Annotated in this window: 68 protein-coding genes and 3 tRNA genes (1 of these 71 running past the window's edge); 51 read left to right on the top strand and 20 right to left on the bottom strand. The window is 54.0% G+C overall.

From position 1 onward, the window contains the following. The first annotated feature begins 137 nt into the window (after positions 1-137). Both ABD892_RS24300 and ABD892_RS24305 read left to right on the top strand, forming a co-directional pair. Positions 138-548, top strand: a complete 411-nt coding sequence (locus tag ABD892_RS24300; RefSeq protein WP_345198864.1) for a VanZ family protein — start codon at positions 138-140, stop codon at positions 546-548. Positions 549-601: 53 nt separating this feature from the next. Next, positions 602-2,020, top strand: a complete 1,419-nt coding sequence (locus tag ABD892_RS24305; RefSeq protein WP_345198865.1) for an O-antigen ligase family protein — start codon at positions 602-604, stop codon at positions 2,018-2,020. A gap of 25 nt (positions 2,021-2,045) precedes the next feature. Here ABD892_RS24305 and ABD892_RS24310 read toward each other — a convergent pair whose 3' ends face one another. Next, on the bottom strand, positions 2,046-2,543 hold the full coding sequence (locus tag ABD892_RS24310) for a putative ATP-dependent zinc protease (protein ID WP_345198867.1): 498 nt from the start codon (positions 2,541-2,543) through the stop codon (positions 2,046-2,048). Positions 2,544-2,814: 271 nt separating this feature from the next. Between ABD892_RS24310 and ABD892_RS24315 the strand changes: the two genes are divergently transcribed. The 16 genes from ABD892_RS24315 to msrA all read left to right on the top strand — a co-directional run bounded on the left by ABD892_RS24315 (position 2,815) and on the right by msrA (position 16,280). Continuing rightward, positions 2,815-3,549 (top strand): tyrosine-protein phosphatase, encoded by a 735-nt coding sequence (locus ABD892_RS24315; protein WP_345198868.1) that lies wholly within the window; start codon positions 2,815-2,817, stop codon positions 3,547-3,549. Then, positions 3,546-4,262, top strand: a complete 717-nt coding sequence (locus tag ABD892_RS24320; protein ID WP_345198869.1) for a hypothetical protein — start codon at positions 3,546-3,548, stop codon at positions 4,260-4,262. Before ABD892_RS24315 ends, ABD892_RS24320 begins: the two co-directional genes overlap by 4 nt. Before the next feature lie 227 nt (positions 4,263-4,489). Beyond that, entirely contained in the window at positions 4,490-4,987 is a 498-nt protein-coding gene (locus ABD892_RS24325; RefSeq protein WP_345198871.1) for a CinA family protein, read from the top strand. Between the two features lie 157 nt (positions 4,988-5,144). Beyond that, entirely contained in the window at positions 5,145-6,200 is a 1,056-nt protein-coding gene (gene recA, locus ABD892_RS24330) for a recombinase RecA (RefSeq protein ID WP_345198872.1), read from the top strand. 74 nt (positions 6,201-6,274) lie between these two features. Continuing rightward, the gene (locus tag ABD892_RS24335) at positions 6,275-6,733 is read left to right on the top strand and encodes a regulatory protein RecX (protein WP_345198873.1); all 459 of its coding nucleotides are present in this window, start codon (positions 6,275-6,277) and stop codon (positions 6,731-6,733) included. Positions 6,734-6,768: 35 nt separating this feature from the next. Beyond that, on the top strand, positions 6,769-7,377 hold the full coding sequence (locus ABD892_RS24340) for a tRNA-uridine aminocarboxypropyltransferase (protein WP_345198874.1): 609 nt from the start codon (positions 6,769-6,771) through the stop codon (positions 7,375-7,377). 53 nt (positions 7,378-7,430) lie between these two features. After that, positions 7,431-8,318, top strand: a complete 888-nt coding sequence (locus ABD892_RS24345) for an NAD(P)-dependent oxidoreductase (RefSeq protein WP_345198876.1) — start codon at positions 7,431-7,433, stop codon at positions 8,316-8,318. A gap of 276 nt (positions 8,319-8,594) precedes the next feature. Beyond that, on the top strand, positions 8,595-11,201 hold the full coding sequence (alaS, locus tag ABD892_RS24350; RefSeq protein WP_345198877.1) for an alanine--tRNA ligase: 2,607 nt from the start codon (positions 8,595-8,597) through the stop codon (positions 11,199-11,201). A 106-nt stretch (positions 11,202-11,307) separates the two neighbouring features. Next, positions 11,308-12,540, top strand: a complete 1,233-nt coding sequence (locus ABD892_RS24355) for an aspartate kinase (RefSeq protein ID WP_345198878.1) — start codon at positions 11,308-11,310, stop codon at positions 12,538-12,540. Between the two features lie 550 nt (positions 12,541-13,090). Beyond that, positions 13,091-13,339, top strand: a complete 249-nt coding sequence (csrA, locus tag ABD892_RS24360) for a carbon storage regulator CsrA (RefSeq protein ID WP_345198880.1) — start codon at positions 13,091-13,093, stop codon at positions 13,337-13,339. Positions 13,340-13,423: 84 nt separating this feature from the next. Then, a tRNA-Ser gene (locus ABD892_RS24365) sits at positions 13,424-13,514 on the top strand. A 66-nt stretch (positions 13,515-13,580) separates the two neighbouring features. Next, a tRNA-Arg gene (locus tag ABD892_RS24370) sits at positions 13,581-13,657 on the top strand. 40 nt (positions 13,658-13,697) lie between these two features. Continuing rightward, positions 13,698-13,788: transfer RNA gene (locus ABD892_RS24375), tRNA-Ser, on the top strand. 148 nt (positions 13,789-13,936) lie between these two features. Beyond that, entirely contained in the window at positions 13,937-14,545 is a 609-nt protein-coding gene (gene hemG, locus ABD892_RS24380; protein WP_345198881.1) for a menaquinone-dependent protoporphyrinogen IX dehydrogenase, read from the top strand. Between the two features lie 237 nt (positions 14,546-14,782). After that, a complete protein-coding gene (locus ABD892_RS24385; protein ID WP_345198883.1) occupies positions 14,783-15,619 on the top strand; it encodes a M23 family metallopeptidase in 837 nt (278 codons plus the stop codon). Positions 15,620-15,641: 22 nt separating this feature from the next. Next, complete coding sequence (gene msrA, locus ABD892_RS24390) at positions 15,642-16,280, top strand: peptide-methionine (S)-S-oxide reductase MsrA (protein WP_345198884.1); 639 nt, start codon at positions 15,642-15,644, stop codon at positions 16,278-16,280. Between the two features lie 66 nt (positions 16,281-16,346). On the opposite strand, the gene mnmC is transcribed toward msrA, so the two are convergent. Together mnmC and ABD892_RS24400 are read right to left on the bottom strand one after the other, a co-directional pair. Then, a complete protein-coding gene (gene mnmC / locus ABD892_RS24395; RefSeq protein WP_345198885.1) occupies positions 16,347-18,350 on the bottom strand; it encodes a bifunctional tRNA (5-methylaminomethyl-2-thiouridine)(34)-methyltransferase MnmC2/FAD-dependent 5-carboxymethylaminomethyl-2-thiouridine(34) oxidoreductase MnmC1 in 2,004 nt (667 codons plus the stop codon). A 53-nt stretch (positions 18,351-18,403) separates the two neighbouring features. Beyond that, positions 18,404-19,420, bottom strand: coding sequence for a tRNA dihydrouridine synthase (locus ABD892_RS24400; protein ID WP_345198956.1), 1,017 nt, complete (start codon positions 19,418-19,420; stop codon positions 18,404-18,406). Between the two features lie 255 nt (positions 19,421-19,675). On the opposite strand from ABD892_RS24400, the gene ABD892_RS24405 reads away from it, so the two are divergent. Genes ABD892_RS24405 through ABD892_RS24415 form a run of 3 tightly spaced genes read left to right on the top strand, consistent with a single transcriptional unit; the run spans position 19,676 to position 23,054 of the window. Beyond that, positions 19,676-19,930, top strand: coding sequence for an OadG family protein (locus ABD892_RS24405; RefSeq protein ID WP_345198886.1), 255 nt, complete (start codon positions 19,676-19,678; stop codon positions 19,928-19,930). Between the two features lie 33 nt (positions 19,931-19,963). Then, the gene (oadA, locus tag ABD892_RS24410; protein ID WP_345198887.1) at positions 19,964-21,742 is read left to right on the top strand and encodes a sodium-extruding oxaloacetate decarboxylase subunit alpha; all 1,779 of its coding nucleotides are present in this window, start codon (positions 19,964-19,966) and stop codon (positions 21,740-21,742) included. A gap of 10 nt (positions 21,743-21,752) precedes the next feature. Further along, the gene (locus tag ABD892_RS24415; RefSeq protein ID WP_345198888.1) at positions 21,753-23,054 is read left to right on the top strand and encodes a sodium ion-translocating decarboxylase subunit beta; all 1,302 of its coding nucleotides are present in this window, start codon (positions 21,753-21,755) and stop codon (positions 23,052-23,054) included. Positions 23,055-23,291: 237 nt separating this feature from the next. On the opposite strand, the gene ABD892_RS24420 is transcribed toward ABD892_RS24415, so the two are convergent. Continuing rightward, a complete protein-coding gene (locus ABD892_RS24420; protein ID WP_345198889.1) occupies positions 23,292-23,633 on the bottom strand; it encodes a hypothetical protein in 342 nt (113 codons plus the stop codon). A gap of 441 nt (positions 23,634-24,074) precedes the next feature. Between ABD892_RS24420 and pflA the strand changes: the two genes are divergently transcribed. Beyond that, positions 24,075-24,800, top strand: a complete 726-nt coding sequence (gene pflA, locus ABD892_RS24425; RefSeq protein WP_345198890.1) for a pyruvate formate-lyase-activating protein — start codon at positions 24,075-24,077, stop codon at positions 24,798-24,800. A gap of 45 nt (positions 24,801-24,845) precedes the next feature. Here pflA and ABD892_RS24430 read toward each other — a convergent pair whose 3' ends face one another. Further along, complete coding sequence (locus tag ABD892_RS24430; protein WP_345198892.1) at positions 24,846-25,883, bottom strand: GMP reductase; 1,038 nt, start codon at positions 25,881-25,883, stop codon at positions 24,846-24,848. A 257-nt stretch (positions 25,884-26,140) separates the two neighbouring features. Here ABD892_RS24430 and ABD892_RS24435 point away from each other — a divergent pair, with 257 nt between their 5' ends. Next, positions 26,141-26,746, top strand: a complete 606-nt coding sequence (locus ABD892_RS24435) for a glutathione S-transferase N-terminal domain-containing protein (protein WP_345198893.1) — start codon at positions 26,141-26,143, stop codon at positions 26,744-26,746. A 51-nt stretch (positions 26,747-26,797) separates the two neighbouring features. Here the strand turns inward: ABD892_RS24435 and udk are convergent, their stop codons facing one another. Then, a complete protein-coding gene (gene udk, locus ABD892_RS24440) occupies positions 26,798-27,418 on the bottom strand; it encodes a uridine kinase (RefSeq protein ID WP_345198894.1) in 621 nt (206 codons plus the stop codon). A gap of 209 nt (positions 27,419-27,627) precedes the next feature. Here udk and ABD892_RS24445 point away from each other — a divergent pair, with 209 nt between their 5' ends. Further along, positions 27,628-28,671 carry a methyltransferase gene (locus ABD892_RS24445; RefSeq protein ID WP_345198895.1) on the top strand — a complete coding sequence of 348 codons (1,044 nt, stop codon included), beginning with the start codon at positions 27,628-27,630 and terminating at the stop codon, positions 28,669-28,671. Positions 28,672-28,725: 54 nt separating this feature from the next. Here the strand turns inward: ABD892_RS24445 and ABD892_RS24450 are convergent, their stop codons facing one another. Beyond that, positions 28,726-29,271, bottom strand: a complete 546-nt coding sequence (locus tag ABD892_RS24450; protein WP_345198896.1) for a DUF4136 domain-containing protein — start codon at positions 29,269-29,271, stop codon at positions 28,726-28,728. A 323-nt stretch (positions 29,272-29,594) separates the two neighbouring features. Between ABD892_RS24450 and ABD892_RS24455 the strand changes: the two genes are divergently transcribed. The 3 genes from ABD892_RS24455 (at position 29,595) to ABD892_RS24465 (ending at position 33,229) form a co-directional block, all read left to right on the top strand. Further along, on the top strand, positions 29,595-30,077 hold the full coding sequence (locus ABD892_RS24455) for a tetratricopeptide repeat protein (RefSeq protein WP_345198897.1): 483 nt from the start codon (positions 29,595-29,597) through the stop codon (positions 30,075-30,077). Continuing rightward, complete coding sequence (locus tag ABD892_RS24460; RefSeq protein WP_345198898.1) at positions 30,077-31,117, top strand: hypothetical protein; 1,041 nt, start codon at positions 30,077-30,079, stop codon at positions 31,115-31,117. Before ABD892_RS24455 ends, ABD892_RS24460 begins: the two co-directional genes overlap by 1 nt. Positions 31,118-31,798: 681 nt before the next feature. After that, a complete protein-coding gene (locus ABD892_RS24465) occupies positions 31,799-33,229 on the top strand; it encodes a tyrosine-type recombinase/integrase (RefSeq protein ID WP_345198899.1) in 1,431 nt (476 codons plus the stop codon). 62 nt (positions 33,230-33,291) lie between these two features. On the opposite strand, the gene ABD892_RS24470 is transcribed toward ABD892_RS24465, so the two are convergent. The 13 genes from ABD892_RS24470 to ABD892_RS24530 form a co-directional block, all read right to left on the bottom strand. After that, on the bottom strand, positions 33,292-33,585 hold the full coding sequence (locus tag ABD892_RS24470) for an Acb2/Tad1 domain-containing protein (RefSeq protein WP_345198900.1): 294 nt from the start codon (positions 33,583-33,585) through the stop codon (positions 33,292-33,294). Positions 33,586-33,621: 36 nt separating this feature from the next. Further along, positions 33,622-33,786, bottom strand: a complete 165-nt coding sequence (locus ABD892_RS24475) for a hypothetical protein (protein WP_345198901.1) — start codon at positions 33,784-33,786, stop codon at positions 33,622-33,624. Further along, a complete protein-coding gene (locus ABD892_RS24480) occupies positions 33,776-34,114 on the bottom strand; it encodes a hypothetical protein (RefSeq protein ID WP_345198903.1) in 339 nt (112 codons plus the stop codon). Before ABD892_RS24480 ends, ABD892_RS24475 begins: the two co-directional genes overlap by 11 nt. Before the next feature lie 4 nt (positions 34,115-34,118). Beyond that, complete coding sequence (locus ABD892_RS24485; protein ID WP_345198904.1) at positions 34,119-34,421, bottom strand: hypothetical protein; 303 nt, start codon at positions 34,419-34,421, stop codon at positions 34,119-34,121. 340 nt (positions 34,422-34,761) lie between these two features. Continuing rightward, positions 34,762-35,019, bottom strand: coding sequence for a hypothetical protein (locus tag ABD892_RS24490; RefSeq protein ID WP_345198905.1), 258 nt, complete (start codon positions 35,017-35,019; stop codon positions 34,762-34,764). A gap of 3 nt (positions 35,020-35,022) precedes the next feature. Continuing rightward, on the bottom strand, positions 35,023-35,232 hold the full coding sequence (locus tag ABD892_RS24495) for a helix-turn-helix transcriptional regulator (RefSeq protein ID WP_345198906.1): 210 nt from the start codon (positions 35,230-35,232) through the stop codon (positions 35,023-35,025). Between the two features lie 12 nt (positions 35,233-35,244). Further along, entirely contained in the window at positions 35,245-35,469 is a 225-nt protein-coding gene (locus ABD892_RS24500) for a hypothetical protein (RefSeq protein WP_345198908.1), read from the bottom strand. After that, positions 35,466-36,011, bottom strand: a complete 546-nt coding sequence (locus ABD892_RS24505; RefSeq protein ID WP_345198909.1) for a response regulator transcription factor — start codon at positions 36,009-36,011, stop codon at positions 35,466-35,468. The genes ABD892_RS24500 and ABD892_RS24505 overlap by 4 nt, the downstream gene beginning before the upstream one ends. Next, complete coding sequence (locus tag ABD892_RS24510; RefSeq protein WP_345198910.1) at positions 36,008-36,286, bottom strand: hypothetical protein; 279 nt, start codon at positions 36,284-36,286, stop codon at positions 36,008-36,010. The genes ABD892_RS24505 and ABD892_RS24510 overlap by 4 nt, the downstream gene beginning before the upstream one ends. Continuing rightward, entirely contained in the window at positions 36,283-36,543 is a 261-nt protein-coding gene (locus ABD892_RS24515) for a hypothetical protein (RefSeq protein WP_345198912.1), read from the bottom strand. The genes ABD892_RS24510 and ABD892_RS24515 overlap by 4 nt, the downstream gene beginning before the upstream one ends. Further along, positions 36,540-36,722: a hypothetical protein gene (locus tag ABD892_RS24520; RefSeq protein ID WP_345198913.1), complete on the bottom strand. Its 183-nt coding sequence runs from the start codon at positions 36,720-36,722 to the stop codon at positions 36,540-36,542. The genes ABD892_RS24515 and ABD892_RS24520 overlap by 4 nt, the downstream gene beginning before the upstream one ends. Next, positions 36,719-37,144: a response regulator transcription factor gene (locus tag ABD892_RS24525; RefSeq protein ID WP_345198914.1), complete on the bottom strand. Its 426-nt coding sequence runs from the start codon at positions 37,142-37,144 to the stop codon at positions 36,719-36,721. The genes ABD892_RS24520 and ABD892_RS24525 overlap by 4 nt, the downstream gene beginning before the upstream one ends. 107 nt (positions 37,145-37,251) lie before the next feature. After that, on the bottom strand, positions 37,252-37,992 hold the full coding sequence (locus ABD892_RS24530) for a S24 family peptidase (RefSeq protein ID WP_345198916.1): 741 nt from the start codon (positions 37,990-37,992) through the stop codon (positions 37,252-37,254). Between the two features lie 124 nt (positions 37,993-38,116). On the opposite strand from ABD892_RS24530, the gene ABD892_RS24535 reads away from it, so the two are divergent. The 24 genes from ABD892_RS24535 to ABD892_RS24650 all read left to right on the top strand — a co-directional run. Beyond that, positions 38,117-38,401, top strand: coding sequence for a hypothetical protein (locus tag ABD892_RS24535; protein WP_345198917.1), 285 nt, complete (start codon positions 38,117-38,119; stop codon positions 38,399-38,401). Between the two features lie 226 nt (positions 38,402-38,627). Beyond that, positions 38,628-39,707 (top strand): replication protein, encoded by a 1,080-nt coding sequence (locus ABD892_RS24540; protein WP_345198918.1) that lies wholly within the window; start codon positions 38,628-38,630, stop codon positions 39,705-39,707. Further along, entirely contained in the window at positions 39,658-40,338 is a 681-nt protein-coding gene (locus tag ABD892_RS24545; protein WP_345198957.1) for a replication protein P, read from the top strand. Before ABD892_RS24540 ends, ABD892_RS24545 begins: the two co-directional genes overlap by 50 nt. A 91-nt stretch (positions 40,339-40,429) precedes the next feature. Then, entirely contained in the window at positions 40,430-40,906 is a 477-nt protein-coding gene (locus tag ABD892_RS24550; protein WP_345198920.1) for a hypothetical protein, read from the top strand. Between the two features lie 81 nt (positions 40,907-40,987). After that, positions 40,988-41,434 (top strand): VRR-NUC domain-containing protein, encoded by a 447-nt coding sequence (locus ABD892_RS24555; protein WP_345198921.1) that lies wholly within the window; start codon positions 40,988-40,990, stop codon positions 41,432-41,434. After that, positions 41,434-41,757, top strand: a complete 324-nt coding sequence (locus ABD892_RS24560) for a hypothetical protein (RefSeq protein ID WP_345198922.1) — start codon at positions 41,434-41,436, stop codon at positions 41,755-41,757. Before ABD892_RS24555 ends, ABD892_RS24560 begins: the two co-directional genes overlap by 1 nt. Beyond that, positions 41,754-42,434, top strand: a complete 681-nt coding sequence (locus ABD892_RS24565) for a hypothetical protein (RefSeq protein ID WP_345198924.1) — start codon at positions 41,754-41,756, stop codon at positions 42,432-42,434. The genes ABD892_RS24560 and ABD892_RS24565 overlap by 4 nt, the downstream gene beginning before the upstream one ends. Beyond that, positions 42,394-42,621 carry a hypothetical protein gene (locus ABD892_RS24570; protein WP_345198925.1) on the top strand — a complete coding sequence of 76 codons (228 nt, stop codon included), beginning with the start codon at positions 42,394-42,396 and terminating at the stop codon, positions 42,619-42,621. Before ABD892_RS24565 ends, ABD892_RS24570 begins: the two co-directional genes overlap by 41 nt. 10 nt (positions 42,622-42,631) lie before the next feature. Continuing rightward, entirely contained in the window at positions 42,632-43,156 is a 525-nt protein-coding gene (gene ssb / locus ABD892_RS24575) for a single-stranded DNA-binding protein (RefSeq protein WP_345198926.1), read from the top strand. Between the two features lie 20 nt (positions 43,157-43,176). Further along, positions 43,177-43,455: a hypothetical protein gene (locus tag ABD892_RS24580; RefSeq protein WP_345198927.1), complete on the top strand. Its 279-nt coding sequence runs from the start codon at positions 43,177-43,179 to the stop codon at positions 43,453-43,455. Continuing rightward, entirely contained in the window at positions 43,455-43,715 is a 261-nt protein-coding gene (locus ABD892_RS24585) for a hypothetical protein (protein ID WP_345198929.1), read from the top strand. The genes ABD892_RS24580 and ABD892_RS24585 overlap by 1 nt, the downstream gene beginning before the upstream one ends. Positions 43,716-43,898: 183 nt before the next feature. Beyond that, on the top strand, positions 43,899-44,255 hold the full coding sequence (locus tag ABD892_RS24590) for a D-Ala-D-Ala carboxypeptidase family metallohydrolase (RefSeq protein ID WP_345198931.1): 357 nt from the start codon (positions 43,899-43,901) through the stop codon (positions 44,253-44,255). Next, positions 44,255-44,770 (top strand): hypothetical protein, encoded by a 516-nt coding sequence (locus ABD892_RS24595; RefSeq protein WP_345198932.1) that lies wholly within the window; start codon positions 44,255-44,257, stop codon positions 44,768-44,770. The genes ABD892_RS24590 and ABD892_RS24595 overlap by 1 nt, the downstream gene beginning before the upstream one ends. Continuing rightward, positions 44,763-45,059, top strand: coding sequence for a hypothetical protein (locus ABD892_RS24600; protein ID WP_345198933.1), 297 nt, complete (start codon positions 44,763-44,765; stop codon positions 45,057-45,059). The genes ABD892_RS24595 and ABD892_RS24600 overlap by 8 nt, the downstream gene beginning before the upstream one ends. 291 nt (positions 45,060-45,350) lie before the next feature. Beyond that, positions 45,351-45,893 (top strand): terminase small subunit, encoded by a 543-nt coding sequence (locus tag ABD892_RS24605; protein WP_345198935.1) that lies wholly within the window; start codon positions 45,351-45,353, stop codon positions 45,891-45,893. Continuing rightward, entirely contained in the window at positions 45,826-47,664 is a 1,839-nt protein-coding gene (locus ABD892_RS24610; protein WP_345198936.1) for a phage terminase large subunit family protein, read from the top strand. The genes ABD892_RS24605 and ABD892_RS24610 overlap by 68 nt, the downstream gene beginning before the upstream one ends. Further along, positions 47,655-47,903, top strand: coding sequence for a hypothetical protein (locus tag ABD892_RS24615; protein WP_345198938.1), 249 nt, complete (start codon positions 47,655-47,657; stop codon positions 47,901-47,903). The genes ABD892_RS24610 and ABD892_RS24615 overlap by 10 nt, the downstream gene beginning before the upstream one ends. Next, positions 47,903-49,450: a phage portal protein gene (locus ABD892_RS24620; RefSeq protein WP_345198939.1), complete on the top strand. Its 1,548-nt coding sequence runs from the start codon at positions 47,903-47,905 to the stop codon at positions 49,448-49,450. Before ABD892_RS24615 ends, ABD892_RS24620 begins: the two co-directional genes overlap by 1 nt. Beyond that, positions 49,416-51,221 carry a phage major capsid protein gene (locus tag ABD892_RS24625; protein WP_345198941.1) on the top strand — a complete coding sequence of 602 codons (1,806 nt, stop codon included), beginning with the start codon at positions 49,416-49,418 and terminating at the stop codon, positions 51,219-51,221. The genes ABD892_RS24620 and ABD892_RS24625 overlap by 35 nt, the downstream gene beginning before the upstream one ends. 58 nt (positions 51,222-51,279) lie before the next feature. Next, complete coding sequence (locus ABD892_RS24630; RefSeq protein ID WP_345198942.1) at positions 51,280-51,489, top strand: hypothetical protein; 210 nt, start codon at positions 51,280-51,282, stop codon at positions 51,487-51,489. Continuing rightward, positions 51,461-51,877, top strand: a complete 417-nt coding sequence (locus tag ABD892_RS24635) for a head-tail joining protein (RefSeq protein WP_345198943.1) — start codon at positions 51,461-51,463, stop codon at positions 51,875-51,877. The genes ABD892_RS24630 and ABD892_RS24635 overlap by 29 nt, the downstream gene beginning before the upstream one ends. Then, positions 51,874-52,434: a phage tail protein gene (locus tag ABD892_RS24640; protein ID WP_345198944.1), complete on the top strand. Its 561-nt coding sequence runs from the start codon at positions 51,874-51,876 to the stop codon at positions 52,432-52,434. Before ABD892_RS24635 ends, ABD892_RS24640 begins: the two co-directional genes overlap by 4 nt. Then, on the top strand, positions 52,418-52,798 hold the full coding sequence (locus ABD892_RS24645; protein ID WP_345198945.1) for a hypothetical protein: 381 nt from the start codon (positions 52,418-52,420) through the stop codon (positions 52,796-52,798). Before ABD892_RS24640 ends, ABD892_RS24645 begins: the two co-directional genes overlap by 17 nt. Before the next feature lie 21 nt (positions 52,799-52,819). After that, a protein-coding gene (locus ABD892_RS24650) for a phage tail tube protein (RefSeq protein WP_345198946.1) crosses the window boundary here: on the top strand, positions 52,820-53,033 show its beginning. The gene runs 218 nt beyond the window's last position; 214 of the gene's 432 nt are visible here — the first part of the coding sequence; its start codon is at positions 52,820-52,822; the stop codon falls past the right edge of the window.

Below are 53,033 nucleotides of genomic sequence, written 5' to 3' on the forward strand. Positions count from 1 at the left end.
AAAATCAGGCTCGCCAATACGTAAGGTGACGGGGGTGTTCAAGTAGACCAGAATCGGTGTTCAAGTAAACCAGAATATGCAGAAGGGTTTATCGACGCGACCAATTACTGCTATGACCACTTTTACCGGGCCGGCGAGTGACGGATTCATCGCAACACCGTGTCGGCGGAGGAATAGATCGTAATAAACGGCGGGTAGTGATTGCCCGCTGTCTTTTATTAATCGTCCTGCCGGTGATTGGCTGGCTGGCGACGTTCTCTCCCTGGCAGCCGTTCATGCAGTTCAGTGACAAGCTGCGCCATATTGCGGCTTTCTTTGTATTGGGCGGGTTAATCTGGCAATCCTGGCCAGCGGTGCCGGTCCATCGCCGTTTATTGCTGATGGTGGCGCTTGGACTTGGGCTGGAACTGGTTCAGACCCTGACGCCAACGCGGGAATTCCACCTGGATGACCTGGCCGCCAGTGTGATGGGCGCCATCGTGTTTGAAGGGCTGCGTGAAACTTACCGTCGAATCCATACACTTTTGACTTCATCACCTTCACGCTAACGGGTGTGCAAGGTATTATCGGCGCCCGCGTTTATCCCCTGGCAAATCCCCTGATGACTGATACCCGCTACAGCAATTTCCTGTTCTATTGCCTGTTGTTTGTTCTGCTCTGGTTGCCGCTGCCCTTTGGCAGTAAGCCGGAATGGGCCATGGGAATACTCCAGATACTGGTGTTTGTGCTGGCTGCGTTCTGGCTGGTGGGATACGCCTTCAAGGCTGTGAACCTGACGCCGGGTTTCCGAAAAGGTCTGCCGATACTGGCTGCGCTGTTATTGGTCGCGGGTTGGTTGGAAATACAGTCCCTCTCTTTGCCGGCCTCCATGGTGCAAGGGTTGTCACCGGTTGCGTACCAATTTCAGGTGGATGCCGCCACCGCACTGGGGCAGACGTTACCGGATGCCTTTTCGCTTTCTCTCGATCCTTTTGCTTCACACCTGCATGCGATGCTGACGCTGGCTTACGCACTGTTGTTTGCACTGGCCTTGTTGCTGGTTAACGATCAGCGGCGTTTGAAATGGTTGGCATGGGCGATTGTTGCCGGGGGCGGTTTTCAGGCAGTTTTTGGTGTGCTCAGCACCTTGTCTGGATTGGAATGGAGCTTTTTCATCGACAAGGAAGCAGGGCGGGGGGTTGCCACAGGGACCTTCGTAAACCGGAACAACTTTGCCGGGCACCTGGAAATGGCAATGGCTATTGGGATTGGATTGCTGGTGTCGCAGTTGCAGGAGACGCGTGCGCGGGACCGGATGGAATGGTTACGCAATACGCTGAAAACGCTCATGAGCAGCAAGGTGCTGTTGCGGGCGATTCTTGCGGCTATGGTGATTGGACTGGTGATGTCGCGTTCCCGCATGGGGAATACGGCCTTTTTCTCCAGTCTGCTGGCGACGGGTTTCCTTTATGCGGTCTGCCGGAAAACGCTTTCCCGTGGAATGATTATCCTGTTCCTGAGTTTGATTGTGATCGACACGGTGATTGTCAGCCAGTGGTTCGGTCTCGATAAAGTGGTTGAGCGTATTGAGCAGACGCGGATGGATACAGAGTTACGTGCGGATGTGAATCCGGTGTCTCTGGTGATCATCGGTGATTTTGTTTTGACAGGCTCCGGTGCAGGCAGTTTTTATACGACGTTACCTGCTTATCATGACGGCACCTGGCGTGGTTTCTTCGATCTGGCCCATAACGATTATCTGCAGTTTCCCCTGGAATTTGGTGTGCCCGCTTTCCTGTTACTGGTCTTTTCTGTGGTGTTTGGCTTATGGCAGGCCATTCAGGCCATGAGGCAGCGGCGCAACCGGCTTTATATCGGAATGGGGTTTGGTGCCGCCATGGGGCTGGTGGCATTGTTGATCCATTCGACGGTGGACTTTAACCTCCAGATTCCCGCCAATGCGGCACTGTTTGTCGTGTTGTTGGCAATAGGCGTTTTGGCGCGACATCTGCCAACCGCTAAAGCAGGACGGCGATGTTGATGGGCGCCAGGGTAAAACGGTGAGGTCAGAGGCAGTCGTGTTGCAGCAGGTAATCGTTTGATGGGTCGATCAGCGCAATGCCATCCAGCGTGTTTTTACCGAGCAGGATTTTTTCATTAAACGCGGAGCGTTCTGTCAGGCTGAAAGCGGTTGTGGTCGTTATGGGGCCGAGTGAAATGGCGGTTTCTATGACAGGGCGTTTGATTGGTTTGCCACTGTGGGTCTGTATCCAGGCATAACGTTTCAGGGGTTTGACCAACCGCAGCATCTGCGCCTGATGGTCATCCTTCGGGATATTGAAGTACACCCAGCGAGAACCATTGGTATGGGTTTTAATTTCAATGTCCCGTGCATCCATGGAGGAGAGGGTTGAGCCGGAGTCAATCAGTGTGGTCAGGTTGACGGCGTGATGGTCGATCTGGTGAGTCATTTCCCGGTTGCCCAGAATGTAACGATCACCATGCTGGCAGGCTGACGTTGTTTCTCCCGTTGTAACCTCCGACATCAGTGTCAAAAGAAACAAAAAAAATCCTTGAGTAAGCACTGACCTTTGTTGGTGATTCCTTTCGGAAAGATACGGCATAAAAGGCATTCCCTCTGCGCTTTCGGTATCTTTGGTGTTCTTTTTAGTTATAGACGCTTTTGTGCCTTTTACGGTTTGTTAAGCTTTTCAGCACACGCTTCAGAGTGGTGTTGTCTGACGCAGTCTTCGCTGTCTCTCCTTATTTCGCTTTCCATCAATAAACGGTACGCTTCGCACCGTTTTTTTCTAAGAACCTGCTGCCGTTTCATCCATGATTGATATTCATAACCACATCATTCCCGGTATTGATGACGGGGCTGCCGTCATGGCTGACGCCCTGGCGTTGCTGAACCTTGCTGTTGACGATGGCATTACCCATGTGGTCTGTACGCCCCATATGCATGCCGGTCGTTATGACAATGATATTGATACTATCCGGCCGGCATTCGATGCCCTGCAGCAGGCGGCAGTCGAAGCGTCCTTGCCTGTGTCGCTGGCGATGGCGGCAGAGGTTCGGATCAGTGATGAGTTTATGGTGCAGCTGCGCCGGGGAAAGGTGCCGATGCTCGGGCAGTGGGAGGGCAGTGATTGTGTGCTGCTGGAAATGCCCCACCAAAACCTGCCAATGGGTATGGATAACCTGCTGGCCTGGTTGCAGCGTCAGAACGTTCGAGCGGTGATTGCGCATCCGGAAAGGAACAAGGAATTGATGCGTCATCCGGAGCGCAGTTTGAAGCTGGTGGAACGGGGCGTCCTGTTTCAGGTGACGGCGGGGTCGGTTGCCGGTCACTTTGGTCGTCAGGCACAGGAGACGGCACGGTGGTTGCTGGATCGTGAACTGGTTCAGTTTGTTGCGTCTGATGCTCACCATGCGGTCAGGCGTCCGCCGGCGATGGGCGCTGCTGCGACGGTATTGGATGACTGGTATGGCGTGGAAACTCGTCAACTATTAACGGAACACTTGCCTCGCCAGCTGACAGCGACCCTGTTTGGAGAAGGTGCATGAAGGTACAGATGAATCAGCGCCGACTGGTCAATATTTTTGTCGTGGCAGCGGGTCTGGTACTACTGGTGATGGCGGCGGCAGATGCCATGCAGTTGGTCAAGGCGGGCGCCTTTAATAACCAGACGGAAGCGTATCTCGATTTCTGGCACGAGCAGCAGAAGAAACAGCCGGATGAGTTTCAGCTGAAGCCCCGTAATTATGCTATTGCGCTGCAGGGCGCTGAACAGGCGTTGGCCGCTTTGCCGGATTCTCCTGAACAATGGGTGTTGAAAGCCCGTGTCGAGGATTGGGGCCGGCAGTATGGTTTGCTCCAGGCCGGCGATGAGAATCATGGTGAGTCAGCCGAAGAGAATCCGTTACTGGATACCTGGCATCATGCGATAGCCCTCCGGCCTGCATGGCCTTATGCCTGGTCGGATTATGCGATGGCAAGGGCGCAGTTTTCGTTGATTGATCCGGAATTTGAGGCTGCGTTGTTCAGGGCCAATCAGTTGGGTCCCTGGGAAGAGCGGGTGCTCGAAAACAATGCGCTGCTGGGTATGCATTATCATGACTGGCTGAGTCAGCCCTTGCAGGCGACACTGCAGGACAGTCTTCAGCGACTGACCGAACGTTACCCTTATAAAGCCGTGGGTATTGCCCGACGTTATGGGCGTGCGGGTGAATTGTGCCCGTGGTTGTCGAACCCTGAACGTGTGCGGGAATGTTTGTGATTCGTTCCTGTATGAATATTTCGTTAGCTTGAGAGAAATAGCATAAAACGTCCGGCTCCTGTTGGTAGGCGGCGTAAATCTCATTAATAGCGTTGGTGCTGAACAGTTTACGCGGTATGGTAATTGATGGTTTACAAGGCGGATGCTTTACATCACGCGATCATACGGTGGCCTGATTCAGAATCCAGGCAGGCGGTATCGCAAGATCGGCAGGTACGGTGGGTGCTATGCAGCAAGAGATTGAAGACCTCGCCCAGCAACTGGGGCAGGTATTACTGGCAAAGGGCTGGCGGGTAGCGACAGCGGAATCCTGCACGGGCGGCGGGGTGGCGGAAGCCATAACGTCGGTGGCTGGCAGCTCGGCCTGGTTCGGCTATGGTTATGTATCCTACGCCAACGAGGCCAAACAGCAGATGCTGGGCGTGAAGGCGGAAACACTGGCGCAGCATGGTGCGGTCAGTGAGCCGGTAGTCACAGAAATGGCGGATGGCGCGCGCCGGAATGCGGGTGCGGCGCTGTCGGTAGCAATCAGCGGCATTGCCGGGCCGGATGGCGGGAGTCCTGAGAAGCCGGTAGGTACCGTCTGGCTGGCATGGTCACAGGAAGGGTTGCCGACGCAGACGCAGGTTTGCCATTTTAGTGGTAATCGTTCTGCAATACGGCAACAGGCCGTCGTGACAGCGCTCTCGGGTTTCTTGCGTTTGGCTGAACAGAATGCTGGTTAAACGGGCAGGCTGATTAAATTTTATTGTCGACTAGTCGAATATCAGATTGTGTGTTTTAATACTGTTTAAGTATACAGTTGTTTTAGCGTTGCGGGCTGGATGCTGCCGTTAAAGGTACCAGTCGGCGCAGGTCGGGTTAATTGTGAGGGTGCGTCAGATGGATGACAACAAGAAAAAGGCGTTACAGGCGGCGCTTGGCCAGATTGAACGACAGTTCGGCAAGGGCACCGTCATGCGCATGGGTGACCAGAAGCATGAACCGATTCCGGCAATCTCGACCGGTTCCCTGCAGCTGGATATTGCGCTGGGTATTGGTGGTCTGCCCAAGGGGCGTGTTGTTGAAATCTATGGTCCCGAGTCATCAGGCAAGACAACCCTGACGCTGAGTGTCATCGCAGAAGCCCAGAAGCAGGGCGCAACCTGTGCCTTTGTGGATGCGGAACATGCGCTGGATCCTGAGTATGCCCGTCGCCTGGGTGTCAATGTTGACGACCTGTATGTCTCTCAGCCTGATACCGGTGAGCAGGCGCTGGAAATCACCGATATGCTGGTGCGTTCCGGTGCGGTGGATGTCGTGATTGTCGACTCCGTCGCGGCCCTGGTGCCGAAAGCGGAAATTGAAGGCGAGATGGGGGATTCCCACGTCGGTCTTCAGGCCCGTCTGATGAGCCAGGCGCTCCGTAAGCTGACGGGTTCCATCAAGCAGGCCAACTGCCTGGTGGTCTTCATCAACCAGATTCGGATGAAGATCGGCGTCATGTTCGGCAACCCGGAAACCACCACCGGTGGTAATGCCCTGAAATTCTACAGCAGTGTCCGACTGGATATCCGTCGCACCGGTGCCGTGAAGCAGGGTGATGAAGTCATCGGTAACGAGACCCGCGTAAAAGTGGTCAAGAACAAGGTGTCGCCGCCATTCCGTCAGGCTGAATTCCAGATCCTTTACGGCAAGGGTATCTACCGTATGGGTGAGGTCATTGACCTGGGCGTTAAGCTGAAGCTCGTCGATAAATCCGGTGCCTGGTACGCCTATAAAGGTGACAAGATTGGCCAGGGCAAGGCGAATGCCGCGCAATACCTGCAGGATAACCCGGCGATTGCGGAAGAGATTGAGTCTGAAATCCGGCGCCAGTTGTTGACGTCTGCTGAACCGCAGACTGAAGAGAAAGCTGAAAAAGCCGCGGAAGAAAATGAAGAACTGACACTGGCCTGAGTTTTCTGAGTTGAATTGAATGCTACGGCGTTTACCTGTAACAGGGTAAGCGCCGTTTTTGTATGGGATGGATTATGTCTTCTTCTGAAACAGAACTGCGACGGGCGGCAATGGATTTGTTGTCACGCCGGGAACATAGCCGGAAAGAACTCTGGCAGAAGCTGCGCAGCCGGGCTGAGACGCCGGAAATGCTGGAAGTGGTGTTGGGCGCGCTTGAGGCGGATCGGCTGTTATCAGATGAGCGTTTTGCGGAAAGTTTTGTTCGTAACCGGGTGTCTCGTGGCTTGGGGCCGGTGAGAATCAAGCAGGAACTGCTGCAAAAAGGTATTGCAGCGGATCTGGTTTCAATACAGCTTGAGGCCTTTGATGAAGATTGGCAACAGCAGGCGCGTGAGGTCAACGTGAAAAAATTTGGAACCGCGCCGGTAAAAGACCCTAAGGAAAAAGCAAAGCGGGTTCGTTACCTGCAATACCGGGGCTTTAATATTGATACCATCATGGCGGTAGTCGATGGTCGTGAGCATGATGAGTAGTTGCTGTATTCAGAGATAATGGAGTCTGTAGGTTGATGGAACGCTGTGAGACTTGCTTGTTGCCGCCGTTCATCTGTTTGTGTGCGGATAAACCGGTGGTCGCCAGCAAGGCCGTTTTCTGGTTGCTGATGCATGAAAATGAACAGGCTAAAGCGACCAATACAGGTTACCTGCTGGCCGGTAGTGTGGCTGGAGGCTACATCGCTAAATGGAGCCGAGTGGAACCGGATAAGACATTGTTAAGTTTGTTATCTGACTCGCGGTATTACCCGATTCTGGTTTTTCCCTCTGCCTATGCCCGTTATCACGATTCTGATGCCGTGCTGGTTAGCTCAGGCAGCATTCCACAGGATAAAGTGCCGGCGTTTATTCTCATTGATGCTACCTGGCAGCAGGCGAGAAAGATGTATAACCACAGCCCTTATTTTCATGGTTTGCCAGTGTTGGATCTCGGTTCGGAATGTATATCCGAGTATCAGTTGCGCCGTGTTCGGCATGAAGCACATTTATGTACGGCAGAGAGCGCTATCGAGGCGCTCCGCTGGTTGGGTGACACACCCGCATCTGAGCAGCTGCATACCTGTTTCTCCCTCTTTAATCAGAATTTTCATCGCCTGAAACTGGCAGCCATCCCGGCACCATGATATTAAGGTGCGTTAACACAAACAGTAATCAAAACAGTGGAAAGGGTGGCGTTATGACCTGTCAGGTAGCTTTTATTGGGCTTGGAGTGATGGGATATCCTATGGCCGGCCATCTGGCAGGTGCAGGCTATCGGGTGACTGTCTATAACCGGACACCGCAGCGTCGGGAGCAGTGGCTCAGCGAGTATCAGGGCCATGGCGCAGAAACGCCGGCGGCCGCAGCGGCCGGTGCAGACTTTGTGTTTGCCTGTGTGGGCAATGATGATGATCTTCGGCAAATCTGCCTGGGTGAGCAGGGCGCTTTTTCCGGCATGAAAGAAGGAGCAGTCTTTGTGGACCACACCACGGCATCAGCCTCTGTTGCGCGTGAATTGGCCGGTATTGCCGCTGAAACCCGGTTGGGTTTTCTGGACGCGCCGGTGTCCGGCGGTCAGGCGGGCGCTGAAAATGGTGCGCTGACCGTGATGGTAGGAGGCGATGCCGGAACGTTCGAGCGAGCGGCACCTGTTATAGAAAGCTATGCCCGCTGTGTGAAACTAATGGGTGAAACCGGTGCCGGGCAGCTGGCCAAGATGGTTAACCAGATATGTATTGGCGGCCTGGTTCAGGCGTTGTCTGAAGGTTTGCATTTTGCCCGTAAAGCCGGTCTTGATCCGGCGGCGGTGATTGAAGTGATTTCCCAGGGCGCCGCCCAGTCCTGGCAGATGGAGAACCGTTACCAGACCATGCTTCAGGGAGAATATGAACATGGCTTTGCCGTAGACTGGATGCGCAAGGACCTTTCTATTTGTCTGGAAGAAGCGCGCAGAAACGGTTCGAGCCTGCCGGTTACCGCTATGGTGGACCAGCAATATGCCCAGGTTCAGTCGATGGGTGGCGGGCGCTGGGATACCTCCAGCCTGTTTGCGTTATTGGAATCCGTGGCGGATCGTGGTAAGTAACGGGTTTACCTGCGTGTTTATACGGTTGGATTGATCGGTAGCGATCAAGCGATAATCGCAACCCATGTAATGGTCGGCAGATGATTGTCTGTCGGCTCAATTCCGAGGTTATGTGCTCAGGCAATGGCTGTTGGAGGGTTCCACAAGTTCATTGCCTGTGGCTGTCCGCCTGTTGCTCGTCGTTATATAATGCGCGAATTTTGCGAATTTCTCGGTGTCAGAACAGTGAGAGTCCTGACATCTATCCATTTTGAGACTCCCTGACGGGAAGGTGATATGAAAAGTTCTGAATTACGGTCTGCTTTTCTGAGTTATTTCAATAAGCAGGGACATGAAATTGTCGAAAGCAGTTCGCTGGTTCCCCATGATGACCCGACGCTGTTGTTTACCAATGCGGGCATGAACCAGTTCAAGGATGTGTTCCTGGGCCGGGAGCAGCGCTCTTATAACCGTGCTACCACGTCCCAGCGTTGTGTCCGTGCCGGTGGTAAGCACAATGACCTGGAAAACGTCGGTTACACCGCCCGTCATCACACCTTCTTTGAAATGCTGGGTAACTTCAGCTTTGGTGATTATTTCAAGCCTGATGCCATCAAGTTCGCCTGGGAGTTCCTGACTGTTGAGCTGGGTATTCCGGAAGAGAAACTGTGGGTTACCGTCTACAAGGATGACCAGGAAGCGGAAGATATCTGGCTGAAAGAGATGAAAGTCAGCCCTGAGCGTTTCTCCCGCCTGGGTGAGAAGGATAACTTCTGGTCTATGGGTGATACCGGTCCTTGCGGTCCGTGCAGTGAGCTGTTCTATGACCATGGCCCGAATGTGGCCGGTGACCCGCCGGGTGGTCCGAACGATGATGGCGACCGCTACATCGAAATCTGGAACATGGTTTTCATGCAGTTTAACCGGACGGCTGATGGTGAAATGCATCCGCTGCCGAAGCCATCCATTGATACCGGTATGGGCCTGGAGCGTATCGCCGCTGTAATGCAGGGCGTACACAGCAACTACGAGATTGACCTGTTCCAGACCCTGCTGGCTGAAGCCGGTCGTCTGCTGAACTGCCCGGATACTACTACCGCATCACTGCGTGTTATTGCTGACCATATCCGTTCCTGCGCTTTCCTGGTGGCTGATGGCATTCTGCCGTCCAACGATGGTCGGGGTTATACCCTGCGCCGTATTATTCGTCGTGCCTGCCGTCACGGACACAAACTGGGTGCACGTGAACCGTTCTTTGCCCAGCTGGTGCCTGCGCTGATCGAAGCCATGGGCGATGCTGCGAATGTAGTGGCAGAAAGCAAAGACCACGTGATGCGTGTTCTGCGTAAGGAAGAAGAGCAGTTTGCCCGTACGCTGGACAAGGGAATGAAGATCCTTGAGGATGACTTGGCAAACATCGACGGTACCGAAATTCCCGGTAAAACTGTGTTTACCCTGTATGACACCTACGGTTTCCCTGTTGATCTGACCCACGATATCGCCCGTGAGCGTGGCCTGACGCTGGACATGGACGGCTATGAAGTCTGCATGGAAGAGCAGCGCAACCTCGCACGTGCTGCCAGCCAGTTCGGGATGGATTATAACGATGTCCTGAAGATTGAAGGTGCGACCGAGTTCACCGGTTATACCGCACTGGAAGGTGAAGAAATCGTCAAGGCGCTGTTCCGTGACGGCCAGCCGGTTGAGTCCGTTGGTGCGGGTGAGAAAGCAGTTATCGTAATGGAGCGTACCCCGTTCTACGCCGAGTCCGGCGGTCAGGTGGGTGATGTTGGTCTTCTGCGTACAGAAACCGGTACATTCCGAGTGGATGATACCCGCAAGGAATCCGATAACCACCTGCACCACGGTATCGTTGAAACCGGTGAGATTCGTGTGGGCGAGCGCCTGGGTGCGATGGTTAATGCTGAAAAACGCATGGCGACAGCTCGGAATCACTCTGCCACCCATTTGCTGCATGCCGCCCTGCGTGAAGTGCTGGGTGATCATGTTCAGCAGAAAGGCTCTCTGGTCAACAGTGAACGTCTGCGTTTTGACTTCTCACACTTTGAGCCGGTTTCCGCAGAACAGCTGCGCCAGATTGAGCGGATCGTTAATGAGCAGGTTCGCTCCAACACGCCGGTCAAAACTGAACTGATGGATATGGATCAGGCACGGGCTGCCGGTGCCATGGCCCTGTTTGGTGAGAAATACGGTGATGAAGTCCGTGTTCTGAGTATGGGTACTAGCGGCTTTTCTGTGGAGCTATGTGGTGGTACCCATGTTGAGCGTACCGGTGATATTGGCAGCCTGGTGGTTGTTGCAGAAACCGGTATTGCTGCCGGTGTTCGCCGGATTGAAGCATTGACCGGTGAAGCCGCGCAGTCCTGGTATGAAAACCAGGAGCAGCGTATCCAGTCTGTAGCAGGCCTCGTAAAAGGCAGCCGTGAATCCGTGGTCAGCAAAGTTCAGACGCTGGTGGACCGTAACCGTGAGCTGGAAAAAGAGATTCAGCGACTGAAGCAGAAGCTGGCGTCTGCTGCGGGCACTGATCTGGTGGCCGGTGCTGTTGAAGTGGCTGGCATCCGTGTGCTGGCAACCCGCCTTGACGGTGTGGATCCGAAATCCCTGCGGGATACCGTTGACCAGCTCAAGAACAAGCTGGAAAACGGCATCGTCATGCTGGCAGCCGTCGATGGTGACAAGGTGGCGCTGGCCGCTGGTGTGACCAAGGACCTGACTGACCGTGTGAAAGCCGGTGATCTGCTCAAAATGGTGGCAGAGCAGGTGGGTGGCAAGGGCGGTGGTCGTCCTGATTTTGCCCAGGGTGGTGGTTCCGATGTGCAGGCTTTGCCGGCGGCACTGGAATCCGTCAGCGGCTGGGTGGCGGATAAACTGGCCAGCTAGTCAGAATTGCTGACCCGTTCACAGGGTTAGTCTGAAACAAGGGCTGTTTCGACCCGTGGGGGATGTGGTACATTCCCCACGGCTAATAAATAAAAGTACTTACGATATGGCGTTGTTAGTTCAGAAGTTCGGTGGCACGTCGGTCGGCACAGTCGAGCGAATAGAAGCCATTGCGGAAAAAGTACAGCGATTCAGAGAACAGGGGCACGATATTGTTGTCGTGGTATCCGCCATGTCTGGCGAAACCAACCGCCTCGTCGATCTTGCCTATCAAATGCATGATACGCCAACCCCCAGGGAGTTGGATGTCATCCTTTCCACCGGGGAGCAGGTCACCATTGCGCTCCTGTCCATGGCGCTGAACCGGCGTAATTGCCCGGCTACGTCCTACACCGGCTGGCAGGTGCCTATCAAAACGGACAGTCAGCATAACAAAGCCCGTATAGAAAGCATTGATACTGATGGGGTTCGAGCGGATCTCGATGCCGGGCGTGTGGTTGTGGTAGCCGGGTTCCAGGGCGTAGACAGCGCAGGCAATATCACGACTTTGGGTCGTGGCGGTTCCGATACCACGGCGGTGGCACTGGCGGCAGCCCTTGAGGCGGATGAGTGTCAGATCTATACCGATGTCGACGGTGTCTATACTACTGACCCCCGTGTTGTTGAAGGCGCCCGACGTCTGGATAAAATTACCTTTGAAGAGATGCTGGAAATGGCCAGCCTCGGCTCAAAGGTTCTGCAGATTCGCGCGGTGGAGTTTGCCGGTAAGTACAATGTGACCCTGCGGGTGCTCCACAGTTTTGAGGATGGCCCCGGGACACTGATCACACTGGAGGAGCAGGACGAGATGGAGCAGCCCGTTGTATCCGGAATTGCCTTTAACCGGGATGAAGCCAAGCTGACAATCAAGGGGGTGCCTGATATCCCCGGCGTTGCCTCCCGGATTCTGGGGCCTATCAGCAAGGCCAATGTTGAAGTCGACATGATTGTGCAGAACGTGGCCGATGACAAATCCACAGATTTCACGTTCACCGTACACCGTAATGATTTCCAGAAAGCATTGGCCGTGGTGGGTAATACCTCGGATGAGCTGGGTGCCCGTGAGTTTGACGGTGACAACCGGATTGCCAAGGTGTCTATCGTCGGTGTTGGCATGCGGTCCCATGCCGGCGTCGCGACGCGGATGTTTGAGGCGCTGGCCGCGGAAGGTATCAATATCCAGATTATCTCGACTTCAGAGATCAAGGTATCCGTCGTGATCGCGGAGAAGTACCTTGAGTTGGCGGTCAGGGCTTTGCATTCGGCCTTTGAGCTGGACCAGGAACCCACCGCTGAGTAATGCGTCGCGGCGTTTTTCGTCCCGTACAAATACTCATGGAAATAGCGGTTGTTGATATTAGACTGTCGCTGTACATAGTTTGATCTATAGCGGAAACGGTGTAAGACCGCATGCCTGATCGTGGCGGTCTGCCCGGTGTGTTAGGGATTGGTGCGGCTTGGCCTGATAGCGTTTCACAGTGATTTTGATGCTGTTACGCAGGATAGTTTGTCAGGATTTGCGTCAACGAATAACGAATAGTGAGCTATGATGGTGCGGACCGGATAGTCGCACAGGGAGATTGCCAGAGACATGCGCGGATTTATCTCCGCGCGGTGCTCCCGAAAGTTAGCGGAGTGTTTGAAGAATAGGGAATATGCGAGAATCTGTTGCCAAACTTCAGACCTGTATTAATCTTATTGCTTCGGTGATATGGCACTGATTGATTCATGGGGGTCCTGCACAGGGCTGCTGAATCAGTGAAGTGGTATGCGCTGATTAATTCGACAAGCACAAACTGGCAGATGAATAGACGATCATTGTTTGTTGGTTTTGAGACAAGGAGATTGTAATGCTGATTCTGACACGCCGTGTTGGTGAGACCCTGATGGTAGGTGATGATGTCACGGTGACCGTTCTTGGGGTGAAGGGTAACCAGGTGCGGATCGGCGTCAATGCACCGAAGGAAGTGGCAGTCCACCGTGAAGAAATCTATCAGCGTATCCAGAAAGAGAAGGAAGATAGGGACGGCCATCACTCGGGCAATCGCCAGACTTGGGTTCATGACGTTGTTGAAGAGGAAGGCGAAGAACAGTTCTGAGCCGTGGTTTTAAAGTCGAAGTGTTCAGTCTGAAAAAACACTTTGCAAACGTCGGGAATCTGGTAATATAGCGCTCGATTCCGAGGTGAGGTGGCCGAGTGGCTGAAGGCGCTCCCCTGCTAAGGGAGTATACGTTAATCGCGTATCGAGGGTTCGAATCCCTCCCTCACCGCCAGGACATCAAACGTTCGAAGACGACGTGAAAGAGTTCTTGATTTTCTCTTGTTAAGTCTTATTCTAGGCGTCCGTAGCTCAGCTGGATAGAGTACCTGGCTACGAACCAGGCGGTCGGAGGTTCGAATCCTCCCGGACGCGCCATTTTAACCCGCCCAGTTGCGGGTTTTTAATGAAATCATACGGTGAGATGGCCGAGTGGCTGAAGGCGCTCCCCTGCTAAGGGAGTATACGTTAATCGCGTATCGAGGGTTCGAATCCCTCTCTCACCGCCATAAAGAAAAAGCCCTGCATTTAAAATGCAGGGCTTTTTTTATGTCTGCGAATAAATAGATTTTATTCGTTCTTATATCCGGCTGATTTGATTCAGGTAAATAAACGATTAGTGTCTTTCCTGTACAACGCTGTTTAATTAAGCGGTTGATGTTGTGGCTGGAGAATCCTATGAGTGAACATTTATTGCTTTATGCATCACATGACGGGCAGACGAAAAAGATTGCACAAGCCATTGCGGCTGAGTTGAGCCAGCAGGGTTTGATTGTGCAATGCCAATCGATCAATGAAAATGCAGTCGTTAACCTGAATCATTATAACTCTGTGCTCATAGGTTCTCCGATACGGTATGGACATCACTTGCCAGAAGTGTTTGATTTCATCCGGCAGCATGAATCGTTTCTGAATACACACACATCCGGCTTTTTCAGTGTGAATTTAACTGCACGGAAACCGGAGAAGAATCGACCCGAAACGAATCCCTATTTGCAGAAATTTCTGTCAAAGATAACCTGGAAGCCTGGGTTTACCGGTGTCATGGCGGGGTCGCTGTTATATAGCCGTTATCGTTGGTTTGATCGGGTGATGATCCAGCTCATCATGAAGATGACGGGCGGAAATACGGATGCCAGCAAAGATATTGAATACACGGATTGGACCGCAGTGCGACAGTTTGCGCAAGATTATGCACAGTACCTGATATCAAGCACAACCTGCTGTAAAGATGGTGTGGAGTGCAACAAGCCTGTCGATGCCTGACACAGGCAGGCTTGCTGCACAGTAACGATAAAGGGTTAGTTTCTGTGTTTTAAGGTTTTTTGATAGTGGTGTGTGTCTAGTGCGAGAGGGGTGAGCAGGACAGCGCCGTAAACTGCAGGAAGTAGCAGTGACACTGCGAGTATAAACAGATCCATGTTGATACCTCCGTCTGGTGGTGTTAAACCAGTTTTCTTACTATAGGGGTAATACTGGTTACTGTCATGTCCGGGGGTATGTGTGACTATTCTGAATAAATGCGTGTTTGCTGCCGCTATTGTGTTGCAGGCCCTGACGGCTTCGGCAGACGGCAGCAAACCGCTGACGCAGGGGGCTTTGTACAAAGGCACTGTGCAGCCGGGTTCCGAGGTCTATTACAGGGATAAAAAAGTGCCTGTTACCGCTGCCGGGCAATTTGTGCTGGGGTTTGGGCGTGATGCTGAATTGCAGCAGTCTTACACAGTGGTTGCACCGGATGGCAAAAAGACTCAGACGGCACTGAAACTGGAAGCGCGTGAATATCCCGTTCAGCGCATAGAAGGTGTTGCGCAAAAATATATGGCGCCATCTGAAGCCCACTTAAAGCGTGTTCGTCATGAAAATAGCCTCGTAAGAAAAGCCCGGGAAGTAGATTCTGAACTTCATGCCTTTCTGGACGGATTTATCTGGCCTTTGGTTGGGCCGGTGACTGGTGTATACGGCAGTCAGCGCGTCTTTAATGGTGAACCACGTCGCCCTCATTTTGGTGTTGATGTTGCCGCGCCAACCGGTACTCCCGTCAAATCACCTGCCGATGGCCGTGTTGTCCTGTATCACCCGGATATGTATTTCTCTGGCGGTACAATGATCATTGATCATGGCTATGGCATCACCAGTTCGTTCCTGCACCTAAGTAAGTCTTTGGTTAAAGAAGGTGATTTTGTCCGTCAGGGGCAAGCTGTGGCGGAGGTTGGTGCAACTGGCCGGGTTACCGGCGCTCATCTCGACTGGCGCCTGAACTGGTACCAGGTTCGGTTGGATCCACAGTTGGTTGTTCCTCCAATGGAACAGGTTCAGAGCGCGCCGGCAGCCAAGTAATGCGATCAATGGAGGTGTGGTAATGGCGGGTATCACTGTGCTGGTGTCGAGGGAAGAGGCGTTGCCCGGGCGCGATAGCCCTTTAACGATCAGTGAAAAACATTGGGTTAATGGTCATGCCATGACGCCTCCCTGGCTGGATGGATACGATGTCGCTGTGTTTGGTATGGGATGTTTTTGGGGAGCTGAACGACTGTTTTGGAAGCAACCCGGTGTCTATGTCACGATGGTTGGGTATAGCGGCGGCTTTACCCCGAACCCTGCTTACGAAGAAGTCTGCACAGGTTATACGGGTCACGCTGAAGTGGTTCGTGTCATCTTTAATCCTGATCAAATCAGCTACGAGCAATTGCTGGCCGTATTCTGGGAAAATCACGATCCCACCCAGGTGATGCGACAGGGAAATGATATTGGTACCCAATACCGTTCAGCGATTTATACCATCGGTTCAGAGCAAAAAGATAAAGCCGAACAGTCACTACGGGCGTATCAGCAAGCATTGAATGGCATTGGCAATAATGTCATCGCAACAGAAATTCTCTCATCTGGAGAATTCTATTATGCGGAGGATTATCACCAGCAATATCTTGCCAAGAATCCTGGTGGTTATTGTGGGTTAGGAGGGGTAGGCGTTTGTTATCCCGGGAATACAAATCCGTAGTCTGTAAATGCGTTTGAGCCAACCGGAAGGTCGGCTCAATGGTTTTATGGCAGAACGATTACTGTATTATGCCTTGTTTCTTACGAGGTCTCTGATCATGAATCTGGACGGGTGCAAGGCGTGACGTTGATCACGTGGCACGGGGCTGGGTTCGTTGCAAATGTAGCCGGCCAGGATTTCCGCGGCTAGCGGAGCGGTGACCAATCCTCTCGAGCCATGGCCTGTTGTAATATACAAACCTGCCGGTTGTTCGGGAGTGTCAGTAAACCGGTGTTTGGCATTTTTTCGCAATGGTGCGAAATGCTCTTTGAAAATGTCAGCGTCAACTACCGGGCCGACAACTGGCAGGTAATCCGGTGTTGTGCATCGGAAGCTCACTCGTCCGTTCAGTTGTGCCTTACCAAGTTCTGAGTCGATCAGTGCATCGGAAATGCCGGGCGTATACGTTTTCAGGTTTTCTATATTAGTGTCGTGATCCTGTTGACGGCATTCCGTTGAATCATCATCGAAATTAAAGGTTGCCCCAAGCGTGTGGCTATTGTTCCAGGCAGGCGCAATATAGCCGTCGCTACAAACCACTGTCTGTAGCTTTTGGCTGCTTTTTGTGGCGGGGACTTGTGTAATCTGGCCCCGGATGCTTTTCAGTGGCAGGTACTGGGTTTGTGTCAGTTTTGAAGAGAGGTGGCCGCAAGCCACCACAATGGCTTCTGAACTCAATGTTGTTCCGGATGTTGTTTGAACGTGCCACTGGTTACCTCCATGCATAATGCTTGTGACCTGAAGGTTGCCGATAAATTCAATATTGGGATGTTCAAGCAGGTGTTTGCATAATGAAGGAGGATGTACCCAGCCTGCATCAGGGAAATAGAGTCCGGAAGAGCTTAAGGGAAGGCCCGCCAGTGAGGAGAGTGCTTCATCGTCCAGGCCTTGTAACAGGGCTTCAGGGTACTGGCCGGATTCCAGAATGCGCTGCTGGCGTTTCTGTTCGCTTTCGCTGAAACCCAGTTGAATCAGGCCAGTATTTTGCCACAGCGTGTCATCAGCGGTTATCTGGTATTCCAGCCGTTTCAGCAGGCTGAGCGTATAAAGGTAACCTTCCATGATAAAACGCGTTAATACCGTGCTGTTGCCTGATAATCGCGTATACAGCATGCCTTGCGGATTGCCTGATGCTTCGCTGGCGGGTTGGTCGTGGGAGTCGATCACCCGTACCTGCCAGCCACGTTCAGCAAGTGAGCGTGCAGTTGCCGTTCCAGCCATGCCTGCCCCGATAATCAGCGCATTCTTTTGGTTATGCATTGTTTTTGATTGCTGAAACCAGACTGGGGAATCATTCGAAGGAATTGCCTGTGTCAGACGACCACGAACCATATCCCGTTTGCGGCCAAATCCCGGCACTTTTTCGATTATGAATCCGGCACTTTCTAATCCATCCCGTACCACTCTTGCGGCTGTAAACGTGGCACAGGTGGCTTCGCTGGCGGATTTCTTTGCCAGTGACTGGAACAATTCAGGTTGCCACATATCGGGATTTTTTGCCGGAGCAAACCCGTCCAGAAACCAGGCGTCGACCGACGCTTCCAGGTTCGGCAGCGTTTTCAATACATCGCCGCAGAGTAGTGTCAGTACAATACGGCCATTATCAAAAACCAACCGATGCTGGCCGGCAGTCATCGCTGGATAATGGTTGACCAGTGGCTGACTGTAGGCCGACAGGTCTGGCCAGAGTGATAGGGCCTGCGCCAGGTCTGCTGTTGTCAGAGGGTATTTTTCGGTAGAAATAAAATGCAGCCGGGTATCTGCCGGGGCGTGTTGATCAAAACACTGCCACGTACAGAGAAAATTGAGGCCTGTGCCAAAGCCCGTTTCACCAACAACAAAATGTTGGCCGGGTTCTAACGCGGCAAACCGTTCCGGAAGAAAGTTCTGGTTAATAAAGGTGTGCCGGGTTTCCTCCGGGCCTGATTCGGTTGAGAAATAGATATCGTCATAATGATCGGAGACCGGTTGTCCACGCTCGTTCCAGCGGATGCTGGCGGTTTCGATTACAGGCTTGTGGGTGCTTGGCAAGGCTTGAGTCTCAATAGCAACAAAATCGTCAATGGCGGCTGGTTGATCCGCTGTTAAGTCAGTAGCGTACGATAGATGGTTTCCGGACAGGTTTCCCGCTTGATCTGCTGAAACAGGGTCGCAGCCCCTTCGTGGCAGCGTACCATCATACCAAGCCACTGCTTGCAACGGTCAGCCAGGTAGCGGCCGGGTTCGCGGATGTTGCAATGCTCAAGGTATTCCTGGGGGCTGTGCAGTACCGTTTGTGCGAATTGTACCAGTAATGCCCGGGTTTCGAGCCAGTCAGGCATGGTGCTGTCAGTATCCTGCAGGGATTTCAGTCGGGTGGCGAGCAGCGGCTGGGCGATGGCGCCGCGACCAATCATAATGTCGCTGCAACCGCTGGCCATTTTGCAGCGCTGATAGTCGTTAATGGACCAGATCTCGCCATTAGCGATGATATTCAGTGAGACATGTTCACGTATTTTACCGATCCATTCCCAGTGGGCGGGTGGTCGGTATCCTTCAATTTTGGTGCGGGCGTGAATCGTCAGGGTGTCAGCGCCAGCTGACTCGATGGCGACGGCGTTCTCTACGGCCAGGGATTTATCCTCGAAACCGAGCCGCATTTTTGCCGTAACCGGTATGTGTGCCGGGACGGACTGGCGAACAGACTGGACGATGCGATGCAGGGTGTCCGGTTCTTTCAATAACGCTGCGCCACCCTTGTGTCGATTAACCGTTTTAGCCGGACAGCCAAAATTGATGTCGATGCCGAGAGCGCCCAATTCTGCCGCGCGGGCGGCATTGTCAGCCATGGTAACAGGGTCATTACCCAGTAACTGGATGAAAACCGGTGTACCTGCACGCGTGTGGCCGCCGTTTTTAAGTTCAGGGCATAGTCGTAGGAAAACGGCTTCAGGCAGCAGGGTGTTGGTGATCCGGATAAATTCCGTTACGCAGAGGTCAAAGGCGCCGTTGTCAGTCAGCAGCTGGCGCATCAGGTAATCGACAACCCCTTCCATCGGGGCGAGGACAAGTCGCATCGGCAGATACCGTTCCAGTGGCGGAAAAGGGCGGTACTCTATCACTCCTGTCAAAACAGACAACTGTCATTGGTACGGTAAGCGCCGTATGAATGCGTGATGATTGATTGCACTATTCATGACATGAATCATGGAAATAAATGCTCAGATAATAAGTATAAATACAGTCAATATTGCGCGACCCCGGTATTCGGGTAAAATGGCCCCGAAATTCAAGACCGTGTAATAAGTGAAACGTCGTGTGTCAGGTATCGTTTATTCGCCCGGACACGAACGATAACAACGAAATAAGGAAGCGCCATGTCTCCAGCGGATCTCATGAGCGAAGGCGTGAACCTGATGCTGTTCGGCATGGGCTTTGTCTTCGTATTCCTTACCCTTCTGGTCATTGTGACCAGCATCATGTCAAAAATCATTCAGGCCACGAAGCCGGAGGAACCCGAACCTGCTATTGCCAGGGTTCCTGTCGCGACAATCGGTGACCCTGCAAGTGATCCGGTACTGCTCGCCGTGATTCATGAAGCGGTTCAGCAGCATCGCGCGCGTCGCCAGTAGTCAGGTTAACGAGTCAAGGGGGAGTGTTACCGAATGTCTGAGAACAAGAAACCGCTAGGCATTACTGATGTGGTGCTGCGCGATGCGCATCAATCTCTTTTTGCAACCCGTTTGCGTCTTGAGGACATGCTGCCCATCGCCGAAAAACTGGACCAGGTGGGTTTCTGGTCCCTGGAAACCTGGGGCGGCGCAACCTTTGACAGCTGCATCCGTTTCCTGGGTGAAGATCCGTGGGAGCGTCTGCGTGCGTTGAAAAAGGCAATGCCCAACACGAAACAGCAGATGCTCCTGCGTGGACAAAACCTGCTGGGCTACCGCCATTATGCGGATGATGTCGTTGATACCTTTGTTGAACGCGCCGTCGCCAACGGGATGGATGTGTTCCGTGTCTTCGATGCGATGAATGATCCCCGTAACCTGCAGCAGGCGATGAAGGCCGTCAAGGCACAGGGTGCACATGCGCAGGGAACAATTTCTTATACGACCAGTCCCGTTCACAACACCGGTATGTGGGTTGATCTGGCCAAGCGTATTGAAGATATGTCAGCGGATTCGCTCTGTATCAAGGATATGGCTGGTATTCTGACGCCTTATGACGCCTATGAACTGGTGTCACGGCTGAAGGCGGAAACCGGTCTTGACATTCATTTGCACTGTCATGCAACTGCTGGTCTTTCATCCATGACCATTCTTAAGGCAATTGAGGCGGGGGTTGATCGTGTCGATACCGCGATTTCGTCCATGTCCATGACCTATGGCCATTCGCCGACCGAATCCATTGTTGCTGCGTTGCAGGGCACCGATCGCGATACAGGGTTAAATATCAACGCCCTGGAAGAGATTGCGGCCTATTTCCGGGATGTCCGGAAAAAATACGCCAAATTTGAAGGTGCGCTGCGGGGTATTGATTCGCGGATTCTTGTTGCTCAGGTGCCTGGTGGCATGCTGACCAATATGGAAAGCCAGCTCAAGGAGCAGGGCGCTGCAGATAAGTTTGATGATGTATTGAAAGAGATTCCGAAGGTTCGACAAGACCTGGGTTATATCCCGCTGGTGACGCCGACCTCTCAAATCGTCGGAACCCAGGCTGTACTGAATGTCCTGACTGGCGAGCGTTACAAGACCATTTCCAAAGAAACCCAGGGCATTCTCAAGGGTGAATATGGTGCGGCACCGGCAGCGTTCAACAGCGAACTCCAGGCGCGGGTGCTGGATGGCGCAGATCCCATTACCTGTCGTCCGGCCGATGTGCTGGAGCCCGAGATGGCCCGTCTGACAGAAGAAGTGAATGCCCAGGTGAAAGAGAAGGGCATCACACTGGCAGAGAATGCTATTGATGATGTGCTGACTGTCACGCTGTTCCCGCAGATCGGTATCAAGTTCCTGGAAAATCGCGGTAATCCCGATGCCTTTGAGCCTGCGCCGACAGGTCAGGAGCTGGTGGCGCGTGAATCCGGTAAGCCTGAAGTGTATACCGTCACAGTCAGTGGACAGGAGTATGTGGTGGAAGTGGCCGATGGCGGGGATATCTCCGGTATCAAGCCGGTGTCCGTTGCGCCGGGTGTTCAGGCTACTGCCGCCAGTGCGCCGGTTACAGGTGGCGAGCCCATGCCGGCCCCCTTGGCAGGGAATATCTGGAAGGTACATGTCCAGCCAGGGCAGCAGGTTCAGGAGGGGGATGTACTGATTATTCTGGAAGCCATGAAAATGGAAACGGAAGTGCGTTCGCCCCGTACCGGTAGGGTGGGCTCGGTATCCGTCAAGGAAGGTGATTCCGTTGTTGTTGGCGATACGCTGCTGATGCTGGCCTGAGGGGTGCACCATGGAAAAACTGTTATCACTCCTGTACGGGTCGGGTCTGTATAACCTGACTCTGGGGCAGTTCGTCATGATTGCGGTAGGTTTCGGCCTGCTGTTTCTGGCGATACGGAAAAACTTTGAGCCACTGTTGCTGGTGCCAATTGGAGTAGGCGGTATTCTTGCCAACATACCCGAAGCGGGTCTGGCGTATTCTGCGGTTGAACAGCTGATTCATAAGGCCAACCCTGCACACATTGAGGCGATGGCCGGTGTGCTGGGTGTGGGGTTTGATTCCGTGAAGCAGTTGCTGGATGTTTACCATTCGGCGCCGGCTGAGGTTCAGCTGGCAGCTTCCCAGCTGGCACAGAACCTGACGTACAGCAACGGTATGCTCTACCAGTTCTACTCCGTGGCCATTGCCAGTGGTATTGCACCATTGGTGATTTTCATGGGTGTCGGTGCGATGACAGACTTCGGTCCACTGCTGGCTAACCCGCGCACCCTGTTCCTTGGGGCTGCGGCGCAGTTCGGTATCTTTGCGACCATACTGGGTGCACTGGGGATGACGGCGCTGGGTGTGATGGATTTCTCCGTTGCACAGGCTGCGGCGATCGGTATCATCGGTGGTGCCGATGGCCCGACAGCGATCTACGTGTCCAGCATGCTGGCGCCGGAATTATTGGGGGCTATTGCGGTGTCCGCCTATTCCTATATGGCGCTGGTACCGTTGATTCAGCCGCCGATTATGCGTGCCCTGACTACCGAGGAAGAGCGCCGTATCACCATGACACAGCTGCGACCTGTCAGTAAGCGTGAGAAGATCGTATTCCCGCTGCTGTTGCTGGTGCTGGTTGCCCTGTTGTTGCCGGATGCGGCACCACTGCTGGGCATGTTCTGCTTCGGTAACCTGATGCGTGAGTGTGGCGTGGTGGATCGGCTGTCTGATACCGCACAGAATGCACTGATCAATATCGTTACCATCTTCCTGGGATTGTCTGTGGGTTCAAAGCTGGTGGCTGACAAGTTCCTGCAGGCTGAAACCCTGGGTATCCTCAGTCTGGGCATTGTGGCGTTCTGTATTGGTACGGCCAGTGGCGTCCTGATGGCCAAGGGGCTGAACCTGATCAGCAAGAACAAGGTGAATCCGCTGATTGGTTCTGCAGGTGTGTCCGCGGTACCGATGGCTGCCCGGGTGTCCAATAAGGTTGGCCTGGAAGCGAATCCCCAGAACTTCCTGCTGATGCATGCCATGGGGCCAAACGTTGCCGGTGTGATCGGCTCGGCCGTGGCTGCAGGTGTTATGATCAAGTACGTTTTGGGTTAACCCACCTTTGACGTGTAACCACCGTCTTTTGGTGGTTACACGTTTCTTCTGATCGGTTTTCCATGTCTGTTGCCAACAGGTGATTCTTCACCGTGTGATCACTGCTTCGTTATGATGTGACGAGTCTGCTTTCAGTGTCGTCTAGAACGTTCTGTTCAATTGAGAATCAAGAGTTGGGGCCTGGTATGTTGTTCAGGGTTGTCGCGCGTGAAAAACTATCAGATGAATGGCTAGTGGTTAGAAGCGGGCATCATGGTCAACATGACGTCTTTTCTTGTAAGTCACGCGCGGAGCAGCATCACTCATTGAGAAGTGGGATTCCTCTTGCCTTGGTCTTGAAGGGGTGACCATATAGCTGTCAGAATCGGTGTTATAGTCACTGCTTTCCAGGGGCATTGACTCATTACTGAAATGACGCTGCGGTTTTTCATTGCCTGAAGCGGTATTGTTTTGCATATTCAGGCGCATACGGTAAGGGTGTCCGTAACCACGCTTTCTTTTGGGTTTATGTTCTTTGGGTTCGGGAGGCTTGATACCAGTAAACTCTTCGTAAACCGTGGTATACATGTATTTGCTCATTATATCGCTCCAGCGAAGGGAATCCTGTGTCTATTAAAATCGTTATGGGCCGAATACTAGTAAATGGCCAGTAGAGCTAATATAGGTAGGTTTACTTAAATTGGAGTTGATTTTTCTTGTTTTTTTTAGCTTTTTTCTGTCTTTATACGCTAAATGAATAAAGTGATAGTTGTCGTCTATGAAACGGATTTAACAAGTCAGTGATTCCTGTTCCTGGTGGGTAGAAATACGCTGTCAGCCTAAACCTCTTTTCCTGTGAACCAGTTCTGCTTAGGTGCTAGTACAGATAGTAAAACCTAAAAAACTATTTAGTATCCCCAAATAGATTTGATTCTTGCGGCACTGTTGTCTGCCTCTGCGGCCTGTTTACTGGCCTGACTCGCGCGGTAAAACCAGACAACAATGATGTCGACGTGACATACCTCATTATCTGGAGCAGGCATGCTGGGCAGAATTCATTCAACTGACTCATTTGGAACTGTTGATGGACCGGGTATCCGGTTTGTTGTTTTCACGCAGGGCTGTGTCATGCGCTGCCGGTACTGCCATAACCGTGATACCTGGGGTATGAAAGACGGCGAGGTGGTGTCGGTCGGCGAGTTGATGGAAAAGATCCGTGCTGTGAAACACTTCCTATCGGGCGGAGTCACGGTCAGTGGTGGACAGCCCAGCCTTCAGCCAGAGTTTGTTGCCGAACTCTTCCGTGCCTGCCGTAAGGAAGGGATTCATACCTGTCTGGATACCAATGGTTATGTTAAAGGTATGACAAACCCCATTGTTGACATGCTTGAACAGACCGACCTTGTCATGCTGGATATCAAGCACATGGACAACGACCTGCATCGTAAACTGACGTACGTTGGCAATGAGCGTGTACTTGACTTTGCGCGGTATCTTCAGGAGATCAATAAGCCGACCTGGATCCGCTATGTGGTTGTAGAAGGTTATACAACAGATCCTGTCTATGCCGAACAACTGGCGGAGTTTATTGCACCCATGGATAATATCGAGAAGGTTGAGTTGCTGCCTTATCATTCGCTGGGTAAGCATAAATGGGATCTGATGAAAGATATCTATGAGCTCGAAGAGGTCACACCACCCTCCGAGGAACTGCTGAGGGATCTTCAGCGTATCTTTCTCAATAAAGGTATTCAGGCAATTTATTAAGTAAAAAAGGCGATCATCAGATCGCCTTTTTTGTATCTGTGGGGATCAGGTGTAGATGCGGTTTTCCTGTTCCTGAACACGAATGAAGGTGGTGCGCTTGGTCAGCTCCTTCAGCTGGGCTGCGCCAACATAGGTGCAGGCAGAGCGGGTGCCTCCAAGAATATCCTGTATGGTGATGGCAATTGAGCCGCGATAGGGGATCTTGACGGTCTTACCTTCCGAGGCGCGATATTCAGCCACACCACCACTGTGCTTATCCATGGCGGTAGCGGAACTCATACCATAGAACAGTTTGAACTGCTCCCCATCCTCTTCAATCAGTTCGCCGCCAGACTCATCGTGGCCAGCGAGCATGCCGCCCAACATGACGAAATCGGCGCCGCCACCGAAGGCCTTCGCGACATCTCCCGCACAGGTGCATCCGCCATCGGAGATAATCTGGCCACCCAGACCGTGTGCCGCATCGGCACACTCTATGACGGCTGAAAGTTGCGGGTAACCGACGCCGGTTTTAACCCGGGTGGTGCAGACAGAGCCAGGACCAATGCCAACCTTAACCACGTCAGCGCCGCCCAGTAACAGCTCTTCTACCATTTCCCCGGTGACGACATTGCCAGCAATAATGACTTTGTCAGGCCATGCCTTGCGTACTTTGGCGACAAAGGCGACAAAGTGTTCAGAGTAGCCATTGGCAACGTCAATGCAGATGAAATAGAGCTTGGGGTGGGCTGTCAGGATGCGATTCAGTTTTTCAAAATCGCTGTCGGAGGTGCCACTGCTGACCATGATGCGGTGATAAAAGTCATCCGTCGCATCACTGAGGTATTCGCTCCACTGCTCTTCGGTGTAATGCTTGTGAATGGCGGTCAGCATGCCATGTTGGGCCAGCGCGCTGGCCATTTCAAAGGTGCCAACAGTGTCCATATTGGCCGCAATGACAGGGACGCCACGCCACTCGCGCCCGGAATGCATGAAGTGGAAAGTGCGGTTCAGATCGACCTGGGATCGGCTCTTCAGGGTGGATCGCTTGGGGCGAATCAGGACATCCTTGAAGCCGAGCTTGATATCGTTTTCTACACGCATGAACAGTTCTGTGCCTTTACGTTGGGCTGGTGTCGTCGTTGGCAGCCATCAGTCTTTCCGGCTATAGCGCACTATAATGCCGGCTATTCAGCGTATAAGTGATGCCACGCCTGACTGATCTGGCCTGGCACTTATACGGGCGGAGTATCAGTGAAATACTCTGCGTTGTAAAGTTTTTAACCGGCGCCTGCCATGGTCTTCTCATGTGGATGAAGGCTGAATATTTATCGTACAGGCTGCTGGCAAGGAGTACCGCGATGAAACTGTATAGCCGCAATGTGTCACCTGCTGATCAGATGGTCAGACTGGCGTTGCTGTTCAAGGATATCGACCACGTTATAGCTGAGTCAGGCACGGACGATCTGGCCGGCCTGCACTACCAGGGAGGGGCGCATGAATCTCCGGTGCTGGATACGGGGGATCAGCAGCTGACACAGGCCATGGCAATCCTTGAATACCTTGAGGATGCTTATCCTGAGCCGGCGTTGTTGCCGGAGCAGCCTCTGGTGCGTGCCAGGGTTCGTAGCTTTTCCCAGCTGATTTTCAGTGATATCCAGCCTTATGCCCATGCGCGGGTCTCGGGATATATGGAAAACCGCTTGCAAATACCCCGGGATGAGCAGGCGCTCTGGTTTTGTCACTGGCTGGAAACCGGTCTGGCACGGCTTGAGTTTATGCTGGCTCACCAGGCCCAGACGGGGACTTACTGTTTTGGTGAGCAGCTCACCATGGCTGATTTGGTATTGGTGCCGCTGGTGGTAACGGCGGGGCGGCTGGATATTGATATGCGTTCATTTCCACATATTTCCCGTATTGTCGAGAATTGCATGGAGCTTGATCTGTTCGAGTGGTTGCAGTCCTGATACCGGTGCGATGCTTTTACACGCGCACCGGTTGTGTCGTTTACGGTTGGATCAGTTGATCAATGTGTTGATCTTGGTCTTGATAAGATCCATGGCAATACGGTTTTTGCCACCCCGGGGAATGATCAGGTCGGCATGCTGGCGTGAGGGTTCGATAAACTGCTGGAACATTGGGCGGACCGTTTCCATGTACTGGCTGATGACGGACTCCATATCCCGCCCGCGGCTGACAATATCCCGCTGCAGGCGGCGGATCAGGCAGATGTCGAGTGGTGTGTCCATGTAGAAGCGCAGGTCAAACTGCTTGCGGACGTCCGGGTTGACAAACAGCAGTATTCCTTCATAAATCACCACTCGTGAAGGGCGTACGGTGCGGGTCTCGCTGGTGCGGTTATGGATGGAATAATCGTAGGTCGGAACCTGGATGGCTTCCCCCTGCTTGAGCATCTGGAGATGTTGCAGCATCAGGTTGTGGTCGATCGCGTCCGGGTGATCGTAGTTGGTCAGAACACGTTCATCCATGCTCAGGTGGGACTGGTCTTTGTAATAGGAATCCTCGGAGATAACGCTGAGGTGTTCGCTTTTCAGTTCTTCAACCAGGGTTTCAGCCAATAGGCTTTTTCCGGAAGCTGAAGCGCCGGCAATACCGACCAGGATGGGTTTCTGTGGCATGGGGAAATCTCTGAGGCAGACGCGGTATAAATACCGCCAACTATAGCTGAGCCATGGGTTTAGCTGAATTCGTCATTCTACGTAACCCGTTGTGTATTCGCTGACGTTTGTGTGTGTTACCGGGATCGGTTATAAAACGGCGCTTTTTCAGGCCGCGATTGGTCTGTACAAGTTGTAATTAATTTCAGGGCGAGATGACAGGGTACGGTATGAATGTGCTGACGAATCCCAGCCAGTTGCTGGTTAAGAACAGTGATGCGCTGGAGGCTGAACGTATTCTCGTTGTTCAGCCAGAAAACGATAACTTTGTACCGCAGCTGAGTCAGCAGGGTGCGGCGTCAGTCAATGTGTATACCACCAGCGAGGTGGTTCGCTCACGGCTTTCAGATCTTGGTGTCAATGAAGCATGTCTTGCCTATGGTGAATGCATTCCAGATCAGAAAGAAAAGCCGGATACCATTATTGTGTATTTGCAGAAAAGCCGGGAGTTCATGAACTACCTTTTGGCGATGAGCCTACCACTGTTGTCTGATAATGGTCATTTGTTACTGGTGGGTGAAAACAGTAGTGGTATTAAGTCCTGGCAAAAGCGGCTGGCTGTATATGGAGATGTTGAAAAAATTGATTCTGCCCGGCACTGTTCGCTGTATGTGTTAACGCCAACGGTTAAACCTTCTCCGTTTGTTATTGTCGATTGGAAAGCCTCGTTTGAAGAGGTTTTACATGATGTATGTGTCAAGGCCGTGACATTGCCGGGAGTATTCAATCATGGTCGTTTGGATGTCGGTACACGACTCCTGTTGGAAACCATGGAGGCGGGCTTTAAAGGTGACATTCTCGACTTCGGTTGTGGCTCAGGCGTTGTGGGCGCGTGGTTAGCGAAGCGGTTTCCAGGTGTCCGACTGTTCTTGCTTGATAATGACGCCATGGCATTAGCAGCCACCCGTGAAACCTGTAGGATTAATGAGGTTGATCCTGTGGCGGTTATTGCCAGTGATGGTTTGGAAAACGTCCGTGGACGTTTTAATGCGATTGTTTCCAATCCCCCTTTTCATGAAGGGGTGAAAACGCAGTATGAAACAACCGAACAATTTCTAAGGGAATCGAAGTCACTGTTGAAACCCAAAGGACGCCTGCGAATTGTGGCTAACAGTTTTCTGCGTTATCCGCCGATTATTGAAGCGGTTTTTGGTCATTGCCATGTTTTGGTTAAACGGGATGGTTTTACAGTCTATGAAGCTTTTAATGGCTGATTGTTGATGGGAGTGATGGCAGGGGTTTGGTTCTGCCATCACCTGTTTTTGTATTTATAGCGAACTTAACAGCGTCGCAACGGCCTGTTTGAGTCGCTGATCCCGTTGTTCAGGATCAAGGCCTTTCAGCATGACCCCTTGTAGTGCGCCATTCCAGAGAATTTCGTCTGTGTCGGCCCGGATCAGGGTAATGCCGATGGTAAGTTTGCTGTCTTCCTGACTGGTGACCAGTCCCGGGTTCAGTCCCATGGCTGAAGCCAACTCTGCATCACTCAGCAGGTATTCAGAGGCCAGGCCGAATCGAACCCGGATGGTGTTATCTGTCATTTCACCTTCATGCAGGCCTTTGCTTTCCAGTGTTACCTTAATCACGTTCTCAAGGCGTGTATAGGCCGCATCCCTCTTGGGTACAAGTGGATCTTCACGAGGGACATACACGGGCTCGTAGACGGCAGCATTATAGTGATTGATTTTGAAGGGTTTCTGGACGCCGGTTGTCATGGCGTAACTGGCCAGATTATGGTCATTAGGCAGACTGGAGCAGGCGGACAGCATGAATGCCATGCAGCCAAGGGCGAGTGCGGTTGTCAGGGATTGCATGATTTGACTCCTGCTTTGCTCTTCTGGATTCGGGTAGGTCTGTTTATTGTTGTTCTTATTGTGCCCGTTTCAGTCCGGTTTGAATATTGTTCTACCGTCAATGGATAGAAAAGACGTAACGATTATGACGATCGTTATTACTGGCTGGGTGCTTATTTCAATGCCGTCTATTCAGTGCGTTTTAATACTGAAATAACCATCACTAGCGCATTTGGAAATAGCGAATTGCCGGGCGATTTCGTTTTAATCAGCTTGAGGGTTATCTGCCTACATATCCTTATAGAAATCAGCCGTTATTTCACTCGGACAGGGAGGTATGTTGAATGACGGGGATAAGGGGGTTGTTAGCATCGTTGGGGGTGGATGCCCCACTGTTAGGGCGTCTGAAGGATGGTGAAACCATAGCAAGTCACAAAAAGTTTGATCCTCAATTGCTGGACGCAATACATGCCTTAGCTTATGCCCGTTATGAAGCCGGTCATATGGCGGAGGCGGAATCACTGTTTCTGTTTCTGGGTATGCATGATCACACTGAACCCCGTTATCTCCAGGGGTTGGGATGCTGCCGGTTTGCGTTGGGAGATTCAGTCAGTGCCGTAGCGCTACTGGAACAGGCGATTGCGCTGGATGCGCAAAATCCCCACGCATTATTGGCACTTGGATCGGTTTATGAGGCATCCGGTGAGATGGTGCAGGCTCAGCATATGTTTGAGCGGGCCATTGAGGCGTGTGGTGATCAGTCGCAATTACGAGCGGAATTAGGACTGGCTAAACAGGCATTACAGGCTATGCAGGAGGCAGGCTGATGGCAAGAATTGATGGAACTTCGGGCAATCAGCCTGTCAGGCCCCAGGAGGAGATTGTTCCCGGTCAGATTGGGCGGACGACCGTTTCTGCAGGCAATCTTGGTCAGGGAGTGAGTTTCAGTCAGTCCTCTGAAAACCCAGTGGATGGTATCGTAAGGCAGGATGGCGGCCGCTTGCTTTTGGCACCACCGACGTCAACCGATGTAAGTTATCTTGGTACCTTATCTCCGGATCAGCTGGAATCATTACTGAGTGGGTTAAAAGCTGAGAAGGAAGATCTTGAGATCAAGAACCAGATTGAGATTCTGGAGGATCTCAAGGCGCGCAAAGAGGAAAAAAGTGCGCAAAAGACAGTCGAGATGCTGGAGCGACTGGATGGTGCTCAGGAAGATAAGTCTTGCGGGGTTGTGAAGGCGGTGTTTGGCGCTTTATTGGGACCCGTTGGTATTCCTTTGATGGTGAGTGGTATCCAGCAGGCTGAGAGTGCGAAGCATCGTCTGGATATTGTGAACACAGAGATTAAGCACTATTACCAGGAGCGTTATGGTGAGGAAGGTGCAGCTGCTATTGAAAAATTCCGGGACGACTATGAGGTCGCTTTTTTAACTCGCGTTTCTCCACATGGCATCCCCATTAATGACCCTGACTCAAAAAAGACAGAGCTGAAAGCTCAGACGGGTGAATTATTGACCACCGGTGTTATCAGTGAAACGGTACATAATGATTTGATCCAGTTGATTGATCGTAAAGCGCATATTCAGGATGTTGCTGCTGTCTTTTTGCATGATGCAGTGTTGCATTCCGCGGGGTATGAGGCGCCAGGTGAGACTCTTTCGGCGACACCATCACCGGTAGAGGCTAATGAAACCATGTCACCAGCCGCGTTCCAGAAATGGTTCGCACAGTTTGTCAGGGATACGGAAGCTGAAGAGAAAATGATGGCGGATATTCAAAAGCAGATTGAGGAAGCCAAGTACGCCGTGTTATCGGGAGCAACTGATCAGCGCGCGATACTGTCGAGTCAAACCAAGCATGTTTGAATATGTCGTGAAAATAGAATGCTTGAGTTTTTTTGAGATTGCAGCAATAAACAGATTGTGGTTGTTCGGTTATCGCTCACAGTTTGACTTTGCAGCAGTTGTGTTACAGACCGTTTTTTGATCCTTACTGCATAGTACAAAGACTGTATATCGAGCGGGTATGGTTTATTAATCAGGCGGAGCTGAAGTTCTTGCTGAGTCAAGCACTGAGGCAGGAAAAATTTTTAGCGTCGGCTAAATGCTCCCACAAGCATACCCAAATGTCGAATTTAATCGCCTTGCGATTCAGTGGGTTGTGTCAGTGCTTGAATTTGATGGCGTCCCTACCAGGACTCGAACCTGGATCGGCCGCTTAGGAGTCCTGTTCTGTCGTATATTTTACATATTAAAGGAATCAAAAAAAGATATGTAAATCAAGGAGATAGAAATTTTGAGGGCGTTTTGTTGTTTATTTTATATGCAATAAATAGCGCTGTAGCCTTCGCCTAAGTGTCCCCACAAGTGTCCCCAAATACGGTATGATATGACCCTTGTGACGTCAGGGAGCCACTGTATAGTTTGCTATGATTCCCTGATGAACCTTGTCCGCATATGAGGACTGCAATCCGTGGTCGTGTAATTAAACTTTACCGGTACGGTTTTGTCTGATGTGTACTGGCGGGGCAATTTTGGGAACAGGGCATGCTTACAGATAAGGAGATCCGCAACCTTAAACCAAAGGCGGCGGAATACCTGGTCAGTGACGACACCAGTCGTCGTGGCGTCGGTCGGTTGAAACTGCGTGTGCGACCGAATGGCGTCAAAGAGTTCTATTTTTTCTACAGCTTCTCTGGCAAGAAAAAGATCAAGCTCGGCAACTACCGTTCAGGCCGTAAAGAATCCGGCATTACGCTGGAGTCTGCACGGAAGAAAGCGGAAGAGTTCGGTGTGTTGCTTCGTGACGGTATCGATCCCCAGCAATGGCTGGACGGCCAGCGTCGTGAACAGGAAGACCAGCGTCGTGAACGTGAGCGGCAGGCGTTGCTTGAATCACAGAACGGTACGCTCGCTGATTTGCTGGCGTCGTATATTGGCTGGATGAAAGCCAATAACCGGCGGTCGATCAGTAATGTTGAGCAATCCTTGGATTGTTATGTGGCGCGACCCTTCCCGCGAATGATGGACAAACTGGCGCGGGATATCACCGTGACGGATATCCGCGACATCATTGCCCAGATGATCAGGAAAGGGGTCACCACGCAGAGCAACCGTGTACGATCGATGCTGCATGCCGCCTTCCAGCACGGGTTGTACCAGGACAACAACCCGCTGACCTATCTGGATAAATCTGTCACCTTCGGTCTGTCGTTCAATCCGGTGTCGGGTATTCCCAAGCAAACGCAGTGGGAGCGGGTGGGGGAACGGGCATTGTCCGAAACCGAGGTGCATTATTTCTGGAACGACATGCCAGGCTGCTACAAGAGCCGGAAGAATGTCCGGAGCGGCGGGGCCATGTCCCATGTGATGATGTATTACTTCAAGTTGTTCCTGGCACTGGCCGGTCAGCGGTCTATGGAAGTGCTGCGATTGCAGTGGGACTGGATCGACAGGAAAGACAGTTTGCTGGTTATTCCTGCCGCATCGACAAAGACCGGAGGCAAGACCGGTCGGGACCATGTCATTCCGTTATCTGACCTGTCTCTGCAGATCCTTGACCAGCTGGCCCCTATTACCGGCCATTGTCGGCACCTGTTTGCTGGTGGACAGGGCGGCGGTCTGATGACTGATAACCATATGAGTGATTCCGCGGCAGCCTGTTCCCTGCGCAAGTTCATTCCAATCTACGGAAAGAACCATGACGATCCCGCCAACCCGTTTTATGAACAATTCACCCCCCGCGACCTGCGCCGCACCTGCAAGACGCTGATGGGGGACGCCGGTATCTCCAAGGAAATCAGGGACAGGCTCCAGAACCACACGATCAGTGATATCTCCAGCCGTCACTATGACCGGTATGATTACATCCGGGAGAAGCGGGTGGGCATGGCGATCTGGACGGAGTATTTGCGATGGGTGATTGATGGCGCCGGTGAGGCTTCCAAACCGACGCCCAAGGTGGTTAATTTACGGTGATCATTGAGCGGGTTTGACCTTAATGCGGAATCCCGCAAAAAGGTCTTTTGTTATTTGTCACTTCAAAACGAATTTGGCAAAGCCACCGCTCGAACGAACCACATATTACCCTGCTGCAAATTAGTTTTTGCCAGATCCAGGCAGCGACGAGACTCATCGATCTGACGATAATCCAAACCGTCTACAGGATGATCAAACAGTTCTTCGAGTTTTTCTTTCTGGCGAGTGCGTAAATCACCAACCTGATTCAGCAATTCTTGTGTTTTTTCTGCGTGCCGTTTTATTTCATTCATCAGATTTATTTCATCTTGGCTCAGGTCTCGGTAGCCGGTGATTTTCTTGTGTTGATCTTTCATTTTGTTACCTTTGTGTTTTCTGATTAGCCATGCGGATTATTTACTATCATCAGAAATGTTATTTAGCTTTGTTTTAAGCCTGATCATTTCCTTATGAATTGTTTCCTTCTTGGTTTTTAGTGTGTCGATTTCATCCTGCAAACCAATCAATTGACATTCCATTTCTTCGATATGGTTTTCTAGCATTTCTCTAATGTTCATTTTCTTTTTCCTCTAATAGTGCTGACTTCATTTCGTCCATGAATTTTTGATGATGGTATGGAGCGTGATCGTCAACATCCATTCCGTATTGCTTGAAACGTTTGTAGGCATCTTCCAGAAGATCACGAAGCCTGCGGTTGTCTTCACCAAGAGCATGATTGAACTCTCTCAGTTTTGCTGCATCTTCTGGTGTGCAACCCTCTGGAAAATATCTTGCGTACCAGTGATCGAATTCATTTCTGAGGCAAATATTGGAACCCTCTAAGAGGGCAGTCCCAAGATCAAAGCCAGCCTGGTATGCATCCCAGTAACGGTTATTCGTGGTCATGGCTTTACCCTGCAATCCGTCGGCTAACAGCCGCAACCATGTTTGCTTGCCCGTCTTTGATATCCACCTTGCCCAGGCAGTGCACATATTCACCACTGATGGCTGACTGCATGGGCGAGGTCAAATACAGTAGTCTGCCGAGCAACCGTGAAAGCGCATCAATATCGCAGAACTCTTCCTCAGCCCATTCCAGAACCTCATCCCAGATATCGTCCTCAGAATTGGCGTCAAACTTTTCCGGATAGGCCGCAACGATCAGTTCGTACAGTTCCAGATCATCAATGGGTTTTGCATTTTGAATTGACATAATTGATTTCTAATCAATGAAAATGGCAAAAGCCGCTAATACTGGTCTGAACCATTGCATCCAAAGCCATGCAAATCACCTGTTCACCAATCCAGAGACCGGCAGCGGTTAAGAGGACAGCGGTTTTGCACTTCATATCAAACCTCATTCGGTGGTCGGTACCGGTTGCGGGTGGTTCGCAACTGGCCGTGTGAAATCTCCGCAGTCATCGTTCGGGCAGTGGTCGCCGGAGGGGGACAGGCAGTCGCGTGTCTTGTCCCACCAGATTTCGCCGCACTCATCGCAGACAAAGAAGCGGATCCCGGGCACGGCCTTTCTGGGTGATGGGTATTTATCCATGTCACACCTTGAGCAATTCGTTAAAACGTGACTTGTCACGCAGCATTACACGATGTGCGCCGTGCAGGAGCCGGGTTATCAGTTCGCCCTGTTCCTCAAAGCCGCCGACCTTCATCATGTCGTCCATGCAATCGCGAGTGCCCTGGTAAAGCTCAAAGTTGATCGTGTGAGCGCCGCATGCTGCCTTGTGGGCTCGCTCCCGTTCGCGCTGCTTTCGCTTTCGATCTCTGGCGGCTTCGCGCTTTGCTTCTGGGGTCATGGATCAAACCGTCTCCATGTCAGCGATCCACTGGTTCACATCAGACTCCCGATAGCCGACCGCCTTGGGGCCGATCTGCACCCGTGGCGGCAGGCGTCCTTCCTTCTCCCAGCGCCAGAGGGTGGTGCGTGCGCGGATGCCCAGTCGCTGCATCAGTTCATCAGGACGGATGATGCGGTCAGGCTTGGCGGTGTGTGCGGTGTTCTCAGCCATGGTGGCCTCCAGTCAAAACAGTTCAATCTGCCCATGCACGGGCTCGGGTTTACGGAATACCGGCACGCTGACGCCATGCTCAACGATCCGGCGGCGCAGCACGTGCCCGTGTTCGATCAGGTCAGACAGCTGCTGCATCCGGTCCTGCCGTTCCTGTCGGCGGAAGTGCGCCATCAGTTCGCCCCCTGGCATCCAGTCGTGCTGGGGCAGGATGGTGACGATCGGGTTGATGCTCATGGCATGAACACCTGTTTCGGCAGCAGCAGGCCGGACATCATGGCCTTGGCTACCGCCGTCCGGCTGTTGTTGGTGGCCAGCTTTTTGAAAATATCCTTGCTGAACACATGGACGGTTCGGGGCGACACATCAAAGATGGTGGCGATAGCGGGATAGGATTTACCTTCCGCCAGCCATGCCAGGGTGCTGGCCTGTCGGGGTGAGAAGGTTCGGCCTACCACGACATAGCGTGGGCTCTGGACGAACACCGGTGGCTGATCGCTGGCAATCGGTTCCGGCTTCTGCTTCGGTGTGATCTCGCCATGGGTCATCGCATCAGCAATCGCGCCGGTCAGGCTGCTGGCGTCCATGGCTTCCTTGAGCGCCCCGCAATGCTGCATGACCGTGCGTTGTGCCCGGCAGAAGTAGGCGGCGATCTCCGGCGTTGACAGGCCTTCCGTCAACAGCAGCAACACTTCTGCCTGCTTGCGGGTGAGCCTTCCGGTTTCGATCACGTAGTTTTCCGTCTCTGCCCGAACGGTTTTCTGTGTTGTGCGGCTCATGCGGCAGCCTCCGCGTTGGTCAGCATGCCCTGAAGGTCGCTGATGATGGTGGCCAGTTGTTCAGGTGCTTCTTCGCTTGGTAGAAAAGCATCTTTGTCGTAGATCTTGTTCTCAGTGGTATATTTCTCACCCGGGGCAGGATCCCAGCCATACACATTAAGGCTTGAGTTCCCATTCCTGTAACCTGACAAATGGCAAACCATTTCTGCTATGCCTGCCTCATTGATCGCTGCAACCAGTGCCATGATGAGCTGCATTTTTTGCAAATGTTTCATGCTGCTTCCTCCGCTTTCAGAAGGCTTCTCAACTTGCGAAGGGTTCCTGTGATCTTGCTGACGGCGTCGTCCTTTCCAAGATCGATGCGGGCTTCGTGGGTAACTTCAAACATTCTGCCGGTAGTTGGCATAACCCTGACGTGCATGCTGTTGTCAAGACCATCGAAAACGACGGATGAATGGTATCGCCACTCTGAGGACAACTGTGCCGACAGTGTCAGCACCCGTCCTGCCAGGCTGAACAGGGGCTTGTTCATGCTGCCACCTCACACTGGCTGATGATGGTGGCCGTCCACATGCCGTTGCGCTTGCTGCACTTCCAGCGGTACACCTGTCCGTTTTTGTGCAGGCAGATGATGGCCGCCATCACGTCGGAGAAGTACGGGTATCGGATGACACAAGGTTCCATGGTCTGTTCCCAAATCAGTTCATTCATGCCGCACGCAGCGGCGCCAGTTCACGGATATTCCGGCCGGAGCGCACAACGCGCACCACCCTTGGCGTGGTCCTTACCGGACGGGAAGGGTTGTCGCTGGCCGGCGCCGCGACGATCTGAGTGACAACCAGCAACAGGCACAGGGGTTTGAGGATGCCCAGGCAGAACGCGGTGCAGACCGCATGCGCCTTGTCAGAAACCCCCAGCTTGTGACTTACACGCCCAATGTATGTCCGTGCCGTTTCCACCGAGACGCCCAGCACCTCCGCCAGCTCCGTCTGCTTCCTGCCCTGCGCGATCTGGGCCAGCACTTCGGTTTCCCGTTGTGTCAGCCAGGGATTCGGCAGCGCCTCGAACAGCTCAGTGCGGATGGTGGTGCTGGTGGTCATGGTGTTTCGCCCGTTTGTTGCCCTCGGAATCAAATATAACAATTGATGTATTTAATCGCAAACAAAAAACATCAAAAGATGTTAAAGGTGCAAAAAAAAACGACCTGACGGCCGTTTTGTGAAAGTGGTGCGGGTGGTATTTATAGATTGAATGGAACCACGTTGGGTTTGATGACGTGCCGGTTGTCCGGTATCAGGTCTTTAAAGCTGAGGTTGGCGTCTGGCCAGGTACGGAACTCCAGCACAACGCCGACCAGATCGGCCAATTCCTCCAGTGGCATGGATGGATAGTTCGGATTAAGTGGCTTGAGAAGATAGCCGCCTTCCGGGTTGGCGACGATCTGACGGACAACCGGAAAGGGTGAATCCTTGATGTTGGTCAGTACGTAATCGGTCAGCACCATCTGTGAGCCTGGATCGACCAGCACCAGTCCGCCGGTGGTGATCATGGGGGCTAGTCCGTCATCCGTGCATACCGTAAAAAAGGCCTTGTCAGTCACCCTGCTCTGTAGTTTGTCGGTGATGGTCAGGCGGGAATGAATATTGTCGTCTAGTCTTTTCCGGATATGCTGGGGCAGATAGACAGGCAGTCCGCCATCACCATAGAACGGCGAGAGTAATTCCTCATCGCTGCCGTCCATGGTTCCTTTGCCCGTGGCCAGCCAAAGAAAAGACACCTTCAAAAACTCGGCAGCTTTCATCAGCTTGGTAACGCCGACTTCGCCACGTTTGTTTTTGTTCTGCTCCATCTTGAAGACGGCCGTTTGGGTTATTCCTTCCATAACCTTCCCTAGCTCGCCTTGGGTGACCATGTAGTCACGCCCTAATCGCCCAGGCGCAGTTTCCCGTGCGTATTTCAGTCTGTCCCCAATAGTGTTCATTTGCCCTCCAGAACAACCCCCATATTTTATCACCCGATCACAATTACAACGCGAATATGACTAAAGATGTTGATAAGAGTCCGATATGCTTTTAATATGACGATTGATGAATTAAGGAAAAACTATGGATAATTCGCCATACGAAAAACTCTGTCGTTACTTTCTTGGCGACCTTCCTGTCAGCGTCAGGGGCAGGCCTCGAAAGGGTAAGGCAACCACTAAGGATCTTGCGGTATGCCTTGGCATTCGTCACGAAACCATTCTGCGCTGGCCGTTGGTTACTGGAACCCATGAAAGGGTGATTCCTCCAAGAAGTGCAAAAACCATCGAGCGTCTGAGTAACGGGGCAGTAAAGGCTGAAGAAATCAGGGAATACGCCAGCCAACACCAAAGCGGTGAAGCGGCATGAACATTCAGGGGGCGTGTGATTGTCAGTATAGGACAGTCGTACAGAACAACAGTCTGCAGATGCGGACAACAGGCAAGAAAGTGTTGAGAAAGACAGAAAGTGAAAAGCCCGGCGGGCGACCGGGCTTCTCGGGGGCATTGATGAGTGTTTTTGGGAACAGACTCTTCAATAGAGAAATCATTATGACGGATAACTGGACGTTTGGCCAGTACTGCGGGGGCAACTAATGGGCACGGTTCACCAGTTTCCGCCAATACCGGCGCAAACCGACACCGAGACCGGCGCAGGCCGGAAGAAGGCACGCATGGAGGACGGGTACACCGGCCTTGCGAATGAACTGATCGAGGAGCTGATGAAGGCGGAGTACCGTCTGTCTGGCCGTGAGTACTGCATCCTGCTGGCAGTGGTCCGCAAGACCTTCGGCTACAAGAAGTCAGCGGACTGGATCGCGCTGTCGCAGTTCACGGAACTGACCGGCATCGGCAAGACTCACGTTCACCTGGTCATCAAGGGGCTGGTGGCTCGCAACATGCTGATCCGTTCCACCAACGGCAATGACCAGAAGCTGGCGATCAATACCGTGATCGGCAACTGGCTGAAAGAGAACCCGCTGAAAGCCGAGCAAACCCGCAAGCGGAAAGGCCGGAAACAGCCTCAAAAAGTGGTGGAAAATACCGTTACCGGATTGTGTAAGGATATTACCGGATACGGTAATAAGAGTGATGTATCCGGTAATAAACACGCCGTATCCGGTAACCACAAAAGAAAAAGAAATAAACCAAATATTAATACTCTAGTCGACGACGCTGACGCTTCATCGACGCAGACGGTTGATAAAACCCCTGATCTGCCTGTTCAACAAAAACAAACCGCGAAGGCACCGGCAAAGCGTCAGGCCAGCTACCGGTTTGAGGATTGTGACCGCCGGTTTGCCCAGACCATGCTGGACGACATCAACCGCATCACCCCGATCACCGTGACCGCCAACCTCAACGCCTGGGCGAACGATATCCGCCTGCTGCGTGAGGCGCTGGTGAAGAACGGGCAGGACGCCCGCCTGATTGCCAAGGTCTGGCAGTTCGCCAACACCGACGCCTTCTGGCAGTCCAACGTCAAAAGCGCGAAGAAATTCCGTCAGCAGTTCAGCACCCTGTATCTGAGAGCCCAGTCCCGTCATCTGGAGAACCGTCATGAAAACCGCACAACAGGCGCTGGCCACAGTGGCGCAGCAGATCCACACACCCAGTTCTTCGGCAATGTCGGCCGCGAATCCTTCACAGACGAGGACTACGACACAGTTCTCTAGACAATCCGAAGCCCTGGCGACTGACCTTTTCAGGGTGTTCGAGCTGTATTGGCCACTGATGATGAGAAAGGCGTGGCCATCAGTTGATCTGCAGGGTGTGGCCAAGGGTGAGTACCAGCAACACTGGGCAGGGCTGACAACACGGCAGATCAGCGACGGCATCGAGAAGCTGAGAACGTCCGACCGGAAGTTCATGCCAAACCCAACCGAGTTTGTCCGTGACTTTTGCATGACCACGGCCCGTGACCTCGGCATCCCCAGTGTTCAGATGGCATGGCAGGAGGCTTGCGAGCACAGCCACGAGATCGAGCGCTGGCAGTGGAGTAACGGGATTGTTCCGAAGGTGGCGAGCCTGACCGGATGGCATCGGATCCGCACCGGCGAACGGTTGGACGACACCCGTGCAGCATTCGAGGAGCACTACACGACCACCGTCGAGCGGGTACTGAACGGAACCAATGTGGCGGACGAGCTGAAGCACCAGGCACTGCCCGATTACCAGAACATCCCGCAGGCCGAGAAGCAGGAACGCTATGCCGCCATGTTGCGCCAGAAGGAACTCAACGCAATGGGCATCCCGGACAAGATGAGACACGGCGATTTTATGTCACGCATGAGGGCCGCCCTGTGAGCCCTGAGCAGATAACCACAATCGTCAACGCCACTGCGGTACTGGTGGCCATGGCGGGAATGTTAATGGTGACCCTGGGAGCGAACGAGTGATGGACGGATATTTTCACAAGCCCGACGCACTGGAGCTGGCCCTGCAGAGCATCAATCCGGTGATCAAGGCGCAGCACCGCAAAGAGATAGAGCAGGACGTGGCGCGGTTTATTGCCAACGGCGGCAGCATCGACAAGCGGGACATCATGATTCGTCGAAAGGCGGGAACCTTCAACAACAAACCGGCTGTCAGCCTGGTGACCATTAACCGCTGGCGGGGCGTCCTGAACGACATGGACACCGCCGCCGAGCGCCAGTACCGCAAGATGCCAGGAAAATATTTACTCCAACGTGCAGAGGTAGCCGCACTCATGGGACGTTCACCCAGCAACCTGACCCGCATTCCCGGCCTGCCGGAAGCCAAACGACAGCCGACCGGCAAGTTCCTGTACCAGCTGCAGGAAGTGCTGTCCTTCATCGACATGGCAAAGCGCGAGGTGGCCCGACATGATCGGCGGCGTGCAGGACAGGCGTGAACAACGACGGGAGCGATGGGCGAGCCTGATGCTGGCCGCCTTCATCGTGCTGATGATCATCCAGGCAATGACCAGTATCTGATGACAGTGATCAAGACCAAACCGAGGCCAAAGACGGCCCGAAAGAAGCCGACCGAGTACGAAGACAACGAGCTGACCGCCTTCATGAACTGGATGCGCTGCCGGCACCCGACACGGTTCGTCTATCTGTTCCATCCGCCTAATGGCGGCCACCGGAACAAGGTCACCGGCGCCAAGCTCAAGCGCATGGGGGTGAAACGTGGTGTGCCGGACGTGTTCTACATGGAAGGCCGGGGCTGTTATTCCGGGCTGGTGGTGGAGTTCAAGGCCACACCGCCAAAGGATTCGGTAGTCAGCAAGGAACAGCGTGAATGGATCGACCGGTTGCGCGCCCAGCGATTCCGCGCCGTGGTCTGCAAAGGCTTTGAGGCCATCAAAAAGGAATTTGAGTGGTACCTGTCACTGCCTGACAACCGCACCATAGAAGAACGGGACAGGGTCTACTGATGCGAAACCGGAGCGATCCGGGGCAGGTGATCCCGTTGCAGCAATGCGTGGAGTGCCAGGGGGAAGGAGAGGTAAAACAAATCTTCTCCCGCTGGCTCTGCAATACCTGCAACGGGCTGGGCATGGTGGACAAGGCCACCGGCAAGGCGCTGGAGCCTGACACGGTGATCCGTCAGCTGCTGATACGCCTGCGCCATGCCAGAGAGCAGGGCAGGACACTGCAGCAGGAACTGGCGAAAGCACGGACATTCATCGAACAGTACAACGCTCTGCAGAAAGGCAGGGACAAACGGCATAACAGACCGGAGCTGAAACAACCATGAGAGCGGAGCAGGCGCTGGCAAAACTGAAGGTTAAGACCGTGAGGTTTGACACAGGCGTGGGTGGCATTGCCGACCTGACGCCGGAGGATATCGCCGCCGGGCTGGCGGGATGTGAGCCGGGGCCGTATTATTTAGGACTGTATAAATATTCAGGTGATCGCTCCGTACTGGATGTGCTGGAGCGGTACGTGTTCGCGGCCATCGGGAATCTCGCGCTCGAGAAAAAGGTGATCACCGAGGAACGGTTCAGGCTGATGGCCGTTTACCTGGAATGCTGGCACAAGGGTAAGGCCTCACCGCTCAACGACAAACAGCGCAATCTCTGTTCGACCCTGCACCAGTTGGCCCGTCTGCTGGTGGACGAGATCCACCGTGAAAACCGCTGCCGCACCTGCAAGGGGACCGGGCTCTACCAGTACCGTCCCTGTCGCGGCTGCAACGGCTCCGGCCGCAAGGAACACTCTGCCCGTGAGCAGGCAAAGTTCGTGAACCTGCACGTAGAGAGCTGGCTGGAGAAGTGGCAACCCTTTTACACCAAATGCCTGCCGCTGCTGTACGGCTGGGAGCAGATCGTTCTCGGCCACCTGCAGCGCAAACTCTATGACCGTAAAGAACAGGAGCTGGCAAACGCCCTCTATGGCCAACGTGAACAAACTGCCACTGGAACAAGTGGATGAAACCGAATTCCGGCAGAGGATGGAAAATGCGACAGGCGTCATGCGTGACGAGTCACAATCTCCGGCATTGATCACGTTCAAGACCGGTGACGGGACGGTGTTCGCAGAAATCCGCCGCCGTCATTCGGTCATCAGCAACCAATACGGTGAACCGGAATACTGGTTCATGGAATACGACTACAGCTAAGGGACAAAACATGGCGCGAGGCGTGAACAAGGTCATTCTGATCGGCAACCTGGGCGACGCTCCGGACGTGCGTTACACCCCCAACGGTAATGCAGTGGCAAACCTCAGTCTGGCAACCAGTGAAAGCTGGAAGGACAAGAACACCGGCCAGCCGGTGGAGCGCACGGAATGGCACAGGATTGTGCTGTTCGGCAAGGTGGCGGAGATCGCCGGGCAGTACCTGCACAAAGGGGCGAAGGTCTATATCGAGGGCAAGCTGCAAACCCGCAAATGGCAGGACCAGCAGGGACAGGATCGCTACACGACAGAGGTTGTAGTCGATATCAACGGCCAGATGCAGATGCTGTCAGGCCAGAATGATGGCGGGGCACAGAGCCGTGCGGATCAACAGGCCAGTGCCTACCAGCCGCAGGCCGGCCGATCCGACGGCGCGAAGCAGTACCAGCAGGCCAGCGGAAGCAGCCAGAAACAACCACCGGCTGCACAAGTTGCTGGTGGTTTTGATGATTCGTTTGATGATGACATTCCGTTCTGAAAATCGTAACAGGTGTGTGGATGATGAAGTGGAACAAGCCATCAGAAGTGTTGCCTGAGTTGATCCCCGTAGATTCTGATACCAAGTGTGCTATCAGCAAGCCCGTCCTGTGTGCCGTTTGGTGGGAAGAGTTTGAAGAGTGGCTTTATTGTGAAGGATCTTATCGGCGGGGAGGTCAAGGTGATGACTGCACACTTTATTGGGATTGCTATGAATCGGCGGGAGAACCCCCCGATCTATGGGCTGAAATAGAAGAACCATCGTTACCTGATAAACCAGAAACAGGAGAAGATGACTGATGGGTATATCGAGAAAAGAAGAAAAAACACTGTATGAACAACTGGATGCCTGCACAACAGCAGACGAGTGCATCGCACTGTACGAAAAACACAAGGATGAACTGGCGGCTGTCCATAAACAGATCAAGGAAAACGCTAAAGCAATCCGGAAGTTGATGGATGAAAAAGAACAGCTGATGAAAAAAACACCTGATTTCATCACTCCATTCAAGGAATCTGTTTATCGGCGAATCGGTGAAATCGTAATGGATGAGCCCTAAGTACTGCAAGACCATGCAGCAACGATATAACGTTGCAAAACCCGACAAAAAAACATACGCTAGAACCATGATGCAAAAAAACCCGCTTTCCTCCAGAGGCGGGTTTTTTTGTGTCCGGTTGCATTGCAGAACTACTTCTTGGGTATGTTTCGCCCGGTGTTCACACATCGGGCTTTTTCTTTTATGAATCACTTCACTCCAAAAGAATTCAGGTGCCGGTGTGGACGCTGCGGTCTTGGGTTTGAGTACATGGATGCTGGCCTTCTGGTGCATCTTGATCAGGCCAGGAAGATTGCAGGTGTTCCCTTCACCGTTACCAGTGCGGTTCGATGCGAAGCCCACAACACCAATGTTGGCGGTAGCCCAACCTCAAGCCATATCAAAGGCTATGCGGTGGATATTGCGGCGCGTGACGATCACCAGCGTGAACAGATTGTCCGTGGTCTGGTGAATGCTGGGTTTCGCAGAATCGGCATTGCCAAAACGTTCGTTCATGTTGATGTTGATCCCGACAAACGTTCAGCCATGTGGGTTTATTGATGGAACCGATTGCCCTGATTTCTGCCGCTTCATCCATCCTGAAGCTGACCGGCCTTGACCGTAAGATCGGGCAGCTGATCAATGGCGACAAAGGGGCAGCAGTTGCAGAGCATGTGGTCGACATCGCTGAAACCATCACAGGGGAAAGCGACCCGGGCAAGATATCCCAGCGGCTGGAGCAGCAGAACAGCCTGAAAGCGCAGCTGCGGCTGGCATTACTGCAGCAGCGCACGGAGCTGGAACGGCTCGCGGTCGAGGATCGTAACAGTGCCAGGGAGATGCAAAAGGCCGCACTGGCGCAGGGTGATACCCGATCCAAGCGGTTTATTTATAACTTTGCCTGGTTCTGGTCGGTGGTCGCCTCTGCATTTATTTTCATTGCCGTGATGTACCCGATTCCGGAAAGCAATCAGCGGTTTGCTGACACCGTGCTGGGTTTTGTGCTGGGTACGATCATCGCCACAATACTGCAGTTCTTTTATGGCTCAATGCTCAGACAAGACGGCGATGGATGATAAGCATCACCACAGCGTCGCAAAGTACGACCCGACCATCAACCTGGGATCAATCCTGCAGGCGTTGATATTCGTCATTGCCGTGGCCGGTGCCTATACCGCCACACAGGTGCAGATCAACAGCAACCGCAAGGACATCGAGTCCCTGAAGATTACTGACCAGCACGCCAAGGAAGAGCTGACCCGCTTCAAGGATCAGGTCAGGGAAGATATCCGAGACATGCGTTCCGAAGTGCAGGATGTGAACGCCAATGTCCTCAAGGTTTTAAGCAAGCTGCCTAACGAGTAACAGGCAGCCGTGGTCACCCTGCCGCCATGTCACCAGCAGGCAGGGCATGTGACAGCAACGCACGCGCATGTAGCCCCGGAGGCAGCATCAGTTCGGAGTGGCGACCCGTTAATGCAATCAGTCAGCCGAAGACAACACGTGCCCGGCAGCGGGGTGAATCGCTGCACCACTCCATCACTGGCCAGCCCTCGCGGGTCCTTCCCAGCCCGAAACCTTGTGGGTGGGCGGACTCGCGAGGTTTGGCTAGTCACAGGGCACTATAGGAACTTGCTTGCTGGGTCTAACGTACCAATGGGTAAAGTAGTTAATAAAAGGGAGCTCGCTGAAATAGTGGGAAAGAGTCAGCAAACGCTGACGACCTGGCAAAAAAACGGCATGCCCATTTCATCCGATGGGGCAAACGGGACAGCCAACCTGTACGACACCGAAGAGATTATCCAGTGGATGATCAGCCGCGAGATCGAGCGCCGGATCGCTGACCACGGTGGCGACATGGGTGACTGGTTTGATTACGAAAAGGAACGCGCACGGCTCACCCATCACCAGGCAAACATCGCGGGGCTGGATGAGGAAGTGAAGCGGGGCCGGTTGATTCCTGCGGACGTGGTCGAAAGTGCGTGGGTTGATTTCGTGGCGGCATTCCGCGCCAAGGTGCTGAGTATCCCCACGAAAGCGGCTCACCAGTTCATCACCCTGAGTGACCTGAACCAGATACAGGATTGCCTGAAGGAACACCTGTTCGAGGCATTGGCAGAACTGGCGGATTATGACCCCGAGCATTACGGTATCGAACCTGTTGCGCCATGCGGCGCAGATGGCAGCGCCGCCGCCTGACCTGACTGTTTCCGAATGGGCTGACGAAAACCGTCGTCTTTCCAGTGAGGCCAGCGCCGAACCCGGTCGATGGAAGACCAGCCGGGCACCGTACCAGAGAGACATCCTCGACGCCGTCAACGATCCATCCTGCGAGATGGTGGTGGTGATGTCGTCCGCCCAGGTGGGCAAGACCGAGCTACTGCTGAACACGATCGGTTATTTTGCCGATTACGATCCGGCACCGATCCTGCTGTTGCAACCGACACTGGAAATGGCGCAGGCCTTCAGCAAGGACCGGCTGGCACCGATGGTGCGGGATACACCGCCCTTGCGCGGCAAGATCAGTGACAGCAAGGCGCGGGACTCAGGCAACACCATCCTGCACAAGAGTTTTCCCGGTGGCCATATCACCATGGCCGGCGCCAACTCGCCGTCGTCGCTGGCGTCGCGCCCGATCCGGATCCTGCTGGCGGACGAAGTTGACCGATTTCCCGCTTCCGCCGGTACCGAAGGTGACCCGTTCAACCTGGCGAAGAAACGAACCACGACCTTCTGGAACAAGAAGATCCTGGCGGTTTCGACGCCGACGGTGAAGGGCGCGTCCCGCATCGAGGCGCTGTATGCCGATTCGACACAGGAACAGTATCAGTTGCCCTGTCCGGAATGCGGTCATTACCAACCGCTGACCTGGTCGCAGATTGACTTCGACACCGGCTGCCATGCCTGCAACCGGTGCGGCGCATTGTCAGAGCAGCATCAATGGCTGGCAGGTGTCGGGCTCTGGATCGCACAGGCTGAACACAACACCTGTCGTGGTTTCCACCTGAACGAACTGGTCTCACCGTGGCGACGGTGGGAACAGGTGATTGCCGACTTCAAAGAGGCGAAGAAGACGCCGGACACCCTGAAAGTCTGGGTGAACACGTCCCTCGGTGAAACGTGGGAAGAAGAGGGCGACGGGGTTGAACACCACGTCCTCTACCAGCGTCGTGAACATTACCGCCACGATGTCCCCGAGGGTGCCGTGGTGCTGACCTGCGCGGTGGACGTGCAGGACGACCGCTTCGAGATTGAGGTGGAAGGCTGGGGCGAAGGGGAAGAGAACTGGCGCATTGAACTGCGCATCCTCCGTGGTGACCCGTCCCGTCCCGAGATCTGGCAGCAGCTGTCGGATTTTCTCGGTACCACCTACGAACACGCCAGCGGCGCACGGCTGAACATCGCCTGTACCGTCATCGACTCCGGCGGTCACTTCACCCAGGAGGTGTACAAATTCGTCCGGCCCCGTGAGGGCAGGCGGGTGTACGCCATCAAGGGCAAGGGTGGCGCGGGGATGCCGATCGTGGGCAGACCCAGCCGGTCGAACCTTGGCAAGGTGCAGCTGTTCACCGTAGGCACCGACACAGCGAAAGAGATCGTTCTGGCTCGCCTGAAAGTGTGCGAGCCCGGCGCGGGGTATGTGCACTTTCCGATCCGCGACGGCTTTGACGAAGAGTATTTCATGCAGCTCACCGCCGAGCAGTGCGTGACCTCATTCGTCCAGGGGCGACCGGTACGCAAGTGGAAAAAGCTCCGGGCGCGTAACGAAGCCTTTGACCTTGCGGTCTACAACACCGCCGCATTGTACATCCTGAACCCGAACTTTACGGCGCTGGCCAAACGACTGCAGCCGCAGGAAGACACGGAACCAGCCCCTGAACCGACCGTTTCCCAACAGATCAATGCCGAGCGGAAGAGGGCCAGAAGCCCCCGCCGACGCTCCGGAGGCTTTGCCAACTCATGGCGCTGAGTGAAAGACAGACAAAACGCAAGGCGTGGCTGGAGCAGATCCTTAACGCCATAGATGCCCGTATTGCCGGTGACATCGCCAGTGGTGGCAGCAACATGACCATCAACGGCCGAAGCCTGCAGCGTTACAGCCTGGAAGAGCTGGACGCCCTGCGCAAGCGTTACGACAACGAGCTGGAAGGACTGGAAGCGAAAGAAGCCGGGCGAGCCAAATACCAACCGATCCGGGTGCGTTTCTGATGTGGCCATTCCGTAAGAAAAAGCCAGAGCCGGTCCGGTCGGACGTTGTTGCCGACCGTCGTCCGTTGCTGCCAAGAAACAGCGGTAACGGCAAGATGCTGGCGCGCAACTTTAATGCGTCGCTGGAAGACCGGCTCAACGGTGGCTGGACGAGCACCAGCCAGACACCAGACAACCTGATTTTCCATAACCTGAAAATCCTGCGTGCCCGTGCACGGGAGCAGCGCTACAACAACGACTACGCCCGTAAGTTTATCGGCATGGTGAAGACCAATGTCATCGGTGCGGAAGGGGTGGTGCTGCAGAGCAAGGTGGTGGACGACAAGGGCCAGCCGGATACGCTGGTGCGCGGTGCGATCGAATCCGCCTGGAAGGAATGGCAGAAGCAGTGTGACTTTAAGGGTCGGCTGCACTGGATTGATTTTCAAAACGTTTTGATGTCCACCATTGCCGGTGACGGTGAGGTGTTGATCCGTAAGCACCGGGGCGGAAAGTTCGCTTACCGGCTGGAACTGATTGATCCGGAATTGCTGGATGTTGCCTACGTGGGTGAATACAAGGGCAACCGGATCATACACGCCATCGAGATCGACGACAGCGGACGTCCGGTGGCGTACCACCTGCAACAACCGGGCAAGACCAGCCAGACCTATCTGAATTACTACAACCAGAAGCATTACACCCGGGTACCGGCAGATCAGATTATCCATGCCTATCTGACCGACTTCGTCGACCAGAAGCGCGGTATCCCGTGGATTTCCACCGGCCTGCAGCGGTTGAAGATGTTGGGCGCTTATGAGGATGCGGCACTGGTGGCGGCACGGATCGGCGCCAGCCAGATGGGATTCTTCAAGTCACAGACCGGTGACCAGTACGAAGGTGACGAAGAGACCGACGACGGTTTCGAGATGGAAGCCGAGCCCGGCATGTTCCGGAACATCGGTGGGCTGGAGTTCCAGCAGTTTGATCCGAAGTATCCCACCGGCGAGTTCGGCAACTTCATGAAGCAATGCCTGCGCGGCATCAGCTCCGGACTCGGTGTGGATTACAACACATTCGCCAACGACATGAGCGACGTGAACTATTCCTCCGCCCGTGTCGGGATGCTGGAAACCCGCGAGGTCTGGATAAGTCTGCAGGGCTGGCTGATCCGCAACGTGATCCGCCTGATCTTCGATGAATGGCTGGAACTGCAATACGACCTCGGCACCATCACCATCCCACGGCGTAACAAGCCACCGATGCCCATTAACCGGGGGATCGATTACTACCGGCAGTCCGTGTTCCAGGGCAGGCGGTGGAAGTGGGTGGATCCGGCCAAGGAGCTCACCGCCCATGAGAAAGCGGTGGCGCTTCGGATCACGACCCGCAGCCAGATCATCCGCGAGCAGGGCGGCGATCCGGACGAAGTGTTTGCCGAGATTGCCGAGGAAGAAAAACGCCTTGAGGCCATGGGCATCCTGACCCCTGCACAGACTAACGAACCCGAACCCCCTCCACAGGAGCAAGACGATGACAACCCGCAAGATTCAGGCGGGACCGCTTGAGCGGTCGATTACGCTCCAGCGTGAGGCCATCAACGAAGACGCCCGCACCATCGAGGTTGCGTTCTCTTCGGAAGAGCCTGTTGAGCGCTGGTTTGGCAGAGAAATCCTTGACCATTCCCCGACATCCATCCGGCTGGGCAGGCTGGAAAATGGCGGGGCGGTCCTGGTAGGACACGACCACCGTGAACACGTCGGCGTGGTCGAGTCAGTAACCATCGACGGTGACCGCCGGGGGCGGGCCACGGTGCGCTTTGGTAACAGTGCACTGGCTGTCGAGAAATTCAACGACGTGAAAGACGGCATCCTCAGACACATCAGCGTCGGGTATCGCATCCATGAACTCACCCTGGAACGCACCGGGGACGATGGCGACGACTACCGGGCGACGGACTGGGAGCCGTTTGAAATCTCATTTGTAGCAGTACCGGCCGACCCCACCGTGGGCGTGGCCCGATCCGTTGACGGTGAACAGAACACCATCACGGTGAACGAGCCTGATCCGGAGCCGGAACCCGAACAGCAACCTTCAAAGGAAGAACGCACCATGCCTACCGAAACCACACCCCCGGCGGTCCAGACGAACAAAGACGAACTGCTGGCCGGTGAACGCGCCCGTATTACCGGGATCAACACCCTCGGCCGTAAGTACGACCTGACCGACGCTGCCGAAAAGGCCATTAACGACGGCACCAGCCTGGATGCATTCCGTGGCATCGTGCTGGACCAGCTCAACAGCGAGCAGCGCAGCGAGGCAAAGCCGGTCACCAGCATCGACATGAGCCGTCAGGAAGTCCAGAACTACAGCCTGATGAAAGCCCTGCGTGCCTGCCAGTCCGGCGACTGGAGAGGGGCGGAGCTGGAACTGGAAGCCTCCCTCGCCGTGGCGGACAAGCTGGGCAAAGACGCCCGTGGTTTCTATATCCCCTACGATGTGCAGCAGCGGGACATGACCACCGGCGGCGCGAACACCGGTGCCGAACTGGTGGGCACAGACCACCTGGCCGGCAGCTTCATCGATGCCCTGCGCGGCCAGACCCTGCTGATGCAGCTGGGCGCGGATGTTCTCCCCGGTCTGGTGGGTAACGTGGATATCCCCGCCACTGACGGTGACGGCACCTTCTACTGGATCAACGAAGGCGAAGACGGCACCGACAGCACCATCCCGACCCGTACCGTGGAACTCAGCCCGAAGACCGTGGCCGGTGCGGTACCTGTCACCCGTCGCCTGTTGCTGCAGTCCGCGCCATCGGTTGAAGCCATGTTGATGCGCCAGTTGCAGCTGGGCGCGGCCATGGCTATCGACAACGCCGGTTTTGTCGGCGCTGCCAAGGGTCCGACCGGCATCCTGAAGAGCACCGGTATTTCCACAGTGACACTCACCTCTCCAGGCAAGCCAACTTGGGCGGAGCTGGTGCAGTTCGAGACCGAAGCGGCCACCGATGATGCCCTGGTGGGTAGCCTCGCGTATGTCGGCCATTCCAACGTGATCGGCCACTGCAAGAGCAAGCCCCGTGACGCCGGTTCCGGCCTGATGCTCATGGAGAACAACATGGTCAACGGTTACAACGCCTACCGCAAGAACGGTCTGGCGGCCACTGACCTGATGTTCGGCAACTTCGCCGACGTCGCCATCGGCATGTGGGGTGTGCTGGATGTCATGCCCGACAAGGCCACCAAGGCGGCCAGCGGCGGTCTGGTGATGCGTGTCTTCCAGGACGTCGACATCGTCATCAAGCGTCCGCAGTCGTTCGTCAAGGCGGTCAGCGCCTAAGCGACTGACAGGCTTCGGGGCTTCGGCCCCGGTCCATTCACTCACCGGACAGACGACCATGACAGACAAAGTGAAGGTAAAGATCATGCGTGACACCGTTGCCAATGGTGAATTCCAGAAGAAAGGCAAGGAAGTGGAACTATCCCGCCGTGACGCCCACACCCTGACCACCATCGGCCGAGCCACCTACACCGATCGCATGGTAGAACCCGAGTCGGATCAGACCATGGACAGCAAGAATGCCGCGACCAGTCGGGGCAAGAAGTAGCCCGATGGGTTTCATGCAACAGGTCGCCGCCATGGACGCCAGCCTGGTGCTGGCGTTTGGTGAGCCGGTGACCTATTACCCGGTCGGCCCCGCAGGATCAAAACCGACACACGCCATCATTGACCATGACATCCAGTTCTACACCGAATACACGGATATCATCAGTGGTGGCGTGGTGATCACCCTGCTGTCGGCTGACGTGCCGGATCCGAAACACGATGACCGGATACGGGACGCAACCGGCAAATTCTGGAAAGTCCTGCGTAAGCTGGAAAGTGACGGCAGCATCGTCACGGTCAACGCCGCCGTAGATTACACCGGGTTCACCGATGACAGTTATGCGCCGCTGCACCATGTGGTGAACGTCGACATGCCGGAGCAGCTATGAGTCAGCCAGCGCTGAACCGTGATGTGCGGAAGCTGGCGCGAAAGCTCAGTGACATCAGCAAGCGTGCGGTCACGAAATCCGACTATGCCGCACTCCGCAAGACTGCCGGACAGATCAAGACCCGTGTGGTGAAGGATGTGGCAGGTGAGGCGAAGATTCCCCAGAAGCACATCCGCAAGCGGATTTACACCAAGGTGAAAATTTCCCGTGACCAGCGGATCGGCAGGATCACGGGATACCGGCGCAATATTCCGGCTATAAGCCTGGGAACGGTCAGCACGGCCAGAACCCGAAAGGGGCAGGTGCGCGGCATCAAGGCTGGCGGCAGGACGTATCCGGACGCCTTCGTCAACAAGATCCGCAAGACCGGACAGTGGCAGATCATGCGGCGCAAGGGGGCCAAGCGGTATCCGGTCGAGGTGATCGTGGTCAAGATAGCCCCCTTCGTGGATCGGTACCTGCCCAGACGTGCCGCCGAGATCATGCGCCAGAAATACCCCGCACTACTGGAACACGAGCTGAAATACAGGTTGCAGAAATATGCCGACAAGTCGTAAGCAGATCCGGCAGGCCGTGAAGGTGCTGACCGAAGCGGTGACCGCCGCGCCGGTCTACTGCCGCCGGATGGTGGACGCCACCGGGCTGGACCAGTTCGTCACGATCTATCTCGCCTCCGGTGATATCTCCGAGAACGGACTGAGCCAGTTTACCGTGGCCACGCTGTCCGTCTGCATTTACGGCAACATCTACTCCGATGACGACGACCTGGACGCCATGGCGGAAGATATCCAGCAGCAACTCGCCGGCGACCCGACACTGGGCGGACTGGTGCGCGGCTTGAGACTGGCAGGCTTTGAATACCCGAACGACGATGAACAGCAGTTCGCCCAGCTGGTGCTGAATTACACCGTCCACTACTGACCACAACCACAGGAACCTCCCATGGCAGCATCAACCACCGCCCGACTGGGCGCAGGGACTGTCTTGTCCTTTGAAGACCCGGCCAACAGCGGCACCTTCATTGAACTGGCCAACGCCACCGCCATCGGCGCGACAGGCGAGCAGGGCGAGTTCGTGGAAACCACGCCGATCTCCGCCACCACCCGCACCTACATCGGCGGAATGAAAACCCCGCCGGACAAGGAGATCACCCTGA

The organism is Kistimonas scapharcae (assembly GCF_039540975.1).
Taxonomy (GTDB): domain Bacteria; phylum Pseudomonadota; class Gammaproteobacteria; order Pseudomonadales; family Endozoicomonadaceae; genus Kistimonas; species Kistimonas scapharcae.

Excerpts from the sequence above, each read along its gene's own strand:
- ABD892_RS24305 (WP_345198865.1), top strand. The coding sequence starts at position 602 with ATGACTGATACCCGCTACAGCAATTTCCTGTTCTATTGCCTGTTGTTT.
- ABD892_RS24315 (WP_345198868.1), top strand. The coding sequence starts at position 2,815 with ATGATTGATATTCATAACCACATCATTCCCGGTATTGATGACGGGGCT.
- ABD892_RS24320 (WP_345198869.1), top strand. The coding sequence starts at position 3,546 with ATGAAGGTACAGATGAATCAGCGCCGACTGGTCAATATTTTTGTCGTG.
- ABD892_RS24325 (WP_345198871.1), top strand. The coding sequence starts at position 4,490 with ATGCAGCAAGAGATTGAAGACCTCGCCCAGCAACTGGGGCAGGTATTA.
- recA (WP_345198872.1), top strand. The coding sequence starts at position 5,145 with ATGGATGACAACAAGAAAAAGGCGTTACAGGCGGCGCTTGGCCAGATT.
- ABD892_RS24335 (WP_345198873.1), top strand. The coding sequence starts at position 6,275 with ATGTCTTCTTCTGAAACAGAACTGCGACGGGCGGCAATGGATTTGTTG.
- ABD892_RS24340 (WP_345198874.1), top strand. The coding sequence starts at position 6,769 with ATGGAACGCTGTGAGACTTGCTTGTTGCCGCCGTTCATCTGTTTGTGT.
- ABD892_RS24345 (WP_345198876.1), top strand. The coding sequence starts at position 7,431 with ATGACCTGTCAGGTAGCTTTTATTGGGCTTGGAGTGATGGGATATCCT.
- alaS (WP_345198877.1), top strand. The coding sequence starts at position 8,595 with ATGAAAAGTTCTGAATTACGGTCTGCTTTTCTGAGTTATTTCAATAAG.
- ABD892_RS24355 (WP_345198878.1), top strand. The coding sequence starts at position 11,308 with ATGGCGTTGTTAGTTCAGAAGTTCGGTGGCACGTCGGTCGGCACAGTC.
- csrA (WP_345198880.1), top strand. The coding sequence starts at position 13,091 with ATGCTGATTCTGACACGCCGTGTTGGTGAGACCCTGATGGTAGGTGAT.
- hemG (WP_345198881.1), top strand. The coding sequence starts at position 13,937 with ATGTTGTGGCTGGAGAATCCTATGAGTGAACATTTATTGCTTTATGCA.
- msrA (WP_345198884.1), top strand. The coding sequence starts at position 15,642 with ATGGCGGGTATCACTGTGCTGGTGTCGAGGGAAGAGGCGTTGCCCGGG.
- ABD892_RS24405 (WP_345198886.1), top strand. The coding sequence starts at position 19,676 with ATGTCTCCAGCGGATCTCATGAGCGAAGGCGTGAACCTGATGCTGTTC.
- oadA (WP_345198887.1), top strand. The coding sequence starts at position 19,964 with ATGTCTGAGAACAAGAAACCGCTAGGCATTACTGATGTGGTGCTGCGC.
- ABD892_RS24415 (WP_345198888.1), top strand. The coding sequence starts at position 21,753 with ATGGAAAAACTGTTATCACTCCTGTACGGGTCGGGTCTGTATAACCTG.
- ABD892_RS24420 (WP_345198889.1), bottom strand. The coding sequence starts at position 23,633 with ATGAGCAAATACATGTATACCACGGTTTACGAAGAGTTTACTGGTATC.
- pflA (WP_345198890.1), top strand. The coding sequence starts at position 24,075 with ATGCTGGGCAGAATTCATTCAACTGACTCATTTGGAACTGTTGATGGA.
- ABD892_RS24430 (WP_345198892.1), bottom strand. The coding sequence starts at position 25,883 with ATGCGTGTAGAAAACGATATCAAGCTCGGCTTCAAGGATGTCCTGATT.
- ABD892_RS24435 (WP_345198893.1), top strand. The coding sequence starts at position 26,141 with ATGAAACTGTATAGCCGCAATGTGTCACCTGCTGATCAGATGGTCAGA.
- udk (WP_345198894.1), bottom strand. The coding sequence starts at position 27,418 with ATGCCACAGAAACCCATCCTGGTCGGTATTGCCGGCGCTTCAGCTTCC.
- ABD892_RS24445 (WP_345198895.1), top strand. The coding sequence starts at position 27,628 with ATGAATGTGCTGACGAATCCCAGCCAGTTGCTGGTTAAGAACAGTGAT.
- ABD892_RS24450 (WP_345198896.1), bottom strand. The coding sequence starts at position 29,271 with ATGCAATCCCTGACAACCGCACTCGCCCTTGGCTGCATGGCATTCATG.
- ABD892_RS24455 (WP_345198897.1), top strand. The coding sequence starts at position 29,595 with ATGACGGGGATAAGGGGGTTGTTAGCATCGTTGGGGGTGGATGCCCCA.
- ABD892_RS24460 (WP_345198898.1), top strand. The coding sequence starts at position 30,077 with ATGGCAAGAATTGATGGAACTTCGGGCAATCAGCCTGTCAGGCCCCAG.
- ABD892_RS24465 (WP_345198899.1), top strand. The coding sequence starts at position 31,799 with ATGCTTACAGATAAGGAGATCCGCAACCTTAAACCAAAGGCGGCGGAA.
- ABD892_RS24470 (WP_345198900.1), bottom strand. The coding sequence starts at position 33,585 with ATGAAAGATCAACACAAGAAAATCACCGGCTACCGAGACCTGAGCCAA.
- ABD892_RS24475 (WP_345198901.1), bottom strand. The coding sequence starts at position 33,786 with ATGAACATTAGAGAAATGCTAGAAAACCATATCGAAGAAATGGAATGT.
- ABD892_RS24480 (WP_345198903.1), bottom strand. The coding sequence starts at position 34,114 with ATGACCACGAATAACCGTTACTGGGATGCATACCAGGCTGGCTTTGAT.
- ABD892_RS24485 (WP_345198904.1), bottom strand. The coding sequence starts at position 34,421 with ATGTCAATTCAAAATGCAAAACCCATTGATGATCTGGAACTGTACGAA.
- ABD892_RS24490 (WP_345198905.1), bottom strand. The coding sequence starts at position 35,019 with ATGACCCCAGAAGCAAAGCGCGAAGCCGCCAGAGATCGAAAGCGAAAG.
- ABD892_RS24495 (WP_345198906.1), bottom strand. The coding sequence starts at position 35,232 with ATGGCTGAGAACACCGCACACACCGCCAAGCCTGACCGCATCATCCGT.
- ABD892_RS24500 (WP_345198908.1), bottom strand. The coding sequence starts at position 35,469 with ATGAGCATCAACCCGATCGTCACCATCCTGCCCCAGCACGACTGGATG.
- ABD892_RS24505 (WP_345198909.1), bottom strand. The coding sequence starts at position 36,011 with ATGAGCCGCACAACACAGAAAACCGTTCGGGCAGAGACGGAAAACTAC.
- ABD892_RS24510 (WP_345198910.1), bottom strand. The coding sequence starts at position 36,286 with ATGAAACATTTGCAAAAAATGCAGCTCATCATGGCACTGGTTGCAGCG.
- ABD892_RS24515 (WP_345198912.1), bottom strand. The coding sequence starts at position 36,543 with ATGAACAAGCCCCTGTTCAGCCTGGCAGGACGGGTGCTGACACTGTCG.
- ABD892_RS24520 (WP_345198913.1), bottom strand. The coding sequence starts at position 36,722 with ATGAATGAACTGATTTGGGAACAGACCATGGAACCTTGTGTCATCCGA.
- ABD892_RS24530 (WP_345198916.1), bottom strand. The coding sequence starts at position 37,992 with ATGAACACTATTGGGGACAGACTGAAATACGCACGGGAAACTGCGCCT.
- ABD892_RS24535 (WP_345198917.1), top strand. The coding sequence starts at position 38,117 with ATGGATAATTCGCCATACGAAAAACTCTGTCGTTACTTTCTTGGCGAC.
- ABD892_RS24540 (WP_345198918.1), top strand. The coding sequence starts at position 38,628 with ATGGGCACGGTTCACCAGTTTCCGCCAATACCGGCGCAAACCGACACC.
- ABD892_RS24545 (WP_345198957.1), top strand. The coding sequence starts at position 39,658 with ATGTCGGCCGCGAATCCTTCACAGACGAGGACTACGACACAGTTCTCT.
- ABD892_RS24550 (WP_345198920.1), top strand. The coding sequence starts at position 40,430 with ATGGACGGATATTTTCACAAGCCCGACGCACTGGAGCTGGCCCTGCAG.
- ABD892_RS24555 (WP_345198921.1), top strand. The coding sequence starts at position 40,988 with ATGACAGTGATCAAGACCAAACCGAGGCCAAAGACGGCCCGAAAGAAG.
- ABD892_RS24560 (WP_345198922.1), top strand. The coding sequence starts at position 41,434 with ATGCGAAACCGGAGCGATCCGGGGCAGGTGATCCCGTTGCAGCAATGC.
- ABD892_RS24565 (WP_345198924.1), top strand. The coding sequence starts at position 41,754 with ATGAGAGCGGAGCAGGCGCTGGCAAAACTGAAGGTTAAGACCGTGAGG.
- ABD892_RS24570 (WP_345198925.1), top strand. The coding sequence starts at position 42,394 with ATGGCCAACGTGAACAAACTGCCACTGGAACAAGTGGATGAAACCGAA.
- ssb (WP_345198926.1), top strand. The coding sequence starts at position 42,632 with ATGGCGCGAGGCGTGAACAAGGTCATTCTGATCGGCAACCTGGGCGAC.
- ABD892_RS24580 (WP_345198927.1), top strand. The coding sequence starts at position 43,177 with ATGATGAAGTGGAACAAGCCATCAGAAGTGTTGCCTGAGTTGATCCCC.
- ABD892_RS24585 (WP_345198929.1), top strand. The coding sequence starts at position 43,455 with ATGGGTATATCGAGAAAAGAAGAAAAAACACTGTATGAACAACTGGAT.
- ABD892_RS24590 (WP_345198931.1), top strand. The coding sequence starts at position 43,899 with ATGAATCACTTCACTCCAAAAGAATTCAGGTGCCGGTGTGGACGCTGC.
- ABD892_RS24595 (WP_345198932.1), top strand. The coding sequence starts at position 44,255 with ATGGAACCGATTGCCCTGATTTCTGCCGCTTCATCCATCCTGAAGCTG.
- ABD892_RS24600 (WP_345198933.1), top strand. The coding sequence starts at position 44,763 with ATGGATGATAAGCATCACCACAGCGTCGCAAAGTACGACCCGACCATC.
- ABD892_RS24605 (WP_345198935.1), top strand. The coding sequence starts at position 45,351 with ATGGGTAAAGTAGTTAATAAAAGGGAGCTCGCTGAAATAGTGGGAAAG.
- ABD892_RS24610 (WP_345198936.1), top strand. The coding sequence starts at position 45,826 with ATGACCCCGAGCATTACGGTATCGAACCTGTTGCGCCATGCGGCGCAG.
- ABD892_RS24615 (WP_345198938.1), top strand. The coding sequence starts at position 47,655 with ATGGCGCTGAGTGAAAGACAGACAAAACGCAAGGCGTGGCTGGAGCAG.
- ABD892_RS24620 (WP_345198939.1), top strand. The coding sequence starts at position 47,903 with ATGTGGCCATTCCGTAAGAAAAAGCCAGAGCCGGTCCGGTCGGACGTT.
- ABD892_RS24625 (WP_345198941.1), top strand. The coding sequence starts at position 49,416 with ATGACAACCCGCAAGATTCAGGCGGGACCGCTTGAGCGGTCGATTACG.
- ABD892_RS24630 (WP_345198942.1), top strand. The coding sequence starts at position 51,280 with ATGACAGACAAAGTGAAGGTAAAGATCATGCGTGACACCGTTGCCAAT.
- ABD892_RS24635 (WP_345198943.1), top strand. The coding sequence starts at position 51,461 with ATGCCGCGACCAGTCGGGGCAAGAAGTAGCCCGATGGGTTTCATGCAA.
- ABD892_RS24640 (WP_345198944.1), top strand. The coding sequence starts at position 51,874 with ATGAGTCAGCCAGCGCTGAACCGTGATGTGCGGAAGCTGGCGCGAAAG.
- ABD892_RS24645 (WP_345198945.1), top strand. The coding sequence starts at position 52,418 with ATGCCGACAAGTCGTAAGCAGATCCGGCAGGCCGTGAAGGTGCTGACC.